General features: G+C 45.5%; 63 protein-coding genes and 1 pseudogene (1 of these 64 only partly in view). 3 read left to right on the top strand and 61 right to left on the bottom strand.

Annotation, left to right across the window (positions count from 1 at the left end; all coding sequences use genetic code 11):
• The 14 genes from xseA to spoIIIAA form a co-directional block, all read right to left on the bottom strand.
• Nucleotides 1-398 carry the 5' portion of an exodeoxyribonuclease VII large subunit gene (gene xseA / locus DWZ61_RS01070; RefSeq protein ID WP_347475399.1) on the bottom strand. Its footprint begins 826 nt before the window's first position, so the window shows 398 of its 1224 coding nt (coding positions 1-398); it begins with the start codon at nt 396-398; its stop codon lies beyond the left edge, outside the window.
• A complete protein-coding gene (nusB, locus tag DWZ61_RS01065; protein ID WP_022313652.1) occupies nt 391-801 on the bottom strand; it encodes a transcription antitermination factor NusB in 411 nt (136 codons plus the stop codon). The genes xseA and nusB overlap by 8 nt, the downstream gene beginning before the upstream one ends.
• Before the next feature lie 21 nt (nt 802-822).
• The gene (locus DWZ61_RS01060) at nt 823-1209 is read right to left on the bottom strand and encodes an Asp23/Gls24 family envelope stress response protein (protein WP_022313651.1); all 387 of its coding nucleotides are present in this window, start codon (nt 1207-1209) and stop codon (nt 823-825) included.
• A gap of 50 nt (nt 1210-1259) precedes the next feature.
• Nucleotides 1260-2486, bottom strand: coding sequence for a transglutaminase domain-containing protein (locus tag DWZ61_RS01055; RefSeq protein ID WP_118537162.1), 1227 nt, complete (start codon nt 2484-2486; stop codon nt 1260-1262).
• A gap of 37 nt (nt 2487-2523) precedes the next feature.
• Entirely contained in the window at nt 2524-4122 is a 1599-nt protein-coding gene (locus tag DWZ61_RS01050) for a peptide chain release factor 3 (RefSeq protein ID WP_022313649.1), read from the bottom strand.
• A 71-nt stretch (nt 4123-4193) separates the two neighbouring features.
• The gene (locus DWZ61_RS01045; RefSeq protein WP_118537161.1) at nt 4194-5360 is read right to left on the bottom strand and encodes a phosphopentomutase; all 1167 of its coding nucleotides are present in this window, start codon (nt 5358-5360) and stop codon (nt 4194-4196) included.
• Nucleotides 5361-5601: 241 nt separating this feature from the next.
• Complete coding sequence (locus DWZ61_RS01040; protein ID WP_117464988.1) at nt 5602-6249, bottom strand: SpoIIIAH-like family protein; 648 nt, start codon at nt 6247-6249, stop codon at nt 5602-5604.
• Between the two features lie 90 nt (nt 6250-6339).
• A complete protein-coding gene (locus tag DWZ61_RS01035) occupies nt 6340-7023 on the bottom strand; it encodes a stage III sporulation protein AG (RefSeq protein WP_117464852.1) in 684 nt (227 codons plus the stop codon).
• A gap of 77 nt (nt 7024-7100) precedes the next feature.
• Nucleotides 7101-7568, bottom strand: coding sequence for a stage III sporulation protein AF (locus DWZ61_RS01030; protein ID WP_022313644.1), 468 nt, complete (start codon nt 7566-7568; stop codon nt 7101-7103).
• Between the two features lie 4 nt (nt 7569-7572).
• Complete coding sequence (locus DWZ61_RS01025) at nt 7573-8622, bottom strand: stage III sporulation protein AE (protein ID WP_182426959.1); 1050 nt, start codon at nt 8620-8622, stop codon at nt 7573-7575.
• Between the two features lie 13 nt (nt 8623-8635).
• Complete coding sequence (locus DWZ61_RS01020) at nt 8636-9022, bottom strand: SpoIIIAC/SpoIIIAD family protein (protein WP_022313642.1); 387 nt, start codon at nt 9020-9022, stop codon at nt 8636-8638.
• Nucleotides 9023-9033: 11 nt separating this feature from the next.
• Nucleotides 9034-9228 carry a stage III sporulation protein AC gene (gene spoIIIAC / locus DWZ61_RS01015; protein ID WP_022313641.1) on the bottom strand — a complete coding sequence of 65 codons (195 nt, stop codon included), beginning with the start codon at nt 9226-9228 and terminating at the stop codon, nt 9034-9036.
• A gap of 46 nt (nt 9229-9274) precedes the next feature.
• Nucleotides 9275-9790, bottom strand: a complete 516-nt coding sequence (locus tag DWZ61_RS01010) for a stage III sporulation protein AB (RefSeq protein ID WP_022313640.1) — start codon at nt 9788-9790, stop codon at nt 9275-9277.
• Nucleotides 9766-10677 (bottom strand): stage III sporulation protein AA, encoded by a 912-nt coding sequence (spoIIIAA, locus tag DWZ61_RS01005; protein WP_242993324.1) that lies wholly within the window; start codon nt 10675-10677, stop codon nt 9766-9768. Before spoIIIAA ends, DWZ61_RS01010 begins: the two co-directional genes overlap by 25 nt.
• Before the next feature lie 226 nt (nt 10678-10903).
• Between spoIIIAA and trkA the strand changes: the two genes are divergently transcribed.
• On the top strand, nt 10904-12262 hold the full coding sequence (trkA, locus tag DWZ61_RS01000; RefSeq protein ID WP_117464847.1) for a Trk system potassium transporter TrkA: 1359 nt from the start codon (nt 10904-10906) through the stop codon (nt 12260-12262).
• Between the two features lie 20 nt (nt 12263-12282).
• Nucleotides 12283-13728 (top strand): TrkH family potassium uptake protein, encoded by a 1446-nt coding sequence (locus DWZ61_RS00995; protein ID WP_118537159.1) that lies wholly within the window; start codon nt 12283-12285, stop codon nt 13726-13728.
• A 122-nt stretch (nt 13729-13850) separates the two neighbouring features.
• On the opposite strand, the gene DWZ61_RS00990 is transcribed toward DWZ61_RS00995, so the two are convergent.
• The 41 genes and pseudogenes from DWZ61_RS00990 to DWZ61_RS00790 form a co-directional block, all read right to left on the bottom strand.
• Nucleotides 13851-15959: a glycoside hydrolase family 3 C-terminal domain-containing protein gene (locus tag DWZ61_RS00990; protein WP_118537158.1), complete on the bottom strand. Its 2109-nt coding sequence runs from the start codon at nt 15957-15959 to the stop codon at nt 13851-13853.
• A gap of 43 nt (nt 15960-16002) precedes the next feature.
• Entirely contained in the window at nt 16003-16920 is a 918-nt protein-coding gene (locus DWZ61_RS00985) for an AraC family transcriptional regulator (protein WP_243026326.1), read from the bottom strand.
• Nucleotides 16853-17332, bottom strand: coding sequence for a glycoside hydrolase family 3 C-terminal domain-containing protein (locus DWZ61_RS00980; RefSeq protein ID WP_022313634.1), 480 nt, complete (start codon nt 17330-17332; stop codon nt 16853-16855). The genes DWZ61_RS00985 and DWZ61_RS00980 overlap by 68 nt, the downstream gene beginning before the upstream one ends.
• A 44-nt stretch (nt 17333-17376) precedes the next feature.
• Entirely contained in the window at nt 17377-18522 is a 1146-nt protein-coding gene (locus DWZ61_RS00975; RefSeq protein WP_022313633.1) for a glycosyl hydrolase family 8, read from the bottom strand.
• Nucleotides 18523-18540: 18 nt separating this feature from the next.
• Nucleotides 18541-19437: a carbohydrate ABC transporter permease gene (locus DWZ61_RS00970; protein WP_022313632.1), complete on the bottom strand. Its 897-nt coding sequence runs from the start codon at nt 19435-19437 to the stop codon at nt 18541-18543.
• A gap of 23 nt (nt 19438-19460) precedes the next feature.
• A complete protein-coding gene (locus DWZ61_RS00965; RefSeq protein ID WP_330672087.1) occupies nt 19461-20309 on the bottom strand; it encodes an ABC transporter permease subunit in 849 nt (282 codons plus the stop codon).
• A gap of 183 nt (nt 20310-20492) precedes the next feature.
• Complete coding sequence (locus tag DWZ61_RS00960; RefSeq protein WP_022313630.1) at nt 20493-22199, bottom strand: hypothetical protein; 1707 nt, start codon at nt 22197-22199, stop codon at nt 20493-20495.
• A 127-nt stretch (nt 22200-22326) separates the two neighbouring features.
• A complete protein-coding gene (locus DWZ61_RS00955) occupies nt 22327-23922 on the bottom strand; it encodes a response regulator (RefSeq protein ID WP_117465085.1) in 1596 nt (531 codons plus the stop codon).
• Nucleotides 23897-25690: a sensor histidine kinase gene (locus DWZ61_RS00950; RefSeq protein WP_118537155.1), complete on the bottom strand. Its 1794-nt coding sequence runs from the start codon at nt 25688-25690 to the stop codon at nt 23897-23899. The genes DWZ61_RS00955 and DWZ61_RS00950 overlap by 26 nt, the downstream gene beginning before the upstream one ends.
• Before the next feature lie 95 nt (nt 25691-25785).
• Entirely contained in the window at nt 25786-27348 is a 1563-nt protein-coding gene (locus tag DWZ61_RS00945) for a glycoside hydrolase family 43 protein (protein WP_022313627.1), read from the bottom strand.
• A gap of 20 nt (nt 27349-27368) precedes the next feature.
• Entirely contained in the window at nt 27369-29105 is a 1737-nt protein-coding gene (locus DWZ61_RS00940; protein ID WP_022313626.1) for an SGNH/GDSL hydrolase family protein, read from the bottom strand.
• Nucleotides 29106-29197: 92 nt separating this feature from the next.
• A complete protein-coding gene (locus DWZ61_RS00935) occupies nt 29198-31117 on the bottom strand; it encodes an alpha/beta hydrolase-fold protein (protein ID WP_118537154.1) in 1920 nt (639 codons plus the stop codon).
• Nucleotides 31118-31203: 86 nt separating this feature from the next.
• Nucleotides 31204-32838, bottom strand: a complete 1635-nt coding sequence (locus DWZ61_RS00930) for a sugar ABC transporter substrate-binding protein (RefSeq protein ID WP_118537153.1) — start codon at nt 32836-32838, stop codon at nt 31204-31206.
• Nucleotides 32835-33731, bottom strand: coding sequence for a deoxyribonuclease IV (locus DWZ61_RS00925; protein WP_118537152.1), 897 nt, complete (start codon nt 33729-33731; stop codon nt 32835-32837). The genes DWZ61_RS00930 and DWZ61_RS00925 overlap by 4 nt, the downstream gene beginning before the upstream one ends.
• A 148-nt stretch (nt 33732-33879) precedes the next feature.
• Entirely contained in the window at nt 33880-34284 is a 405-nt protein-coding gene (locus DWZ61_RS00920; protein ID WP_022313622.1) for an HAD-IA family hydrolase, read from the bottom strand.
• Nucleotides 34265-34513 (bottom strand): hypothetical protein, encoded by a 249-nt coding sequence (locus DWZ61_RS00915; protein WP_022313621.1) that lies wholly within the window; start codon nt 34511-34513, stop codon nt 34265-34267. The genes DWZ61_RS00920 and DWZ61_RS00915 overlap by 20 nt, the downstream gene beginning before the upstream one ends.
• Nucleotides 34514-34590: 77 nt before the next feature.
• Nucleotides 34591-35223 carry a flavodoxin family protein gene (locus DWZ61_RS00910; protein ID WP_117465079.1) on the bottom strand — a complete coding sequence of 211 codons (633 nt, stop codon included), beginning with the start codon at nt 35221-35223 and terminating at the stop codon, nt 34591-34593.
• A 21-nt stretch (nt 35224-35244) separates the two neighbouring features.
• Nucleotides 35245-35487 (bottom strand): annotated as a pseudogene (locus DWZ61_RS00905) (flavodoxin); the annotation flags it as partial.
• A 177-nt stretch (nt 35488-35664) separates the two neighbouring features.
• Entirely contained in the window at nt 35665-36222 is a 558-nt protein-coding gene (locus DWZ61_RS00900; RefSeq protein WP_227733646.1) for a hypothetical protein, read from the bottom strand.
• Nucleotides 36223-36404: 182 nt separating this feature from the next.
• On the bottom strand, nt 36405-38015 hold the full coding sequence (locus DWZ61_RS00895; protein WP_117946828.1) for a recombinase family protein: 1611 nt from the start codon (nt 38013-38015) through the stop codon (nt 36405-36407).
• 111 nt (nt 38016-38126) lie between these two features.
• A complete protein-coding gene (locus DWZ61_RS00890) occupies nt 38127-38315 on the bottom strand; it encodes a transposon-encoded TnpW family protein (RefSeq protein WP_002569233.1) in 189 nt (62 codons plus the stop codon).
• Entirely contained in the window at nt 38312-39166 is an 855-nt protein-coding gene (locus DWZ61_RS00885; protein ID WP_117946829.1) for an ATP-binding protein, read from the bottom strand. The genes DWZ61_RS00890 and DWZ61_RS00885 overlap by 4 nt, the downstream gene beginning before the upstream one ends.
• Complete coding sequence (locus tag DWZ61_RS00880) at nt 39163-39912, bottom strand: phage replisome organizer N-terminal domain-containing protein (protein ID WP_117946830.1); 750 nt, start codon at nt 39910-39912, stop codon at nt 39163-39165. Before DWZ61_RS00880 ends, DWZ61_RS00885 begins: the two co-directional genes overlap by 4 nt.
• Nucleotides 39902-40114: a hypothetical protein gene (locus tag DWZ61_RS00875; RefSeq protein ID WP_005927784.1), complete on the bottom strand. Its 213-nt coding sequence runs from the start codon at nt 40112-40114 to the stop codon at nt 39902-39904. The genes DWZ61_RS00880 and DWZ61_RS00875 overlap by 11 nt, the downstream gene beginning before the upstream one ends.
• Before the next feature lie 184 nt (nt 40115-40298).
• A complete protein-coding gene (locus DWZ61_RS00865) occupies nt 40299-41921 on the bottom strand; it encodes a relaxase/mobilization nuclease domain-containing protein (RefSeq protein ID WP_117946831.1) in 1623 nt (540 codons plus the stop codon).
• Complete coding sequence (locus DWZ61_RS00860) at nt 41893-42291, bottom strand: plasmid mobilization relaxosome protein MobC (protein ID WP_025486349.1); 399 nt, start codon at nt 42289-42291, stop codon at nt 41893-41895. Before DWZ61_RS00860 ends, DWZ61_RS00865 begins: the two co-directional genes overlap by 29 nt.
• A gap of 502 nt (nt 42292-42793) precedes the next feature.
• Nucleotides 42794-43006: a helix-turn-helix domain-containing protein gene (locus tag DWZ61_RS00855; protein ID WP_117946832.1), complete on the bottom strand. Its 213-nt coding sequence runs from the start codon at nt 43004-43006 to the stop codon at nt 42794-42796.
• The gene (locus tag DWZ61_RS00850) at nt 42999-43421 is read right to left on the bottom strand and encodes a sigma-70 family RNA polymerase sigma factor (protein WP_117946833.1); all 423 of its coding nucleotides are present in this window, start codon (nt 43419-43421) and stop codon (nt 42999-43001) included. Before DWZ61_RS00850 ends, DWZ61_RS00855 begins: the two co-directional genes overlap by 8 nt.
• A 169-nt stretch (nt 43422-43590) precedes the next feature.
• Nucleotides 43591-44034 carry a DUF6591 domain-containing protein gene (locus DWZ61_RS00845; protein WP_117946834.1) on the bottom strand — a complete coding sequence of 148 codons (444 nt, stop codon included), beginning with the start codon at nt 44032-44034 and terminating at the stop codon, nt 43591-43593.
• A 3-nt stretch (nt 44035-44037) separates the two neighbouring features.
• Nucleotides 44038-44496 (bottom strand): DUF1700 domain-containing protein, encoded by a 459-nt coding sequence (locus DWZ61_RS00840; protein WP_117946835.1) that lies wholly within the window; start codon nt 44494-44496, stop codon nt 44038-44040.
• Complete coding sequence (locus DWZ61_RS00835; RefSeq protein WP_015534245.1) at nt 44493-44852, bottom strand: PadR family transcriptional regulator; 360 nt, start codon at nt 44850-44852, stop codon at nt 44493-44495. Before DWZ61_RS00835 ends, DWZ61_RS00840 begins: the two co-directional genes overlap by 4 nt.
• A gap of 162 nt (nt 44853-45014) precedes the next feature.
• Nucleotides 45015-45968, bottom strand: coding sequence for a recombinase family protein (locus tag DWZ61_RS00830; RefSeq protein WP_243026325.1), 954 nt, complete (start codon nt 45966-45968; stop codon nt 45015-45017).
• Entirely contained in the window at nt 45968-47611 is a 1644-nt protein-coding gene (locus DWZ61_RS00825; RefSeq protein WP_007889530.1) for a recombinase family protein, read from the bottom strand. The genes DWZ61_RS00830 and DWZ61_RS00825 overlap by 1 nt, the downstream gene beginning before the upstream one ends.
• Nucleotides 47612-49273: a recombinase family protein gene (locus DWZ61_RS00820; RefSeq protein WP_007889527.1), complete on the bottom strand. Its 1662-nt coding sequence runs from the start codon at nt 49271-49273 to the stop codon at nt 47612-47614.
• A 159-nt stretch (nt 49274-49432) separates the two neighbouring features.
• Complete coding sequence (locus DWZ61_RS00815) at nt 49433-49681, bottom strand: DUF6870 family protein (protein WP_005602804.1); 249 nt, start codon at nt 49679-49681, stop codon at nt 49433-49435.
• A 77-nt stretch (nt 49682-49758) separates the two neighbouring features.
• A complete protein-coding gene (locus DWZ61_RS00810; RefSeq protein ID WP_005602806.1) occupies nt 49759-50145 on the bottom strand; it encodes a type II toxin-antitoxin system PemK/MazF family toxin in 387 nt (128 codons plus the stop codon).
• Complete coding sequence (locus tag DWZ61_RS19550; protein ID WP_005602807.1) at nt 50138-50305, bottom strand: hypothetical protein; 168 nt, start codon at nt 50303-50305, stop codon at nt 50138-50140. Before DWZ61_RS19550 ends, DWZ61_RS00810 begins: the two co-directional genes overlap by 8 nt.
• Nucleotides 50295-50615 (bottom strand): hypothetical protein, encoded by a 321-nt coding sequence (locus DWZ61_RS00805; protein ID WP_007889524.1) that lies wholly within the window; start codon nt 50613-50615, stop codon nt 50295-50297. The genes DWZ61_RS19550 and DWZ61_RS00805 overlap by 11 nt, the downstream gene beginning before the upstream one ends.
• Before the next feature lie 8 nt (nt 50616-50623).
• A complete protein-coding gene (locus tag DWZ61_RS00800) occupies nt 50624-51046 on the bottom strand; it encodes a hypothetical protein (protein WP_015561015.1) in 423 nt (140 codons plus the stop codon).
• A gap of 652 nt (nt 51047-51698) precedes the next feature.
• The gene (locus DWZ61_RS00795; RefSeq protein ID WP_005602820.1) at nt 51699-52022 is read right to left on the bottom strand and encodes a helix-turn-helix transcriptional regulator; all 324 of its coding nucleotides are present in this window, start codon (nt 52020-52022) and stop codon (nt 51699-51701) included.
• Between the two features lie 192 nt (nt 52023-52214).
• A complete protein-coding gene (locus tag DWZ61_RS00790) occupies nt 52215-52427 on the bottom strand; it encodes a helix-turn-helix transcriptional regulator (protein WP_014081251.1) in 213 nt (70 codons plus the stop codon).
• Between the two features lie 248 nt (nt 52428-52675).
• Between DWZ61_RS00790 and DWZ61_RS00785 the strand changes: the two genes are divergently transcribed.
• The gene (locus DWZ61_RS00785; RefSeq protein WP_005602824.1) at nt 52676-52909 is read left to right on the top strand and encodes a hypothetical protein; all 234 of its coding nucleotides are present in this window, start codon (nt 52676-52678) and stop codon (nt 52907-52909) included.
• A 24-nt stretch (nt 52910-52933) separates the two neighbouring features.
• On the opposite strand, the gene DWZ61_RS00780 is transcribed toward DWZ61_RS00785, so the two are convergent.
• The 6 genes from DWZ61_RS00780 to DWZ61_RS00755 all read right to left on the bottom strand — a co-directional run bounded on the left by DWZ61_RS00780 (nt 52934) and on the right by DWZ61_RS00755 (nt 56862).
• A complete protein-coding gene (locus tag DWZ61_RS00780; protein WP_005602826.1) occupies nt 52934-53278 on the bottom strand; it encodes a helix-turn-helix transcriptional regulator in 345 nt (114 codons plus the stop codon).
• A 260-nt stretch (nt 53279-53538) separates the two neighbouring features.
• On the bottom strand, nt 53539-54153 hold the full coding sequence (locus tag DWZ61_RS00775; RefSeq protein WP_005602828.1) for a hypothetical protein: 615 nt from the start codon (nt 54151-54153) through the stop codon (nt 53539-53541).
• Nucleotides 54154-54159: 6 nt separating this feature from the next.
• Nucleotides 54160-54423 (bottom strand): hypothetical protein, encoded by a 264-nt coding sequence (locus tag DWZ61_RS00770; RefSeq protein WP_005602830.1) that lies wholly within the window; start codon nt 54421-54423, stop codon nt 54160-54162.
• Between the two features lie 488 nt (nt 54424-54911).
• The gene (locus tag DWZ61_RS00765) at nt 54912-55598 is read right to left on the bottom strand and encodes a hypothetical protein (protein WP_015561013.1); all 687 of its coding nucleotides are present in this window, start codon (nt 55596-55598) and stop codon (nt 54912-54914) included.
• A gap of 139 nt (nt 55599-55737) precedes the next feature.
• Nucleotides 55738-56277, bottom strand: a complete 540-nt coding sequence (locus DWZ61_RS00760; protein WP_015521442.1) for a hypothetical protein — start codon at nt 56275-56277, stop codon at nt 55738-55740.
• A gap of 57 nt (nt 56278-56334) precedes the next feature.
• Entirely contained in the window at nt 56335-56862 is a 528-nt protein-coding gene (locus tag DWZ61_RS00755) for a hypothetical protein (protein ID WP_005602838.1), read from the bottom strand.
• Nucleotides 56863-57095: the final 233 nt, after the last annotated feature.

Below are 57095 nucleotides of genomic sequence, written 5' to 3'. Positions count from 1 at the left end.
TGCTTGTACTCCGGAGCAAACATGCCCTCTTCCGCCAGTTCCCGTTTTAGCTGTTCGTATTTTTCATAGAGGGCTCCGGCGCCGTCCTGCGTCACTTCCTTCACATACAGCTGATATCTGCCGTCACGCTCAAATACACTCACACTGCCCTTCGCAATTACCTGCTGCCCTTCCGTCAGCCGGAATCCCAGACCTCTCCGGTCTCCGGCGAACATAATGCAGTTCAGGGCACTGGCAGAATCCTTTAACGTAAAATAAATATGTCCAGAGGGATGGTATTTACAGTTGCTTACCTCACCCTTTACAGATACCATCTGTAAAAAGTAATCCTGCGTGAACATATTTTTGATATAAGTATTCAGTTGTCGTACGCTGATTACGTTCTGTATCCTACTCACCGGATTTCATGATCTTGGCAAGGATCGCATTGACGAATCCGCCAGAGCTTTCCTGTCCGTACTTTTTGGCAATCTCGATTGCCTCGTTAATAGCAACGCCATTCGGGATATCGTCATCATAGCGCAGCTCATATGCACCAAGGCGCAGTACTGCAAGCTCCACCTTTCCCATACGGGTGGTATCCCAGCCTTCGGTATTCTCATTCAACAGCCTGTCAAGCTCGGGGATTTTCTCCCTGATCTTCTCAAAGCGGGCCGCAATGGCATCTGCATCCTGCCAGGAAGGAACTTCCTCATTATTCTCGCGGAACAATGCGATCTGTTCCGGCATATCCTCCGGTGCATGAAACTCCACGCGGTATAAAAGTTTGAAAACCTGTTCTCTCTGCTCGTGTCTTCCCATAATATCTTCCTGTAATTCCTCTTATTTATCCTTCTTCATGTTCACACCGGCAATACGGATGTTCACATCAGAGCAGGTCAGTCCTGTCATATTCTCAATGGCATTTTTCACCTTCTGCTGTACTGCCTGACAGGTAGCGGGAATATTGTAACCGTACTCCATGGTCACAGTCAGATCCACGGTCACATTCTTGTCCAGCACCTCTACTTTGACACCCTTGGTCAGGCTCTTAACGCCTACCTTGCTCATGAGTTCGTTGGTAACATTACCAGCCATGGCGCTGACACCGTCTACCTCGGTAGCCGCTAAAGATGCGATCATAGCCACTACATCATCGGCGATCTGTACGGTACCGATGCTCTCGTCTTCCCTTAATACCAGGTTCTTCTTATCTATTTCTTTTTCCATGATAGCTGATCCTCCTAATAATAACTAATTAGTTACAGTATACCAAATCCTTATTCATTTGTCACCCAAAAAGTCAAGGATAATTGTTTCCCGTTCTGGGCATAAGTGACGGTATTGCTGTTCCCCTGTATCTGCATATAGGGAAAAATCTCCTGCTCATCGATCAATGCATGACAGATTTCCTGATAACAGAGTTCATCTGCACATTTTATCGTCACTTCCGTTCTGCCGCCCTCTATGGCTCTGTCGAAGACCGCCTGCATCTGTTCATGGTCATAGGAAGTAAAGTAGGAACCTTCCCGCACATAATAATTTGCTTCCGTCGCCGTACATTCCGGCATAGGGATCACCGCTTCGATACGATGCGTCCGTAGCAGATCCTCTGTAGTCACGCACAGATAATCATAATTGATCTCCGGCAGGCTCCTCTGCTCGCTGCCATTCTCCATGCGGTAAGAGGCATCTCCCCAGGTGGTATCTACATAATAATAGTCCCCGTCCACCTGTACCAGATTCCAGGCATGAGCTTCTCCGGTATCCACCGTTCCCTGCACCAGGGTGCACATCACCCCCAGATGATTCAACAGATACTGGGTGGCTTTGGCATATCCCTGGCAGACAGAGGCTCCTCCTAAGAATACCGAGGCAATGTTCTGATTATCCGCCGCACTCAGATCATAATTTGTGGAAAAGATGACCGCCTCATACACCGCTTTTACCTTATCGTACTCAGAAGCCGCCTCTTCCATACCGGACAGCCATTCCGCCGTCACACTGCGAATGGCCTCCGCCCGCGCTACGGCCTCTTCCTTCGTCTGATCGTAAGTGCCTGCGAAGTCGATTCCTACGGTTTTCTCCCCTCTGGAATATTTGGTATAAGTATATCCTGTGGTGTAAAAAATCTCCGGATGATCTATCAGCACGCACTGAAATACTTTGTCAATGTCCTGTTCATCCATTCCCTGTTCCAACGGTTCCGTGGACAGTTTGATCGTGTCATCCATAGACCCAATCGCCTGCTCGATCTCCTGATACCAGATCTGTTCCTGCGCATCCAGACTCTCATATGCAAAACGAGAGCCTCCCTCCTCTAAAAGGGAAAAGCTCTCTGTATTGTCATTTTCCGCAGCCGCCGTCTCCTGCACAGGCATAGTATCTATCTGTGACTCGGGCAGCACGATGGTCTGGGGTACTTCCTGCAGAACCTCCTGTGAGGAGCATCCTGTCAAAAGCAGTAACATCAGAATTCCGGCACATAACTTTTTCTTATTCCGCATTCTATCCCCCTACACACTTTTTGTTTCCATATAATTACTAATTGCGTCCGAACTCCGTCAGCACCAGTCCCTTATTACGGTCCAGAGTCATGCCGATGCTCCAGGAATTCACAAACAGCAATAAAGGATTACCCTTCATGTCCTTGACCTTCTTCATATCGGAAGTACCGGACAGCTTGGCCAGGTCGATCTCATCCTTATTCTCGATCCAGCGGATATGCTCATAAGGCAGGTTCTCCAGACGGATCTCCACGTTATATTCGTTCTCCAGACGGTATTTCAGTACATCGAACTGCAGCACACCTACCACACCGACGATGATCTCTTCCAGACCGGTATTGAACTCCTGAAAGATCTGGATGGCACCTTCCTGAGCGATCTGCTCTACGCCCTTGACGAACTGTTTTCTCTTCATGGTATCCACCTGGCGCACTCTGGCAAAATGCTCCGGTGCGAAGGTCGGAATACCTTCATACTGGAACTTCTCCCTGGGCATGCACAGTGTATCTCCGATGGAGAAAATGCCGGGATCGAAGACACCGATAATATCACCCGCATAAGCCTCGTTTAAGATCTTACGTTCATCCGCCATGATCTGCTGGGGCTGGGATAATCTCATAACCTTATTGCCCTGCACATGACGCACTTCCATGTTGGCATCGAATTTACCGGAGCAGATACGCATGAATGCGATACGGTCTCTGTGAGCCTTGTTCATGTTAGCCTGGATTTTGAAAACAAAGGCACTGAACTCATGCTCCGTCGGGTTGATCATGCCGATGTCTGCTTTTCTTGGCAGCGGCGTGGTAGTCATATTCAGGAAATGCTTTAAGAAGATCTCCACACCGAAGTTGGTCAAAGCAGATCCGAAGCATACCGGGGTCAGGTTACCCTTCTGCACTTCCTCCAGATCAAACTCTGCGCTGGCACCGTCCAACAGTTCCACCTCGCCAAGCAGCTTGTCCGCTGCATCCTCTCCGATCAGTTCCTTCAGATGTTCTTCGTCCTGAATGGGGATCTCGGTGGAAGTTCCTTCCTTCGTTCCCTTCTCCGTATCGGAATATGCGATCACACACTTTTTCTCACGGTCGTAGACACCCTGGAATTCCTTACCGGAACCAATGGGCCAGTTAATGGGGCAGGTGGCAATGCCAAGCTCCTTCTCGATATCATCCAGCAATTCAAAGGTATCTCTTGCCTCACGGTCCATCTTGTTGATGAAGGTGAAAATAGGGATCTTGCGCATCACGCAGACCTTGAACAGCTTTCTCGTCTGGGCCTCGACACCCTTGGAAGCATCGATGACCATAACTGCGGAGTCCGCTGCCATCAGGGTACGGTAGGTATCCTCAGAGAAATCCTGATGTCCCGGGGTATCCAGAATATTGATGCAGTAACCGTCATATTCAAACTGCAATACGGAAGAGGTAACGGAAATACCTCTGTCTTTCTCAATCTGCATCCAGTCGGATACCGCATGTCTGGCCGTTGCCTTACCCTTTACGCTTCCTGCCAGGTTGATGGCTCCTCCGTAGAGCAGGAACTTCTCGGTCAGGGTCGTCTTGCCGGCATCCGGGTGGGAAATAATGGCAAACGTCCGGCGGCGGTTGATCTCTTCTGTATAATTATTACTCACTACTATAGTCCTCCAAATATATCTCTTATATCTCTAAAAATCTATTTTCACAGTTCTTCGGGATCTGCTATCTATGATGGATCTGCCTTTAAAACAGAGCTTCCTTCAAACTCCGGTTGGATTCCGAAATAATCCAATACCGTAGCTCCGATATCGGAAAAAGTCGGTCTGGTTCCGCGATTTCCCGGCGTCACAGGCGCACCGTACATAAGAAACGGAGTATATTCTCTGGTGTGATCCGTGGTAGCCGTATATGCGGGATCACAGCCATGATCTGCCGTGATCATCAGAATATCTTCCGGCTTCATGTGTGCCTGGATTTCCGGCAGCTTTTCATCAAAATAAGCCAGTGCCTTCGCATAGCCGTCCACATCTCTTCTATGGCCGTAGAGCATGTCATAATCCACCAGATTGATAAAGCAGAGTCCTTCGAAATCCTTGTCCAGATATTCCAGTGTCCGCTCAATGCCTTCCGCATTGCCGGAAGTGTATACATGCTCGGTAATGCCCCTGCCTACGAAAATATCCTGGATCTTACCCACAGCAATGACATCCTTACCGGCGGCCTTCAGCTGATCCAGCATTGTCACTGCGGGAGGCAGCAGGGAAAAATCGTGTCTTCTGGGAGTACGGGTATAATGTCCGCTCTCACCGATAAAAGGTCTGGCAATGACACGGCCCACGCCGTGCTCTCCCTGTAAGATCTGTCTGGCGATACGGCAATAATCATATAACTGCTCCACAGGAACCACATCCTCATGGGCAGCGATCTGAAACACACTATCTGCGGAAGTATATACGATCAGTTTGCCGGTGCGCACATGCTCGTCCCCGTAATCCGCAATGACCTGTGTGCCGGAGTACGGCTTATTGCACAGCACATCTCTGCCGGTGCGGATCCGGAACTCTTCCAGCACATCCTCGGGGAAGCCGTCCGGATAGGTAGGCAGCGGCTTGGGAGAATAGATACCTGCGATCTCCCAGTGTCCGATGGTCGTGTCCTTTCCACGGGAACGCTCCGTCATGCGGGTATAAGCTGCCGTGGGATGGTCTGTTTTCTCTCCCACTTCCACGCCGTCAATATTAAACAAACCCATGTTTTTCATATTTTCCATATGAAAATAAGGGCTCTTTGACACGCTCCCCAGTGTATTTACATTGATGTCACCGTAAGCTGCGGCATCCGGCATCTGTCCGATACCGAAGCTGTCCAATACAATTAAAAAGACTCTCTTCATTGTTTCTTCCTTTTGTCAAGTTTTCCAGGTTAAGTTATGATACCATCCAGATTGTTCCGTGCTTCGCACTCTCACAATCTGGACCGCATTCGTAATCCGCTCATTTTCTTCGAAAATGGCTGCTTGCTCATGTGGTACGGGTTACGAATTCAAAAAGCCTCCTGCAAGCAAGCTTGCGTAGGCTTTTTAATTGTAACCCTTGGTATCATAACATAATTTTTCCCCTATGTACACAAAAATATCACTGTGCAATGGTGCTGATGACGATATTTTCCGCCGCAATATCCGTCTTTCTTTTTACGATATCTTCGATCTGTGCCCGCTGCACATCCGTCAGTTCTGCGGCATTGACCACCACATCCACGGCATCCCCGTTGATGCTGACCACAGCTTCACTGAAACCTTTCGCCTGCAAAAGCACCTCGGCCGCCGCTTCCTTTTCCGCGATATCAGTCATGCGCACCATGCTGTCCACCGCTTCCTGTTTCTGGGCATCGCTGAGCTCAGTACTGTTGATAATCTCCAATAAGGTCTCTTTATTCCGGGCTCTGGTCTGCTCCTTGGAAAGTCTTGCAGCAGACAGTACCTCCACACCGTTCGTTCCGGTCAACACTGCTTCCCCGGGAATCTCCCCTTCGTCCGGCGTAGCCTCTGCCACCTGCATATCTTCATCCAGATAATCTTCCATGACGATCTCCACATCCGAATCCAGGCTTTCCATATCTGTGACAATGTCTGTGGAATCCACTGCACTGAGATCTTCTGTATTATCCGACGCCAGATACTCCTTTTCCAGGTTGGTCCCCGCAAACTGCAGATAACCTGCAATGGCTATCATGATGGCAAGTGCGGTAATCATAAGCTGATTCTTCTTAATTAAGTTTTTCACTGCGTTCCCCTTTTCCAAAGGCCTGTATCTGCCTTCTTGATTTTATACTCTATTGTATGTACCCGTCTGTGCGGATATGTTTCCTGTGACTCATTTTTCCAACACCTTGACTTTGTGGGCTTCCACACCGAAAAGTGCCTGTGCGATCTGCGTGATTTCACTGGTCATATTGCCTTTTCCGGCTCCTTCCGCCACCACCAGCACCCCCTCCACTTTGGGTGTGATCGTCTTCGCTACAAACGGTGTGCCCTGACTGCCGTCCTGATAGACGGTCTGGTATCCGGTATTGGAAGAACTCACGGTGCGGGTTCCTCCGGCGGAGTCCTGTTCTTCTGTCTGGGAACGATCCGCGGTCATGTCTTTTTCCACAATTCTTTCCTCCGAGGATTCCAATGTGATCATGACTTCCACCTCTCCCAGTCCCCGGACGGATTCCAGCATTTTCTTCAGTTTTCCCTCCAGATAGGCGGTATATTCCTCCGCGCTTCCCGCTGCCACCGCCCGGGTTTCGGTATCTACCGCCGTCTCCTGTTCCCCGGTTGTCTGCGAAGGAGAAGTGAAAATTCCGGCATTGTACTGTTCTGCAGTCTCTGTGCCGACGGAAGCTGCCTGTGGCTCCTCCTTTTTCACCGGCAGGGCGATGATAAACAATAGGACACCCAACAATACCAGAATCAACAGGTTGTCCCGACGGAACCATTTCGGAGGGCCGGAACCGCCTGCACCGTTACCTGTACCAATGCTGCCTGTGATCTTTTCCCAGAATTCACCCATTGCTTCTCACCTCTTTTTCTTCCCTGGCTCCGGTTTTTCTACCGTCATTTTCCTTAACTCTCCGGCAGACTTCTCCATCATTCCAGCCGGATTGGTGCAATGTCCACATGGATCCCCTCCGTTTCTGCATTTTCCCTATCTGTTTCCTTCTGATCCGATACTTCCCCACTGTTTTCTCCTGTAACAGCTCCCTGTGCAGAATCTTGCTCCCACACATTTGCCGGGTCATATCCTTCCCCGGCTTCCTGCGCCACAGCAGCTGCCGTATTCCCGATCTCTTCCTGCGACTGTTCTGCCTGTTCGGAGGCCCGGGTCAGCACGGTCTGCAATTCTTGCATAAATCCTGTCACCTGTTCTTCTGCATTCCAGCCGTCTCCGCCGCCGAACATGGTCAGAACAGGCTGTAACAACTGCAGCAACAGCATAACGGATAATAACAGTTTCAAATATTTATCGTAGGACTCCTTCGGTCTGAAATGCACTACGGTCTGTGCACAGATCAGGAAGATCCCGGCCTGTCCGATCACCCGGTATAACCATTGCATCCTCTTACCTCCCCCTGCTTCCGATAGCTAATAGTGCCAATGTGATCAGAAACAACAGCATGGCTGTGCCCGCAGTACGAAACAGAAGCATCCCTGCATTTCCCATATGATCCGTACAGTTGGTCACTCTTTTATCGCTGACGATCCCCATAAAAGCTGCCGCACACTTGATCAAAAACGCAGTAAACAAAATCTCCAGAAGCGGAGCCGCACACGCCGCCAGAAGCAGTAACAGCAAAAGTACGCCGATGCTGTTGCGGATGACAACGGCTGAACCCACCGCCAGCTCCAGAAGCCCGTCTGCCGCATTTCCGATCCCCGGCAGTGCCGAAAGTGCCTTTTCCACGGCGGAGGTCCTCACGGAATCCAATACCGGTGTGATCAATGACTGGAACACGCTGATCCCCGTGACCACTCCCAGAGAAGCCTTGAGAATCCAGCCCACCGCCTTTTCCAGAAGTTCCGTCAAAAGTGTCAGCTTTTCCTCCACCCAGATCCCGTTGATCATGGTCAACAGGCCATAGCAGTAAATCAGTGGTAGTACCACACCCAACAGTATTTTTTCCGTACCATAGATCAGAAGCAGCATCAGCTGATACCCGGCTCCCACTGTAGCCGGCCCCGAGGCCACTCCCACCGCAAGAAGATACGTAGGTACCATCAGCCTTACAAACAACACGATATTTTCCACCGTCTCTCTTGCGGTTCCCAGAATCCCGGAAAAACATTGCAGCAGGATCACTCCCATGAGCAGATAGATAAAGTAAAAGCTTAAATCCGCAATCTGATGTTTGTCGAAAACCTCCACGAAATGAATCAGCAGTGCAGAAAGGATCCCCAGTACGATCAGCCAGATCAGAATATTTTTCCTGCCCGCAGCAGATGCTCCCATTCCCTGTATCACTTCCTGCAACAGGGTTCCCGCTGCCCCCAGCACATCTCCCTGCAGCAGCTGTCCCATCAATTCCGCCACGGAGATCCGGGAGGCCGGAAACAGCTTCTGCATCCCTTTTTCCAGTTCTTCCATGCCATATTCCTGCCACATTGCATCCATTGCTCCCTCACTCTTATAAAATACCATAGATCTGTCGGATCACCGTAAGCAGAATCGGCAGTCCCGCAAACAGTACCGAAAGTTTTCCCAGAATCTCGATCTGATCCGATACCGCTGCGAATCCGGCATCCTTGCAGATTCCGGCGCTGAATTCACACAGGTAGGTGATCCCCACCACTTTCATCAAAATACCGAGATACCCTTTTGCATCCCCGAGGTACTGCTGTAATCCCGCAAACTCCTCCAGCAGCTGTCCCGTCAGCCCCAGCACATAGGAAAATACCAGCACACTCAGGGCAAATCCGATCAGCAGCGTATATTCCGGCCGCTGTTGCCTAAATTGTATGGCAAAAAGAACTCCGGCGATTCCAAGCAATGCAATCTTAATGATCTCGGACATATTTCCTCCTATTAAAACGAAAACAGAGTCTGTACGGTATCAAACAGATCATAGATATACGGAACGATCCAGCTAAGAACCAGGATCAGTCCCGCAAGGCTGACGAGAAAAGCATGTTCCTCCCTGCCGCTGTGTTTTAAGACCTGGCTGAGTATCGTTACAAGGATTCCTACCGCAGCTATTTTAAAGATCAGTCCTATTCCCATCTTTCCCCGTCCTTTTCTCTTCTCTCTGTGGTCTCCGGAACCGGCATCAGACTAACAATAACAGTATCAGCAGACCGCTCATGGCTCCCAGTCCTACGGAGAGCCTGCATTTCTGTGTAATTTCCCGCTGCTGCATATCCGCCGTATGTTCCAGTCCCTGTCTGGACAATTCGATACTTTTTATCTGCATCGTTTCATCCGCATAGCCCTCTTTTTCCGCAAAACGCAAAAACTCTTCAATGTCTTCTTTTTTCAGAGGAAGCATCCGCAGCTGTCTGCGAAAGCTTTTCTCCGCCAGTTCCAGAAAACCAGCATCCTCCGTCTCCGCATATTCACGGTATACTTCGGTGCAGATCTCTCCCAGCCTGTCTTTCCGTTGTCTGCCGGTCTGTCGGCAGCATTCCGGAAGTGTTGACCCGTTGTACCGGATCTCACTGATCCACTGTTCCAGAATGCGGATGAGTTCCCGGATCGTATATAATCTTCCTAAGAATTGCTGCCGATACCACAGTCCCATTCCAAAGCATCCCAACAGAATCAGAAATCCTCCGAGCATCTGCATTCCATCCGTCCCCTTCCTTTTAAGATCACTATGCGGTCAAATATCTGTCGCAGGCAGGATTCACCCAGGCGCTTTGCTGCGTCCGTCTCATCCGTTCCATGCAGAGTGGCCAGCAGACCGCAGCCGCAGGCCGCTGCTTTTTGTAAGGCCAGCCTGTCCGTTTCCTCCCCCAGTTCATCCACTGCAATGACTTGAGGTGACATGGAACGCAAAAGTAATAACATCCCCTGAGCCTTGGGACAGCCATCAAGCACATCCGTCCGCATCCCCAGATCATTCTGAGGTCTTCCCAGATAGCTTCCCGCCAGCTCCGAGCGCTCGTCCACCACTCCCACCCGAAGTCCCGCACCATACGTATTACCATCGGAAATCTGACGGATCAGATCCCTGAGCAGAGTGGTTTTGCCGAATCCCGGAGGCGATACAATCAGGGTATTCTGAAATTTTCCTTTCTTATATAATTTTGGCAGGATACCGTCAGCTGCTCCCCGGATCTCATGGGCGACCCGGATATTGATAAACGCAATATTTTTCAGAGTGCGGATCACTGTTTCATTTTCCAACACAGCCTGTCCGCACAATCCGATCCGGTGTCCGCCTTCCACAGTCAAAAAGCCCTGTCTGATCTCATCGGCATAAGCATACACCGAATCCTGACACAGCCAGGCGATCAACTCCCGTATCTCCGCTTCCGTCACCAGATGCGCTCCGTAAGGATGCTCCTGCCATTCCCCGCCGTTATTTAAGAAATAATCTCCTCTCGATGTTTCCACGATCACCGGCCTGTCCACACGTAGACGGATCTCGCAGATTTTTTCCCCATTATCCGCTGTCTTCTGCCAGAATGCTCTTCTCTTTTGCGGAAAAATACGAAGCAGGCTGTCCATGTTTCTCCTCCCGTAACTATTCAGAACCTCATGCGCAAAATCGTTCCTTCGGAACTTCTCCTTTGCGAATGCAGGCATTCATCAAGACTTAGCTGATATTTAATGCTCTGAATAGTTACAATATATGTCTCCGTGGACAGGATATTCCTTCCAATCTTCTCTTTTTTTCTATAGTGTGGTATAATAAGCGATAACTGTTTTTATGACTTTTGTTTTGGAGGTTTTTATGAACATAATCATTGTGGGCTGCGGCAAGGTTGGCTACACCCTGGTAGAGCAATTAGGCGGTGAGAATCACAATATCACCGTGATCGATACCAATGAGGAAAAGGTGAATTCCATCACGGATGATCTGGATGCCATGGGCATCGTGGGCAATGGTGTCAGCTTCCAGACACTGTCTGAGGCCGGCATTGACCATGCGGATCTGCTGATCGCCGTGACCGGATCCGATGAGCAGAATCTTCTGTGCTGTGTCATTGCGAAAAAGGCGGGACATTGTAAGACCATCGCCCGTGTCCGCAACCCTATCTACAATAATGAGATTGCTTTTCTGCGGGAAGAGCTGGGGCTTGCCATGATCATCAACCCGGAGCTGTCCAGTGCCGCCGAGATTGCCCGGATCTTCCAGTTTCCTTCTGCAGTTAAGATCGATACTTTTTCCAAGGGAAGGATCGAGCTTCTGCATTTCCGCGTGACCCATGACTGTCTCTTAAATAATTATGAACTGATCCACATCCGTACCACCTTAAAATGCGATGTACTGGTATGTATGGTCACCAGAGATAATCAGGTGCTGATTCCCCGGGGTGATTTTGTCTTCCGGGAAGGCGATGTGGTAGCTATTGTGTCCACTCCTCCCAAGGCTAATGATTTCTTCAAAAAGATCGGTATCGGCGCCGGCAGGGCACGTACTGCCATGATCGTCGGTGGCGGAACCATTGCTTATTATCTGGCAAGAAGACTTTTAGAAGTCGGCATCCATACCAAGATCATCGATCAGGATCCCGCTCGCTGCGAGCATTTGAGTGAACTGCTGCCCAAGGCTTCCATTATCTGCGGTGACGGTACGGATGAACGTCTTCTGATACAGGAGGGGCTGGAGAACGTGGATGCTTTTGCTGCACTGACCGGACTGGATGAGGAAAATATCCTCCTGTCACTGTATGCGAAACGGACTTCCCGCGCAAAGGTAGTCACCAAGATCAACCGTATCAACTTCAGTGGTGTCTTAAGTGATATCAAGCTGGATACGATCTCCTATCCGCGTCTGGTAACTGCAGATATGATCATTAAATATGCACGATCCATGAATGAATCTCTCAACAGTAATGTGGAGAATCTGTATAAGCTGGAAGACGGTCATGCAGAGGCACTGGAATTCTACATCAAAGAGGATTCTGCCGTTACCAATATACCTCTGAACCGTCTGCACATCCGGAAAAATATCCTGGTCTGTTCCATCGTCCGCGGAGGACAGGCTATTATTCCCAGTGGTCAGGACGAGCTTCATGTAGGCGATTATGTGGTCGTAGTACTGACACATGCACGGCTGAATGATATTAAAGATATTATTGAAGGGTAATTTTATAGAAGGACATTATCATGAATTTTGCGATATTGAGTTTTATTATCGGATTTATTTTACAATTTGAAGCTTTATTCTTACTGCTTCCCTGGATCGTGGGTATGATCTACGGAGAATATCATGTGGCACTGATCTATCTGGTGACCGCAGCTGTTTGTTTCATTTTAGGAAAATTGTTAAGTTTCAGGCACACAGGACGTTTTAAGGAATTGTACGTCAGGGAAGGCTTCACTGCCGTTGCCCTTGGATGGTTTGTCATGTCTGTTTTCGGTGCTATTCCCTTCGTTCTCACCGGAGAGATTCCTTTTTATATTGATGCTCTCTTCGAGACGATCTCCGGCTTTACGACCACAGGTTCCAGTATCCTGTCCGATGTGGAAGCACTCAGCTATGCCAGCCTGTTCTGGCGCAGCTTCACTCACTGGATCGGCGGTATGGGCGTATTTGTATTTATTATGGCGATCCTGCCGATGATGGGTGGCTCCACCATGAACCTGATGCGTGCGGAGAGCCCCGGTCCTTCCGTCAGCAAGCTGGTACCGAGAGTACGGGATACTGCGAAAATCCTCTATGGACTTTATATGGCGATCACTGTTCTGGGCGTGATCATGCTATGCCTGTGCGGTATGCCGTTGTTTGATTCCCTGTGTACGACCTTCGGCAGTGTCGGCACCGGTGGTTTCGGTGTCAAGAACAGCAGTATCGGCGGTTACTCTCCACTGATACAGAATGCAGTAACGATACTTATGATCTTAAGCGGTGTCAATTATACGGTATATTTCTGTCTGTTAAGCAGGCAGTTTAAGGAAGCTTTTTCCATCGAAGAAGTTCGTTGGTATTTTTTGATCATTTTCGCCAGTGCTCTGACGATCGCCTGGAATATCCGCCCGCTCTATGCAACTTTGGGAGAGACACTGCGGCACTCCTTTTTCCAGGTAGGAACGATCATCACCACCACCGGATTTGCCACCACGGATTTCAATATGTGGCCGCAATTGTCGAAGACGATCCTTCTGCTTCTGATGATGATCGGAGCCTGTGCTGGCAGTACCGGTGGCGGTATAAAGGTATCCCGTGTGCTGATCCTCTTCAAGGCGATCCGCAAGGAGCTGTCCATGATGATCCATCCCCGGATGGTGAAAAAGATCAAGATGGACGGACACAATCTGTCCCACGAGACGCTTCGTTCCACCAATGTCTATATGACGGCTTATTTTATCGTACTCTTCGTTTCCCTGCTGATCGTCTGTCTGGACGAATATGACCTGAGCACAAACTTTACCGCAGTACTGGCCACCCTGAACAATATCGGTCCCGGCCTGGAGTTAGTCGGTCCCACCCAGAACTTCGCATTGTTCAGTCCTCTGTCCAAATGCGTGCTGATGTTCGATATGCTGGCCGGACGACTGGAACTCTTCCCCATGCTCGTGATCCTGCTGCCGTCCTGTTGGAAGAAATATTAAATTCCTTAATCGCAAAAATGAGTCTGTGATGACATTTTTAATCGTCACACAGACTCATTTTTTCATACATACCTCTAATCAAATGTTGACCGAAATGAGAACGCTACATATCATTACAATCATTATATATGAATCTTCAGACACTTCTTGCCGGTCAGTTCCTTCGTCCGTTCATCCGGCTGTCCAAAGCCAACATAAATATCTGCTCCCCTACCGGTATGTACAAATTTACCTTCTTCATCTACAACGGTAAATGCCCTCATCGGAATTTCCAGTGTCACCATCTTTTCTTCTCCCGGTGCAAGCTGTACGCGCTTAAACACGACAAGTTTAGGATTGGGCACTTCGTTGATATCCTCAACCTGTACATAGACCTGCAATACATCCTCTGTAAAAACATCTCCGTGATTTGCAACGGTTACTTCAACACCTACACTCTGTTCTTCCGTTTGTGCATATACCACATCTTCCGTCAATTCCGCCCTCATAACTAGTGTATCAGCATAATTCAGCCCATAACCGAATGGATAAAGCGGAGCTTTTTCCACAAAGCGATATGTCCTGTTCTTCATGGAATAGTCATCAAAATCCGGCATCCCCTGTAAATTGCGGTAAATGGTAACCGGCAATTTACCCGAAGGTGATATTTCTCCAAAGAGTATATCTGCAACTGCCTTTCCACCTCTTGCTCCCGGATACCATGTCTGAAGAACTGCATTCGCCCTGTCATCTGCCAGGTTCAAATCCATAGCACTTCCAGCCATCATACATACAATAAACGGAACTCCCATTTCTGCCACGGTTTCCAAAAGCCTCTGCTGTGAAGGTGGAAGCATCAGCCCCTGCTTGTCTCCGGATGCATATGCATTTCCTGTATCGCCCTCTTCTCCTTCAAGACTTTCGTCCAGTCCCAGACACAGAATAACAAGATCCGAATGTTCTGCAACTGTCATTGCCTCAGAGATACGGTCATCCTCTCTTGCCAGTTTTTCTACCTGATCTAAAAACAAATGGCAGCCTTCTGAATAAAGTACCCTGACATCATCGCCTACATAGTCCTGAATACCTTCCAGTACAGTAACATACCTTGAAGCCGTCCCATGATAATTGCCGATCAGGGCTTCTCTGGAATTGGCATTGGGACCAATGACTCCAATTGTTTTAAGTTTCTTTTTATTTAAGGGTAAAATACCATCATTTTTTAACAATACGACGCTCTTGCATGCTGCCTCTATGGAAAGCTCAATATGTTCCCTACATTCAACAACTTCATACGGAATATGATCATATTCTGTCTCATCAAACATTCCCAGCAAGAATCTGGTCGTAAATAAACGAATGGCTGATTTCTGCAGTAGTTCTTTGGAAATAAGCCCCTCTTCATAGGCATTCAGGATTTTCTGATAAGTACATCCGCAATTAACATCGCAGCCCATCTCCAGAGCCAGTCTGACGCTTTCCTCCGGTCTGTCTGTCACCTTATGGTGTTCATGAAAATCACGGATAGCCCAGCAGTCTGAAACATAATGTCCCTGAAATCCCCACTGTTTTCTCAAAACCTCCACCATCAGATAACTATGAGCACAGCATGGTTCACCATTGGTTCTGTTGTATGCGCCCATAACCGCTTCGACTTTTCCTTCCCTGACACAGGCCTCAAACTGCGGAAGATACGTTTCCCAAAGTTCTTTCATGCTAACCTTTGCATCAAAATAGTGTCGTTTTTCCTCCGGGCCGGAATGTACTGCAAAATGCTTGGCACACGCTGCCGTGCGCAGGTATTCTCCCTCTCCCTGCAGACCTTTGATAAATGCAACACCCAGTATTGCAATCAGTGTCGGGTCTTCTCCATAAGTCTCATGTCCACGCCCCCAGCGGGGATCCCGGAAGAGATTGACATTGGGCGACCAAAGTGTAATTCCTTTATAAATATCACGGTCTTCATGTTTTTCATTTTCATTATATTTGGCTCTCGCCTCCGTAGAAACGGCAACTCCTACCCGCTCCAGCAGTTCTTCATCAAAAGTTGCTCCAAGCCCGATTGCCTGTGGAAAAACAGTTGCTGTACCCGCTCTTGCAACACCATGCAGGCCCTCATTCCACCAGTTATACTCCGGAATATCCAGATGTGGAATTTCATCTGCGTCAAAGCGCAGCTGTGAAGCCAGTTCCTCTACGCTCATCTGCTCCACCAATTCAGTAGCTCGTCTGACTGCCTCTTGTCTGTTCATAAATTCCTCCATAAATTTTTTTCTGATTATTAGCTATATAGGCTTAATAATCTTCTTTTTGTTTCAGAGTCTGATGTTCTGAACATCTGCCGAGTAAGGAACTTTCTGCTTGGATCTGAATCATTAGAAAAGCTGCGCTGTCATTTTCTTTTTGTCTTCTCTGATACTCTGTTGGCAGAATACCGTATTTCTCCCGGAACAGTCTGGAAAAAGCCTGACTGTTGGGGAAACCGTTCTTTAATGCAATTTCGCCTATGGTCAGATCCGTTTCCTCCAGTTCCCGCAATGCATGTTCAAACCGGATGCTCCGCAGATAATCTTTATAGTTGATTCTGCCATACTGACGGAACATTTTCGACAAGTAAGTAGGGCAATATCCAAATGTTGCTGCCAGGGTTTCCAGTGAAATTTCTTCTGCATAATGTTCCCGAAGGTATCCAGTAATTCTTTCAAGATGTCCTGAATGAGTATTCCCCGGATAATAATCCTTCTTTTCCTCAGGTATCCGATAAGCGGTTACCAGAAGATATTTCAGCTGATAAAAGATACTCTGCATCAACAGTTCATAGCCGTACTCTTTTCTGATCTGCTGTCTGTACATTTTCTCAAGTAATGCAAAAAGTTTTCCATCCTCTTCCTTTTTTTCACCGGAAAACCGCATTATCTGTTTTTCCATTGGGATCTGTAAAACAATTGCCTCATTTCGTCCCGATGTATGAATGGAATGCACTTCATTGCTGTTCACAATTATAAACTTTCCTGCCGGAAGGACATATTTTTTATCGCCGAGATAAAAATCTACCTTTCCCTCCCGCAAGGCAAATATTTCAACACTGCTATGTTGATGCGCCTCACATATATATTTTCCGTCTGCACCTTCGAAACGGAATAGCTTAAAGGGCAGTCCCCGATCCGGCACCACTGCTTCCTGCCGGTATATCTTCTCTTCTTTCATAGTCATCCCTAATATTCCACACCGGAAGATTTTCTGTTCCATGATAAAATCTCACCGGCAGTTTCCCGGAGGGGGAAAATTCTCCAAACAGCATTTCGGCAATTACCTTACCACCTCTGGCTCCCGGATACCAACAATCCACGATGGCTTTCACATTCGGGTTGTGTTCCGCCCATGGCAGATCTATGGCGCTTCCTGCCATTAACAGAACCACCACCGGTTTTCCCATCGCTGCAACAGTTTCCAGAAGTTCTTCCTGAAGTCCCGGCAGATTTAATCCCAGTTTGTCTCCGCTGGCATATTCATTCCTGGCATCGCCCTGTTCTCCCTCTATGGTTGCATCCAGTCCAAGGCACATTACTGCCACATCGGCATGTTCCACGGACAGCTTTACTTGCTCCGTGGTACGCACTCCCACTTCTCAGCTCCGCTGCGGTCCGTGCTAATCATGTGTCACTCTCTTTATTTGTAAATTCTGTAATTTCCCGAAAGTGCCAGCATGGCAAACAGGTACAGGAAATTATCATAATATCGTCTGTCCCCGGTGCGGAGCGGAGTATTCCAGAAGCGGTCTACGCATTCCTTTATATGAGGACCGTCTGCTGCCAGTGATGCCTGTGCATTGACTGCTACAATGGCAACCGGATGCAGTGCCTTCTCTTCCAGTCTTGTTCCATCAATCAGGAACACACCGTCCCAGTGTTCTCTCTGCTCTTCACAGTAAAATCTCTGCAGCCGGTTTGCGATCTCCGTCTGCCACGGATCTTTGTCATACCAGAGATGATCCATAGCAATGTTGGCTATGGTGCGGTATGCATCACTGTAGTACCAGTCATGCTTTCCGAAGATCTCCTGATGCCCAGCATGGGGTGTCCCGTCATAGTCTGCGTATTCTGCGCTGAGACCGGTTTGTGGATGACATGCCTTATGCAGATATTCTCTGCTGGCTGCCGCAGCCTGTCTCCAGAATTCCCGGTCTTCTTCCTCCACCTTCTCCGCAAACAACTCATAAAAATGAGGCAGATGATATGAGGGGTCAGAAAAATCCATGTTTGTGACAAATTTGATCAGATGATTGGAAGGCTCCCACATAGGTTCTCCCGGATGTCCAGGCTCCCCTTTGTGGATACATTCCCGCAGGATTGCTTTTGCCTCTTTGCTGTAAGCAAAAATACCTTCTCCGTCCCCCCAGCGGGCAGATGCAAAAAACAATGCCATGGCAAAATACTCTTCTCCGTCCGGTGCCGGTCCCTCTGCATTGTGCGTTCCATCCGTGCTGCAGGACCAGGCAAAATAGTTGCGGCAGGGTCCTGCCGGAATATACATATAAGTCCGCACCCACTTCCAAAGGCGGTCGAATTCTGCCTTCTTATCCATCTGGACACAGACCATCATGCCGTAGGACATTCCCTCTGTGCGTACATCATGATTGCCGGTATCCTCCAGATACGCCATATCACCGCCTGCCTCATGATAAAAACGTTGTGCCTCCGTTCCGTAAAATATGGTTTCAAAGGTCTGTTCCAGTCTTTCCCCGATTGCGGTCTCATCATAACCGCACTCTTTCAATACATTTCGATAAATTCCAGTCTGATATGCTCCTGCCATTTGCTCGTTCTCCGATTTTTATTCTTTGACGCCACCCAAAGTAAGTCCGGCTACAAAGTACTTCTGTAAGAAAGGATAAATACAGATAATGGGCAGCATGGTAATGATCGTTGCCGCTGCACGCACGGAAGTCGGTGTTACGGTTCCTGCGGCATTCTTCATTGCCTCCGCTGAAGTTCCCTGATTGGTTACGGAGGATAACAGCTTCATCAATTCATACTGCAATGTGGTCAGATTACTGCTCATGCGATTGTAAAGCATGGCATCAAACCAGGAGTTCCACTGTCCTACCGCCACAAACAGGGCTACTGTGGCATAAACCGGCTTACACAGCGGAGAATAGATCTTAAGAAAAATAGTGCTGTAACCGGCACCGTCCAGCTGTGCAGATTCTTCCAGGCTGTCAGGGATTCCGTTCATATAAGTACGGATTACCAGCATGTTAAATGCGCTTACCATTCCAGGGATCACATATACCCAGAAGTTGTTGGTAAGCCCCAGCCCCTTATATAAAAGGAATGTCGGGATCATTCCACCGTTTACATACATGGTGATGACCCAGAACAGGGAAACCTCTCTCTGGAACAGGAATCTTTTGCGGCTGACAATAAAAGCAAGGATCGCATTGGCTGCCAGAGACAACAGGGTTCCGATCAGTGTTCTGGCAACTGTGATATAAGCGCCTGTGATCAGATTATCTTTATGTAAAACCGTCGTATAGTTTTTCCAGGTGAATTTTCTCGGCCACAGGTAGATTCCTCCCCGCAGGGCATCCGTACCATCATTCAAAGAGATTGCCAGAGTATTCAGCACCGGATATAACGTTACGATCACAAACAGGACCATGATGATGCCGTTTATGAACGGAAAAATGTCATTTTTTTTGGATTTGATCTTATACTTTGTATCTATCATTGTAATTACCATCTCTTTCTGTTTTAGAATAACTGCTCTTCGCCGTTATGTTTTGCAAACTGATTGGCCAGAACGATCAGGATGATACTTACCAGGCTCTTGAAAATACCTGCGGCTGTACCTATTGCATAATCTCCCTGGCTGATGCCCCATTTCAATACATAAATATCAATCGTCTGGGAGAACTTCTGTATCAATCCGTTTCCTAACAGATACTGAATTTCAAATCCTGCATTTAATACATTACCCACATTCATCAGCAATAAAATTACGATGGTCGGTTTGATTCCCGGAAGAGTAACATATTTAATTTTATTCCATCTTCCTGCGCCATCAATGGCAGCAGCTTCATACAGGGAAGGGTCAATGGATGTGATGGCCGCCAGATAAATAATGGCATTCCATCCTGTCTCCTTCCAGACATTTGCAAATGCTACAATCGGCCAGAAGTACCCAGGATGGGCAAAGAAATTGATCGGCTGGCTGAGCACATGCAGATTTACCAATACTTCATTTACAATTCCGGTACCAGACAACATATCATGCAGGATACCGGTTACGATGATCCAGGAAAGAAAATGTGGCAGATAAGAGATCGTCTGTACTGTCTTTTTCCCACCATTACTCTTGATTTCATTCAATAGAATTGCAAATACAATTGCGGTAACGAAAGTTGCCACAAGGTTGATCACGCCCATGGCCAGTGTGTTCCTGATGACCCGCAGGAATGTCACATCCGAGAATAACATCTGAAACTTCTGAAGTCCCACGAATTCGGAGTGCAGGATTCCCAACTGCGGCTTATAATTCTGGAATGCCATCGTCCATCCGGCTAAGGGAAGATAGTAAAAAATCACTCCATAGATCATCATTACTCCTGCCCAGAAAAGCAGAACTTTTTGCCTTTTGATTTCTTTCCATGTGATAGGTGTTCTGGTTTGTTTTACTTTTTGTTTCGATTTTGTTCTCGTTAACGACATATCCTCGCTCCTTAAAAAACGGGCAGATGAAATTTTACCTGCATCTGCCCATTCTCAAATTTCATTTATATGTTTTTATTTGAACTTTGCTGCCAGTTCCATTCTGCTGTCCAGTTCTGCCTGTAATTCACTGATAAAATCTTCCGGCTTGCAGGCATTATATGCATCCATATAATCCGCCCATGCTTTGTCGAAATCAGCTGCCATAACTACCTGAGGAAGATACTCATGCTTTACTTCACCGATCTTGGTCCATGCCATACCACCGGGTGTGCTGGTATTGAAGTTATTGGAGAAGGACCACATAGGATACCATTCACCGGGTGCTTCGTTGGTGCCCAGCATTTCCACGTAAGTCTCCGCACCGTATGCCTGGAATGCTTCCTTCACATCATCGTTTAATCCATCGAAGAATTCCCTCGCCTGGCCATCTGGCTTGTTTGCATTGATACCATCATCACTGGTTCCGTTGTACTGAGGGAAATAAGAATAAGAGCACATATGGGATGCCTTATACTCTGTATCGGAAGCCTGCGTTCTCTGCTCCGGTGTTCTGTAGAATTCACCGTTCTCATCTACTTCATAGTCAACACCTTCCACACCCCAGAAACGAAGGTTATGGATATCCTGATCCAGCAGATCATTGATCAGCTTCAGTGCGCCGGGAACATCCTTACAGCTTACAGTAATTGCAAGTCCGCTTCCTGAGTTGAATGCGCCACCGGCATTATGCCACTGGTTCTTTACGCTTTCATCAATTGTAATCGGCAGAGGAATGTAATCGCATCCCTGTGCATCCAGTCCTGCCTGCTTGATGGCATCGCCTGCTGTGTAAGCGAAATCCCACCATTGATCGATCATACCCAGGACACGTCCTGTAGAAAGTTTGGAAATATACTCATCATAAGACTGGGTAAAGGACTCGGGGTCTACAATGCCTTTCTGGTATTCTTCATTTAATTTTTTGAAATACTTTACTGCGGTATCGGAAGTGTTGTAATCCAGTACCGTCAGCGTCTCAGGATCTACCATACAGCTTCCGTCATTAGGATAACCATCCAGGAACTGAGGTGCATTCTCCAGACAGAAGTATCTCCAGTCATCACAGAGAATGGTATAAGGAATATTGGCTGTTCCGTCTTCCATAGTAGGATTTGCTGCATTATACTTTTCGATCAGATCAAAATACTGATCCATGGTCCGGATCTCGGGATAGTCTGCCCATTTCAGAACTCTTGCCTGAATCCAGAATGCTTCATCATTATGTGTACATACCTTCTCTTCGTTCTTGATGCAGCTGAACTGAGGGATCCAGTAAATGTGGCCGTCTTCCTGACGAAGCTTCTCCCACTCCAGATCAGTAAACAGATTCTTGATATTAGGATAATCATCCAGATAATCATCCAGTGCTACCAATGCTCCTGCCTCATACAGTTGTTTGGTTCCAGTCTGTCCCTCAATGAAGTCCGGATACTCGCCACCGGCGATCATGGTACCCACAGCTTCATCTGCGGTCTGTCCGGTCAGCCAGGTCTCTTTTACTTTGGCGCCTACCTTCTCTGCGATCAGCTGCTGCACTTCATTGTCGTCATTGATCTCAGATCCCGCTACCGCAAAAAATGCGGTGAATTCTTTGATGCCTGCTTCTTCTGTGGTACTGTTGGTTCCTGCGCTCGTTGTACTGTCTCCGGATGTCTGGTTTCCGTCACTGCCACATCCGGTGAACAGTGCCGCTGTCATTGCTGACACAAGTAACATGCTTACAAGTCTCTTTTTGTTCATGTTGTAACTACCTCCCTTTCGATAAATCTATTTTACCTTTTTGAGAGGAACTAACAATCAGAGGAACTATAGCAAAAGACAGGGGAAATTATAGGTAGTCCTGTAATTTCCCCTGTCTTTTATTCTCTTACTCTCCCTGTTGCATCTTTTTACGGAATCTTGCGGGAGTGCAGCCCTTGATCTGAATAAAACGGTTCGTAAAATAATCCAGATCATGGTAGCCCACATCTTCTGCGATCTGAACGATCTTTTTATCGGTACGCAACAAGGCATCCGCAGCCTGCTCCATCCGGTAATTGTTCAGGTAGTCTTTAAAGGATTGTCCGTACTTTTTCCGGAAAAGCTGACCCAGATAAGCACTGTTGACATAATATTTCTCACTCAGGCTTTTCAGTGTAATATTTGAAGCGTAATTTTCCCGGATCTCTTTTTCCACCATACCCAGAATTCCTCTGGATACATTCTTCCGCAGCTGTGACAGATAATCCGCATATTCGCAGGCAAATCTGGTCAGATGTGCCTTACTTCCGCGCTTTACCCCGGTCTCAAAGCTGCTCTCACTGATGACCCTTAAGATTTCCTCCTGGTTCACGTCATCATCCTGTTCACAGGCTAAGTGGATCAGCTGAAACAACAGATAATTAATATTCAGGGTCATCGTCTCCCCGCAAATACCGCGTTTACACATTTCTTCATAAAAGAAAGCCACCGCCTCCCGGATTTCCAGATGATTGTTCTGTTCGATTGCCTTCAGCAGGCCATCCAGGCTCTGCTTACACAGGATCAGTCCTTCCGGAGATACCTGGACCTCCTCCTCATAGAAATAGATATCCTTCTTTGTCCGAAACCCCTGAAAAGAACGAAGCATACAGGTATTGCCGTAAGACTTTGCTATGCTGCTGATATCCTGCACTTTTTTTCCTGCCAGCATCACCACATTTGTCTGTAAATTTGATGCAAGATATTCCCGGAATCGTTCCAGATACCGTTTTACATCCATCCCACTTTTTTCCGGAACATAATCAAACAAAATCAGTCCGATATCGTAGATTTTTTCATTGACAGAAACATCAAACACACTCAGATCTGCATCTTCTTTCAGATATTCCCTGCTGTATTCATACAGCCGCCTCTGTAATGTCCGCATTTCTCGATCTGTCGTTCCCTCATCATCATAGGATCCTTCCGTCTGGATCTCCACATAACGCACACCGGTTCCACATCGCATGTGTTCATGTATATATCTGACATTCAGGTCATCAAACTTCCCTTGGATCAATGCAATCATATGTCTTGCCAGATAAGCCTGCTCCAGCTTCCGGTTCTTTTCATGATCCAGCTCCTCTCTGTTGCGCAGAGCAAGTACCTTATTCAGTACTTTGCACAGAATCTCGCTGTCTACCGGCTTTAGCAGATAATCCGTGCAGTCATTCTGCATTGCCTGTTGTGCAAAACTAAATTCCGCATATCCGCTCAGTATAACAAAATATGCATCTGAAATTTTCTCTTTACGGATGTGTTCCAGCAGTTCCAGTCCTGTCATCTGAGGCATTTTAATATCGGCAATAACCAGATCTACCTTTTCCTTCTTCAAAAAAGCCAGTGCTTCCATCCCATTTGCTGCTGTTCCCGCAATCCGAAAGCCTTCCTTCTCCCAATCTACTAAAAGTTTCAATCCCTGTAAAATAAACGGCTCGTCATCTACCAGCAATACTTTCAGCATCTGTTTTACCCTCCTGCAAACAGGGAATCCGTATCGTAACCGTGGTTCCCACTCCTTCTTCTCCTTCTACACAGAATTCCACTCTGTTTTCCGTTACCATTTTCAATCTGACACAGGCGTTAATAATCCCTACTCTTCCGCCGCCCTTGAGCATCTCAATGTCGGCATTGCACATGTTGTTCTGTAGCTCTGTAAGTTTGGCCTCCGCCATACCGCTTCCGGTATCTTCAATTTCTATCTCCAGCCGTTCTCCCTGACGGCCTATCCTTACAAATATCCATCCCGGACTGGATTTGCTTTCGATTCCATGCACACAGGCATTTTCCACAAAGGTTACAATCGTAAGCTTGGGTATCTTGAAGTTTTCACATTCTCTGTCTACTTCAATGTCATAATTCAGCCGTTCTCCAAAACGATACTTCTGAAGCGCCAGATAAGCTTTCACAAATTCAATCTCCTGGAAGATACTCACGGAATCATTGCCCCATTCCACATACTGTCTCTGCATCACCGCCAGTTTGGCCACCATGTCGGCTGTCTCGTTTTCTTTTTTCAAAATGCTGTGCATCCGGATGCTTTCCAGTACATTAAATAAAAAGTGGGGATTGATCTGGCTGTGTAATGCGAGAAGCTCCGCATTTTTTCTTCCCACCAGCATCTCCTGCTCATGGATTTTATTCTTATATACAGTCTCGATCAGTCCATTGGTACGTTCCACCATGCGATTATAATTGCGTATCATACTGCTGATCTCATCTTTACCTTCTTCACAGGGCATTGGAATAAGATGATCACTGTCCACTGATTTAAATACCTTGCTCAGTTCTGTAATCCTTTTTGTAAAGGAACGGTTGAATATCTGAACGAACCAGAAGGGAAAAATAACATTCACCGCAAGGAGCAGCAATATGATGGGAAGTTCGTTCCGGATGCTTGTAAGAAAACTGTTCTCTACCGGCTTTACATAAATCGTAAGTTCCGTACCATACAGACTGATGGTATGTTCATAGGCTTCTCTCATTGTTGCGTTATCCAGCCGCTGAAACTCACTGCCGTAGCTGCCGTATTGTCCATTGGAAAGAAGGATCCGATCTCCTTCACAGATCAGAACCTCATTATCATAGTTCATGTTTTTAATGGTGCGCACCATACTGCCATAATCAAACTCGATTTTTAAATACTTTTCTGTCTCTGCATCATAGAAATCCAGCCGCTGTAGATAAATGATGCGCCGTTCCCTTGTGATTTTGGAACTGCTGTCATCATAGACAAAAAAGAGCCCTTTGCTTTTCGCTTCTTCATTCAGCCGCAGATAACTCTCTGTATTCCTAAGCTTATCCAGAGTATTGACCCTTCCTCCGTTTACAATGGTATCGTTATCCGTATACAGGGTAAATATCATACTGTTCATTCCCAGTGCATTTTCCAATAACGTCCCGCTCAGGAAATTCTGATATGCCGCCACATATTCTGCAGAATTAGTGTATCTTTTGGATAAGAACTCTTCAAAATCGCGATTGGTATAAATACTGTTGCCTATCTCCCCGGCATTTCCGATCATACTGCTCAGACTGTATTCCACCGCACTGGCAATATTAGACATCTCATGCTCCCTGCGCTCTCTGTCAAATTTTGCAGTCGTCAGGAACACAACACTGTCTGTTACAATCAGGGGAATCAACACACAGACAACATAGAAAATATAAAACTTTTTTTTGATGGTGAAATCATCCATCCAAAGACCCAGCTTATGTAATGCCTTCCCCATAAGATCCTCTCCTCATTTATGTGAAAAAGAGCAGACGTTTCTGTAGCCTGCTCTTCTTTATTATAGGACATCTACGATCTGCCCGCAATACATTTTTATACGGCATTCTGCACAAACCAGGCAAAATCAGCATAGTTACTGCTGTCCTGTCCATTGGCAGATGCGTACATTCCTATCGTACATCCCACAAATCCCCCTGCTTCCTCCGTGGTATAAGGAAGCAGACTGATATCCTCAGCAATCAGCATCTCCCTGCCATCCCGAAAAAGCCATATCCGTGCCTTCTGCCTGTCGCAATGCATTCGTATTTTAAAGAATTGTCTACCTTCTCCTACCGGCTTTTCGGTAAGGATTCTCTCTTCCCCATGGATACAGGCTGTCACAACAAAATAATTCTCGTCAGCCCTTTTCCGGATCTCCATGCGCAGATGATTTTCATGATTCTGGTACAACACCATTCCCGCTGTCTCACATTCCTGCTTCGGTTCAAATTCCATCCCAGTCTCTGCATAGAATGCATAATTTTTCTGACGGATTCCGAAATAGGAACAATGATTGCAGTCAGATATTTTTTCCTTTTTTGTATAGAGCCGCAGCATCCCCGGACGGTGACTCAGCGAATAGTTTTCTTCACAGATTTCTTCTACACTTACCAGCCGTTTGTCCGGTTTTTTCTCCCAGAAACTGATATGATCGGAAGTACTGCTTACTTCCTCTGGAAAACGGTATTCCTTTGTGGGCAGTTCCAATGTATCTTCCAGATGCCCGACGCCTTCTGCAATCACCGGCCATCCATTTTCCCATGTGACTTTCGCCAGAAAAGTCTCTCTTCCCATGCTGCTGTGTCCTTCACAAGGTCTGGATGCCAGCATTACCACGTACCAGTTCCCCTTACCATCCTCCACCAGATCTCCGTGTCCTGCGTAGATCACAGGATAGTTTTTCCCCAGATTCCTGTGGGTGAAGATCGGGTTTCTGGGGCAGCCCTCGAACCACTGGAACAGCTTTTTACTTCTTGCAATGCTGATGCTGTGCTCCGGTCCGGTTCCTCCTTCTGCATGCATCAGATAATAGTAACCGTCGATCTTATAAAGGTGCGGTCCCTCCGGCCAGATAACTCCTTTTACAGCCCCTTTCCAGATTGCCATGCTTTCTCCCACAAGCTTCATCTGCCGAAGATCCAGTTCCTGCACCCAGATTTCCCAGTCTCCGTTATAGCGGACTCCTTCCGGATTCGGTCGTGTACCACAGTAATAGCATTTCCCGTCATCATCGAAGAAAAGACTGGGATCGATCCCCGGAGCATCTTCGCCGAGATAATAAGGATCCGACCACGGTCCTGCTGGATCTTTTGCCGTTACAATGAAATTGCCTCCGTAGCTTACATTGGTAGTGATCATGTAAAACAATCCATCATGGAAGCGGATCGTTGGTGCATAAATCCCCTGTGATATTTCACTTCCCTTCACCGGAAGTTGTTCCGGTCTGTCAAGAATATTCCCGATCTGCTCCCAGTGCGCCAGATCTCTGCTGTGGAAAATTGGAACTCCCGGTGCATACACAAAACTGGAATTCACAATGTAATAGTCCTCTCCTGCCCTGCATATGGATGGATCCGGATAGAAACCGGATAAAATTGGATTCTTTGCTGTAACCATTTTGTTTTCCTCACTCTGTTCTATATTGTGTATCCAAATCCTAAGATTGTAAATTTTTTATTCTGGTCTTCCTCTGTCACTGTAATCCGTACTTTATGGGATCTGCTTTCTGTCTCCCAAAACAGTAATACAGCATTACAATGCAGCCAATTGTTCTTATGGGGATCCGCCGTCATACAATATACATCATTTACAAATACATCGGCCTTCCCCACATCCATTTCTCCGGAATCCTTAAATATAAGAAACAGTGACTTGCAGGTAATCTCCATTTCAAATCCCGGCATCTGCGGTCTGCTTCCATCATACATCCAGTTATACGGAAATTCCGGTGTCTGTGTAAGGCTTCCGTCCATTTCCACACTCTGCAATTCTATATCTGTGGAAGTAAAACTACCCGTCCGGATTTTGGCACCTACATAACGGTTCTTCTTATCAAGCAAAAAAATTCTTTCAAAATCAGCACCGATCACTGCCGGTCCGAAAAGCTTTTCCGACAGGATCTGTTCCTCCGTCATTCCTTCCACAAAAGTCCCAACTCTTGCAGGTTCTGCTGCATCACAACGCTCAAACAGATATTGCAGGCAGTCCGCCATAATGGTATGTCCGGTATTATTGGGATGAAACATATCATAAAAAAACTGATTTTTAGATAAAATTCTTCCCTCGCCGCACTTTAATGAAAACTGTGGAGTGACCGCATTGAGGATGCTCACCATGGGAAGATCATAAAGATCCCCCACCGGCCTTAACCGCTCCTGTAAATTCCAATCATTTGCAAATACCGAAAACAGGAGAACCACTGCCGGCTTCCATGGCAGTTTCAACACTTTCCGCACCAGGCTTTCATAACAGACACCCTTTGTCTCATCTCCCTCATCGTTTACTGCAAATTCAATAACCACAATATCCGGTCGTTCCCCTTCCCTGAGCACATCCCGGTCAAACCGGATCATTCCCAGTTCTGAAGGTGTTCCGCCGACTCCGGCTTTGATAAACCTGACATTGTTCTGTGTCGAAAAACGATTCTGAAACAGTTGAAAGGACTTATATGCATAGCATTCCGTATGGATTGGTATAGCTCCGGCTCCCTGCGTGATAGATCCACCGATATAGGCAAGCGTTACCTCTTTTCCTGCCTTAGATTTTTCAATAGCCTTACGGATACGATAAGGATTCCCCAGCTGCAACAGAGAGCGGCTGATCATGCCGCAGTATTCTTCCGAATGCATATCTATAAACAGATCCTCTTCCTCCGGAGGTGCTTCGTATCCGTCATTTAGGAAGAGTCTTACACTGACTTTTCCCATCCGCTCCGGCGCTGCAAACAGAATTTTAATCTGTCCCGGCACATGATCATCCTCTGTCCACCTGTAATCCGACAGATAGATTCTATGTTCCATGCCGTCACACTTAAGAGAAGTCGTAAGATTCGTTCCACCTCCGTACAGGTCCTTTTTCCCATACATCTGAAATACAAATTCTGCGGTTTCTTCCGGCCGGTCCGTCTCCACGCTTACGCCGATACTATGTACCAGTCTGCCAAATCCCTCTACTGTCTCCAGAAGTGTCAGTTCTTCCTTATCCGTAACATTTCCCGTGATCTGTGCACTGTTGATCAGCCGTCCGTCGCTTTCATAGATAAACTGGATTCCGGTTCCGTCCTTTTGCCGTTCTCCAAAAATATCTTTGTCTTTTAATATATAGAAAAAAGGTCTTGCCTTTTCCGGATCCTTCGGTGCTGCCGATCCTGTCATTTCTATCCCTCCCGAACTTTTATCAGTTCTATTATAGTCCGGCTCTCCTTGCACAAACACCCGGGAAAATATAGGAAATGCAGGTAATAATTTTATATCCGGCAGGCTGCAAATCGTCTCCGGAAGGAATTCCAATCTTCTCCGTCGCTTCGTTCCATGACAATTGCTTTTGCTTTTTGTCCATCCGGAATATATTTCTTTATAATGTTTTGCATCCGTTCCGGTGTCTCTTCGGCATCGGTCATCACCAATATAGTCTCTACGGCTTTTCCTGCTGCCAGAAAATACTCCATAATGTTCGGTATTTTCCCCTGGTGCAGGAAACAGGACGCAGTTTCTGTGGAAAGTGCTTTTAAGATCATTACGCTCTGCTCTTTTTCCGCTCTTTCAAAATATGCCGGTGTATATACATAGATCGTACTTACTTTCTCTTCCTCCGCAAGATAATCATAATGTATATGCACCTGACCGTGCACTGTATCCGCCAGTTCTGTCAGCGGGAACTCCGGATCCGGCATTTCCAGATAGTTCACAGCCCTGTCTCCCGAGTATCCCACCGGAGCATCCGGGTTGATTACATCCGTACCATTCGCCCTGAAATACACATTATGGTATCCCGGCGTGATGTTGTGGATTTCCCCTGTCCAATATCCTTGTCTTTCCTGATCTTTCCTGAGTTTTAGGAATTCTTTTCCGTCCAGGGTGGCTTCTACCGAGACTGCCTCCGGTGCCTCGAAGCATACGACTGCCCTTCCCTGTTCCGTAATGCAGATTCCGTGAGGGATGTCCGGGTATTTTCCTGCAGGCCTCCCTGCTTCATCAGTCTCAAAGCGGATTTGGCGGTATACCGGATCAAACATCAGTATCTGTTCTTCCATGGTCTGTCGCTGTAGTCTCTGTCTTGTGATTCTGGCTGTTCTTTCCCCCGGAATGTCATCCGTTTCTGCCCCCGCTTTCCGGAACAATAACGGTACAAAATCATACAGACTTTTCCTCCAGACATGCCATTCGTGATATCCCTCATATACTTTGGAAATGCAATACTTTCCTGCATTTTCAAACTTTTGTTCTATCTGCTTCATTCCCGTTCTGATCTGATCCTCATAGCATCCACAGGACATAAATACGACATCCAATGTTTCCTTGCTGTCGCAGATCCGTTCCATCTCATGAATAGCAACTCCGGAAAATACACCGGCAGCAGAAAATAACTTCATATTTTTTGCCACAATATCCGTAGTCTGCGCCGATCCCAGGGAAAGTCCCGCCATCGCCCGGTAATCTCTTCCCTTTCTCACCCGGAAATTATTTTCAATATAAGGAATAATGTTGTGAATCAGTTCACTCTCAAAATTTCCAGGGTAAAATACAGGTTTTTCTCCATCTTTGAAGGCATAGCCACTGCTCATGACCACGATCATTTTCTCGCACTTTCCCTCTGCGATCAGATAGTCCATGATAAAGTTCGTCTTCCCCTGCCAGATCCATCCGGTCTCGTTCTCTCCTACGCCATGCTGCAGGTACAATACCGGATATCTTTCATCTCCTTCTTCATATCCATAAGGTGTATAGACATAACATTCCTTCAGGTGGCTGCTCACCTTCGAAGCGTATTTACAGATGCTGACCGTACCATGAGGAATATCCTTTGCAAAATAGAAATCCACATTCTTCTCCTGCACCTCAAAAGTATTGATCGCAGCAAAACACCCATAAGAAATTCCGGCGTACGGATTGCAGATCCGGACACCGTCCACATACCAGAAATAATAATGCATCCCCCAGTGAAAATCTTGAACTTCCGCAAAAAATCCGCCCTGCCCATCGGGCATCAGATTTATTTTCTTATTTGTAAAATATCCCCCAAGTCCGGCAACCTGTACTATTTTTGCTGCCGGTGCATACAGATAAAAAATGACTGCGCCGTCTTCTTTCACTGTAACAGATGGTCTTCCTGCTCTCTTTTTTTCTATTGGATATCTGTCCAAAGCTCCGTTTCTCTTCTCGTTCATAAAAAAATACCCCCAATCCTTTTCTTTAGTTTAAAGGAATTGGGAAGTATTTTTCTATTTGTTTTTTATACTTTTTTGTGAAAAACTTATCCTTTTACTCTTTTTTCCACCTCAAGCTGCAACATCTGATAATAAATCTCAGGATTACAGGAATCATATGCTTCCATATATTGCTCCCACGCAGTCTCAAAATCTTCTGCCATGATCACCTGGGGAAGCCATTTGTGTTTCACCGCTTCCATCTGATCTCGGATCTGTCCCGCAGGAGAATTAGACGACAGGGATGTGGTATAACTGTACATGGGATACCATGCCCCGGGAGCCTCATTGTTGCCGATCATATCCACATAATTTGTCACTCCGTAAGCAGAAAAACATTCCTGAATATCCTCCGGTTGATTTTTATAAAATTCCGTTGTCTGATATTCCAGTGAAAACGCATTGATTCCATCGGAAAGCCTTCCTTCTACTCGTGGAAAATAAGAATAAAAACAAAAGTGTTTTCTCTTTTCTTCCGAAGTCATCCAACGCTTCTCCTGCTCCTCTGTCAGATAAAACAATCCGTTTTCATCCACGCAGTAATCATCTCCCTCTTTTCCCCAGAAACGCAGTTTAATAATCTCCGGCTCTAACAGGTCACTGACAAACTGCAAAGCTCCGTCAATGTCATTGCAGGATACCGTAATGGATAAGCCTGTAGAGCTATCCATCTCTGCGGAGCGTGTTACATGCCATTGGTTGGCGATTCCTTCCTCTCTGGTAATCGGAAGTGGAACATAATCGCAGCCCTGTTCTCTAAGGCCCTGTTCATCATAGGCATTCTGAATCGAATAGTAGAACTGCCACCACTGATCCGGCATACCGCAGACCGCACCCGTGGATAATTTTGCCAGATAATCCTCATAGGTCTCTGTAAATACTTCTGCACCGAGAATATCTTTGTGATATTCCTCATTCAGCTTTTTAAAGTACCATTTGGCAGTATCTGTGGTGTTATAATCGTAAACCTGTAATGTATCCGGATCCACAATACAGCTTCCGTCATTTGGATAACCATCCAGAAACTGCGGAATATTTTCCAGACAAAAATACCGCCAGTCATCACACAAAATCGTAAACGGAATGTTCGGTGTTCCATCCTCCATTACCGGGTTCGCTGCCACATAGCGCTCGATGAGATCAAAATATTCATCCACAGTATGAATCTCCGGATACCCCGCCCATTTCAGCACTCTGGTCTGGATCCAGAAGGCTTCACCTGAGTGGGTCACCTCCACATCTTCGCCATGGGTCACACCAAACTGTGGGATCCAATAGATATGACCGTCCGGTCTGCGGAATCTCTCCCACTGTTCTTCCGTCAGATAATTTTTGATATTGGGATAATTCTCCCAGTATTCATCTAAAGGAAGTAATGCCCCTGCCTCATAAAGACTGGTATCTCCGGAAATAAAATCCGGATATTCCCCACTCACAATATAACTGTTCAAGGCACTTTCCTTGGACTGTCCCACCAGCCATAGTTCTTCACAATCCGCACCTGTCAGGCGTGCGATTTCTTTTTTTATATCATTATTCTGGTCAATAGATTCTCCCTCCACAGCAAAAAAAGCTGTGAAATGCTTCACATTGTTCTGCGCCGCTGTCTGTGCATATGCAAAATATAATATTCCGCCCAAAAGTCCAAATACTGCTACTGCTGCAATGATTCTTTTTTTCAATCGTCTGTCCTCTTATCCATCTGTTTTGAGGCTTTCAGCCATGCAATCTCCTGCTTGTAAGGTGGAATGGTCTTCTTGTCTTCGCCCTCCGCACACAGCCATGGTGTCTCCAAGATTTTGGGCACGGCGGCAAACCGCTCGTCATGGACGATGCGGTGCAGGGTCTCATAACCGATGGTACCCTGTCCGATATTGGCATGACGGTCCTTGTGGGCTCCTAAGGGATTCAGGCTGTCGTTCACATGGATCACTGCGATCTGGTCCAATCCCAGAATCTTGTCAAACTGCGCAAGCACACCTTCGTAATCATTCACCAGATCATATCCGGCATCGTTCACATGGCAGGTATCGAAACATACCCGCAGTCTGTCTTTTCGATCCACTTTATCATAAATCATCCGCAATTCTTCAAAAGTTCTGCCAACCTCACTGCCCTTGCCCGCCATGGTCTCCAGAGCAATATTGACCTTGCTGTCATCTGCGTCAAGCACCAGATTTAACCCCTTTGCGATCTGCTCCACAGAAGCTTCCACACCAGCACTTAAGGAAGAACCCGGATGCAGTACCAGTACCTTACTGTGAAAGGCTGCGGCACGCTTTACTTCTTTTGCCAGAAATTCCACGCCGAAATCAAACATTTCCGGCTTCTCCATGTTGCCTAAATTAATAATATAGGGAGCATGAATGACGATTTCCCGGATACCTGCTTTTTCGGCATAGGAAATCCCCTCATCAATTCTCAGCTCTCCGATTTCCTTGCGTCTAGTGTTCTGGGGTGCCCCGGTGTAGACCATCAGCCCGTTGGCACCGTAGCTTTCCGCCTCCTTCACAGAGCCTAAAAACATTTCTTTTCCCGACATTCCCACATGGGAACCCAATAATATCTCAGCCATGATCTCTCCTTATCCGGAAATTCTTTTTTCAAAATTTATCATCTCACAGCTATCAGTTTGGCACAATCGGGAAGGTTTTACAAGAGTTTTTATTATACCGCTCTATCTCCCATATTTCTTTCAATAATAGAATATCTTTTAAAACATTTTACGGTAAAATTGTTAGCAACTCTTCAATTTTTTTAATGTGGTAATCTGCTTTGGCGTACGAATATGCTTCACCAGTTCCTACCGCCTGCATATTTCCAGCCTTTGCTGCATCAATACCCGCATAGGCATCTTCTACAACAATACATTCCTCCGGTTGCAAATCAAGGTACTCTGCCGCCTTTAAAAACACTTCGGGATCCGGCTTTGATTTTGAGATATTGGTACCATCTGATATTGCATCAAATGCCTCTTCAAGTGCCACTTTTTTCAAAATAATCTTAGCTTTTCTACTGGATGAGCCCAGTGCTATTTTGTACCCTCTTTCATGTAAATCTGCCAACGTTTTTCGCACTGCATTGCTCACATCCGAAGGTACCATATTTTCAAGATAAATCCGTACCATACGATATTCCCAGCTGCTGAAAATACTCCTTAACTGCCATTATAGACCGGTTATATGTATAGATATCACTGTCAGAATCCACCCGTGCAAACGTTTCACTATCATAAACTGCCTGTTGCATTTCCTGATATAAATGAGAATACGATACCTCAATATTTTGCAGATATGCGGTTACGATATTGCTTTCCGCCCTTCTGTTCTTCCCCCGTACCCATTTCCGTCGATTCATCTTCTCATCCTTCTCTTTTCACTGACCAGAAAGGGGAACCTTTCCGCCTTTCGGTTTCAAAGTTCCCCTATTCAGGATTATCTTATAAAATTCGTTCGTATACGGCTCTCTTCTTCCGGCAGTTTCAATCCCATTTTCAGTCCCAGGTTCTTGCAGTTAATGAAAAATGCCATATTGTTCCCAAGGGTTCGCATGGTCTGCAATCCCTCCAGATCCTGCCGCACGTCTTCCGGGCAGGCCCCGTGTGCCATGTTCCAATACTGTGAAGTGACAATGGGCATCTGCATGAGACCGAAATACTTATTCATCTGGTCCCAGGTTGCTGTGGTTCCAGCTCTTCTGGCCGAGATCACGGCCGCTGCCGGTTTCAGCCGGAAGTGGCTGCTGCCGCCATTCAGATCCGCATAAAAGACTCTGTCCATAAAAGAAGTCATGGCTCCTGTGGCACCCGCCCAGTGAACGGGAGTTCCGAATACGAATCCGTCATAATCTCCGGCAATCTCCAGAAATTCATTAACCGAATCCTGGAACACACATTTCCCTGTGCCCTGACATTTTTTACAGGCAATACAGCCACTCAATGCTTTATTACCAATCCAGAAAATGTCCGTATCCACTCCGTTATCATTTAATGCTCTGGACACCTCACACAATGCGGTGTAGGTGCATCCCTCTCTGTGGGGGCTGCCATTGATCAACAATACTTTCATTGTTGCGCTTTCCTCATTTCCTTATTCATTCAGATTCAGAGAAGCCACCCAGTCTGCCGCATCTGCATCGGATGCACCGGAGCTAAATCTGTGACCTTCCTGCCAGTCACCGGTCCCTGCCATCTCTTCCAGAAGATTGCCGCTGTCACCCAGTCCGGAAGATGAAGAGGTGCAGAACGGAATCACGGTCTTACCCGTAAAGTCATTGCCTTTGACAAAATTGTCTACCGGCCATGCTGCGATTCCCCACCAGATCGGATAGCCTGCATCTGTCAAGACTGGGACAAAAAAAATTTTATTTTTTTCTGTACATATTCTATCAAACCCTTACTGATTTTTAAAGTACAGAATAGTTTATTACTCTTAACCTTTTCGTTACTACCCATAGAAGAAGCCAGCAGCTTTTTCACTACTGGCTTTCTATATTACTCATTTTGTTTACTACACTGCATTTCGGATAAAGTTCTCACCCTTAAACACAACCTCTATGTCTTTGTCGTTGTAAATGAGCACCTTATCAATTATGTTAGAAAGTACATCTCCGTCATACTGCTCCAGCATACTATACTGGGTTAGCTGTTCTATCTTCTCCTCTGCGTCAGGCTCCTGATTTGCAACTTTCTCCTGCAAATCTGATATCTGATTCTCCAGATCAGCTAACAGCTCTTGGTTTGTTTTTCTTAGCTGCACATATTCTTCTTTTGTGTACTTTCCCTCTCTGTATGACTGATAACAAGAAACTGTGCTGTTTGATATTCTGTCATACTCCGCTTTAAGCTCACTAATCAAATACTCATCGCTTGTCACCTTCCTTTTATCCTTTGATGCCTTTTTAAGTTCTTCTTCCTGTATAAGTGTTCTACAGATTTCCTTTGTGATTTCCAGCACCTTGTCCTGTGCTTCTGACTTCAGCATAAAAATCTGCTGACATTCGCCAGTCCTTACCATCCTGCGTTTTGGACAGAGGAGCTTCGGTGTACATACTGCACTGGAATTCATCAGCTTTCTTCCACAATAGGGACAGATAAAAAGATTTTTCTTACGTTTCTTTGTACTCTTTTCAATCCCTCTGGCTTCAACCCGTAGCATTTTGCTGATGTGTGATAAAGAAGTAATAGAAGTGTAAAAAATTTTGCCGTTCCTATCCGGCACTTGCGCATTGTGTCGGATAGGTCGGGCGGTTATTCGGGCAAGTCCACCTTGCCAACAAAAGAATAATAAATCTCAATGTCCTGTCTGCGGGTCTTGTTCTCGTCATAGCTGCACTCATGCACAACGATTTTCTCTACAAACTCCCGCAGCAGAGTAGGGGTAAGTTCTTCAAAGCTGGTATGCCGCCGGACAACATTCATAAACTTTTCTGCGTTCACGGTGGCTTCCTGTGCTTTGGAAAGCTCCGCTTGGATAGCGGCGGCTCTTTCTTTCAGCTCCCGTTGTTCTGCTTCATAGTCTGCCGACAGTTCTGTGAAACGCTCGTCTGATATGCGCCCGGTCACGCTGTCCTCATACAGCCGCTTGAAGATAGCGGATAACTCGGCTATGCGTTTCTCGGCGGCTTCCAGTTCCTTTTTCTTGGCGGCGTTCCTGCGCTTGCCCCCGTCCTCGTTCTGCTCAATCAAGAGCTTCATAAACCGGGCTTCATGCTTTGCCGCATAGCTTGTCACTTTCCGCAGATTGGAGAGTACACCAGCGGTCAAGAGGTCGGTGCGGATAAAGTGCGCCGTACAGTCATGGGTGCGCTTCTTGTAGTTGCCGCAGATATAACAGTCCTGCTTGCGCTTGTCCGTCTGGTATCGCTGCTGATACATGACACTGCCGCAGTCCGCACAGAACAGTATGCCGGAGAACAAGCCCACTTCATCATAGCGGTTGGGGCGTTTACGCTGCTTGCGAAGCTCCTGCACCCGTTCCCATGTCTGGGTGTCTATGATAGGTTCGTGGTGGTTCTCAAAGATTGCCTGCTTATCCTCGTCATTGTAAATGATTTTACTGCACTTATAGGATTGCGTGGTAGTCTTGAAGTTTACCAAACAGCCCGTGTATTCCCGGTTTTCAAGGATATGCACAACGGTATTGGTCGCCCACTTGCACTCATAGCCGGGGTGGTAACGGTGGGTGTGTCCCGTCCTGCGGTATTCCAGCGTCCCCGGCGTGGGGATTTGCTGCTCTGTGAGCATACGGGCTATCTTGGTCGGACCGTTTCCGGCAAGGCAGAGGTTGTATATCTGCTTGACTACGGGTGCAGCTTCCTCGTCAATAATAAAATTTTCGTCCTCGTCCATGAGGTAGCCATACACAGGCTTGCTTGTGATGGGCTTGCCACTCATGCCTTTTGAGCGTTTTACCGCCCGTATTTTCTTGCTCGTATCTCTCACCAGCCATTCGTTAAAGATATTCCGCAGCGGGGCAAAGTCATTGTCGCCCTGTGCGCTGTCCACTCCGTCATTGATAGCGATGAAGCGGACACCTTTCTGTGGGAAAATCATTTCCGTGTACATTCCCACTTGCAGGTAGTTTCGCCCTAACCTCGACATATCCTTTACAATAACTGTCCCGACTTTTCCGGCTTCAATGTCCGCAAGCATGGCTTGAAAACCGGGTCTTTGAAAGTTCGCACCAGAATAACCGTCGTCCGTGTACCAGCGCAGATTGGAAAAGCCGTTCTGCTTTGCATAGGTTTCAAGGATACGCTTCTGGTTGGAAATGGAATTGCTCTCGCCTTGCAGCTCGTCCTCATGGGAAAGTCTTGGGTAAAGGGCGGTAATTGGTTGTTGGTTGGTCTGTCTTAACATAAAATCCTCCGTTTCCGACAGCCAGCCCCACTATTCCGTACCTTGATTGTACCACATGGGGCGGCTGTCTGTATAGCGGCAAAAGCGTCAAATCTGCTTCTTTATGGTCGGTCAAATCGCCGTTTTTTGTGTAGCAGCTTCCGCTTCCAGCACTTTCATCATCTTGTCGGCTGCGGTGTCGGTTGCGCCCTGCTTGAAGAAGCCGGAAACGGTAAGGACGGAGTTGCCCATGCGGATTTCCGTTACACAGTCCGGGCGGCGGTCTGTTTTGGTGGTGCTTGTCTGTTTGGTTTCTGTCATAGGCTCTCCTTTCGCTGCTTCATCAGTTGCTTTAAGCGTTCCAGCTTTTCCTGTGCGGTTTCCTTTCGGAAGTTGCTGCCCGTGAAGCGGACGGGGGCGCACATGGAAGTCAGCCTGTCATAGATACGGGCGTGGGGCGTGTCCTGCGGGTGCTGCAATTCCTCCAGCGTGAGGTTGGTCGTGGCGATCAGCGGCTTGCCGCTTCGGTAACGGCTGTCAATCACGCTGTAAACCTGTTCCAGCCCGTATTCTGTCCCTCGCTCCATACCGAAATCATCAAGTATCAGCAGAGGGTAGCTGCAAAGGCGGGAAATATATTCGTTCCTGCCCTCAAAGCTGGCGGAAAGGTCATTGAGTATCGTTGCAAAGTTTGTCATGCGAACGGCAACCTCTTTTTCCATAAGGGCGTTGGCGATACAGGCGGCAAGGTAGCTTTTTCCTGTCCCCACACCGCCCCAAAACAGGTAGCCGATATTTTCAGCCTGCATGGTTTCCCAGCTCTCCACATAAAAGCGGGCGGTTTCGGTCTGTGGGTTTCTGCCATTGTCATGCTCAAATGTCCAGTTCCGCATAGCGGGGTCGGTAAAGCCCCGGCGTTTCAAGTCCTCCACTTCTTCAAGGTGCTTCTGTCGGCTTTCAGCGGCTTGCTGCTTTTCACGGGCTGCCCGCTGGCAGTCGCAGTCTGTTGGGTGGCGGTCACGCCCGAAACAAGTCTTTCCCTCTGCAAAGTAGGCTTCTTTGGGCGTATGGCACTTTCCGCAGTATAAAAGCCCGTCCTCGCCTGTGTAGTCCTCCGCTTCGGCGGTAGTGGTTGTAATATCCATAATCATAGCTTCAATCTCGTTTTTCATAAGCTCTCGCCCTCCTTGCATGAATAATCGGGTATGCCCTGTTTCGGGGCAGCCTTGCCTTTGGCAGCGTCCTCCTGCGCCCACTTGTAAATGGTGGCTGCATGGCTATGGTACTGCTTCCCGGTGGAAGCGATATGGCAGGAAAGCCGGTCAATATAATACTCCCACTTGTCGGGCAGCTCTGTTTTCAGCCCAGAAAGCTCTGTATCGGTCAGTATCACATTGTTGTATCTGCCATAAGCGGCGGGGGCGGGGTGTCCCGTTTCTCCCTCTCTCTCTTTTTCTAACTCTATCTCTTTCTCTAACTCTATCTCTATCTCTGGTGGACGAATGTCGGACAAATGTCCGCCTTTTGTCCGGGACGGTAAAAGTGCCTTGTTTTCCAGCCTTGCAGCCCGTTTTCTCTCGGCTTCGGTAGAGGACTGTCCTATCATCAGCTCAATGTCGGTCATATAGAAAGCCCCGCTGTCAAGCTGCTCCACAAGCCCCAACTGCCGGAAAATCTCTAAAGCCCTTTCAACCGTCCCTATCTGGTGGCGGGTCAGTGTCGCTATCATCTGCGCTGTGTAGGGGATATGCTCGTCAAGCTGCAATTTCCCGCCGTTTTTCAGCGATTTTAAGTACAGCTTCAAGAGGATATTGGAGTATAAAATCCCGTCTTTCATATCTTCCAGCAGCACAATGGAGTCGCTGTCAAAAAAGTTCTCTTTCAGCTTGAGGTAGTAATATTTGCGGTTATCTGCCATTGTCCCTGTCCTCCTTTTTCCGGCGTTTGGAGTAGTAGCGGGGGCAGAGTATGATAACCGCCCGGAAGCTCTGCTTGCAGCTATGGGTACAGCCCCGGCAGAGGTCGTTGTATGTGATACGGTCGCAGGTGGTATTCCCGACTTTTACTTGCCGCAGGAAAAAAGACCATTCCAGCCGCCGTTTCTTGCTCATTCTTGGCATGGGTGCGCTCCTTTCTGCCGTTTCCGCTGGTGTGGCGGTATCGGCGGTAATTCTGTATCATCTCGGTATCATTTTCGGGGTTTTTCTGCCCTGTAAGCCCGTTAAAAAATCCTTTGGTATTGCGGGTAGGGTACGGGGCAGCCTCCTTGTTCTGTATGGGTTCGGGTACATTTTGGGGTGGTTTTTATCGTTCCTGTTCCTGCCTTTTCACAGGCTTGCGTTCCCGGCGTAAAATCTGGTCGATATTGCCCTTGACAGTCTGTAAGCGGCGGTATTCCTCCCGTTTTGCCCGGTAATCGTTGTAGCCGCTGTTTTTCTCTTTGATAAGGCTTTCAATCTCTGCTTGCAGGGCTTTATAGCTCGGCAGCTTGGAAATGCCGTTCTCCCTGAAATAACGGACGGCTGCGTCTGCTATGATAAAGTCGCTTTCGTGCTTCTGACGGTAGGCTGCTTTTGCTTTGGCGTTTTTCTGCTGTTTCAGCCCGTCCCGGACAGGGCGGGTCTTGGAATAGGCAAGCACCTGCCGTTGCAGCTCCTTTTTCCCGTTCAGCGTCTTTTCCACCTGCTTCAACTCTGTAAGGCTTTCCTGCATGGCGGCATAAGCGGCAGAACAGGCTTCGTCCAGTTCCTCCGGGGAAGAAAAGCCATACTGCTGATAGGCGGTAACGGTAGCCGCCATCTGCTTTAGGTTGTGCTTTGCCGCCCAGCGGTCATAGCCCACGCCCTTGCCCTCGGCTCGCTTGGCTTCCCGGTCAACCATGCGCTGCAAGGTGTTGTCTGCCGGGGTGGTTTTTGCGGCTTTTTCCTCCCGCAAGCGTTCCTTTTGGGTGTAGGGGTATTCGGGTATGGCTGTGGTCTGTTCGGCGGCTCTGCGGGCGTTCTGCGTGAGCAGGGTAAGGACAGCAGCCTTGTCAAAATCGTCCCCCAGCTTCCGGGCTGTGATAGGCTTCGTCCTGTCCGGCGTGAGGTAGGAAAGTCGCCCCCGGCTCTCCTTGACGGTCACGCCCTCCCGCAGCAAAAGGGAAGAAAACTCGTCAAAGCTGCCAGCTTGGGAAAGTGCCTGCCGTATCGTCCGGCGCAGCTTCGCCTTGTCCGTTTCAAACTTGGTGGGCTTGGTCGGCTGTCCTGCGGCTTCTCTGACAGCGTTCTCTTTATCAAGGGCAAGCTGCCCTTTCTTTGCCGCCCAGTATTCCCGTTCCGTTATCCGTTCCTTGCTGCCGTTCAAGAGGTCGATTTGGTAAAGCCCCTCCCGGTGGCACATTTCCATGACTTCACTCTTGAAATATTCCATAGCGGCGTTGGTGCAGCGGTGCTTGCAGCCCTCCCTTGTGTCGGCTGGTCTGTCCATGTAGGGCAGAAGCGGGACTTCGTAAATCCGCAGGGAGTTGATGACGATATGCACATGGATATTGCCGCTGTGGTTATGCCCGTCCGGGTGGGTGCATACAAGGGCTTGGTGTCCGGGGAAATGCTCTTTACAGAACTGCTCGCCCAGCTCCTGCGCCCGGTCTACGGTCAAACCGTTGTCTGTCTCGTCCCGTGGGTCAAAGCTGATGATATAATGGTGGCTTTTCACATCTTCCCGTTTTTGGTTTTTCTCATAGCGGAGATTGGCTCGCATACAGGCAACGGCGAAATCCTCGCCCCCGCAGTTGAGGGAAGAAATGCGGTAATCCTCCCTCGGTATCAGCCGCCCGTTTTCATCAAGGGTGGGCTTCATGGTAAACTCGTCATGCTCAAATGTGAGGTAGGCTTCCGCTGCGCCATAGTCCGCATTTTTAGAGCTGATATGTTTGAATGTTGCCAACAGCGTCACCCACTTTCTGCAAGACTTCAAACTTTAGGGCAGCAAGGTCGGAAACCGCCGCCCGTACCTCCCCGGCAAGTTGCGGGTAGGGGCTGTGCCACTCGTTCAGTGTCCGGGCTATCTGGTTTAAGTTGCCGCCGATCCTGCCGTATTCGGCGGTCAGCTTCCCGACAGCGGCAAGCAGCTCGTCGTTGACGGGGGAAACGGTTATGATGGGGCGTATGGCTGCCCCGGTTATGGCTTGCCGGATAAACTCGGCTTGGCTCATGTTGTAAGCAGAAAGCCGCTGGGCAAACTCGGCGTATTCTTCCTCGGTCATGCGTGTCTTGACTACCCGGCTGCGGTGCGGTGTGTTGTATCGTTTTCGCATGGTAAAAACCTCCTTTCGGCTGCCGCATGGCTGCGGCGGGATAAGCGGCGTAAGCCGCATAAGCAGGGTTTGGGGAAGGCACTCCCCAACAAGATTCCCGCAGGGGCAAAATGAGCGAAAAGCGAATTTTGGTACTGCGGTAGAATCTTGCTCTCCGTAACTGCAAACCCCGGCGCATATGGGGGCTTCTCATTTTCCGCTAATATAACGCTCGAAAAGGGCTTTGCTGCCCGCTGTAGGCGGTCTTTTTTCCTTTCCGCTAAAGATACATTTCAAAGACCGTCATCTACCCGCTGGACGGGGATTTTCTCAAATTTCCTTTTGCTCCTGTAATCCGGGCAACAGCTTTTTGGCAACTGGCGGGGTAGAGAATTTTTCTTTTCACTCACTACTGCAACCGGCAAGGGGCAAAATGGCCGGAAATAGAATAGAAAAAAGCAGTAAATCTTTTTCAAGACTTACTGCTTTCGATGGCCGCCGGTGGGCGGCAAGTATTCAGTTTTTATGGCTCGTCCGGCGGGTAGTCAAATTGGAATTTGAGCAGACAGGCAATCAACCGTTCTTTCACATAGTCCTCAACTTCGGCATTGACTTGCCCGTTCATTTTGGAAAAGTATCGGATATATCCGGCATAGTGGGAAAGAACTGCGTCCACGGCTTCCGGGTCGCCTTCATGGGCTTTGACAATGGTTTCATAGGGAAGTAGCCTACTCATGGCGGCTCACCTCCATTTCCTCCCGTAACCGCTGCAAGGCAAGTTGGATATGCCGCCCCGCTGTGCTGCGTGTTTGACCAAAGTACGCACCGATCACGCGCTGCGGCTGGTGCAGGAAATAGTAGCGGAAGATTTCTTCCTGCGCTTGTTCCGGCAAAGTCGAGAGTGCAGCGGCAAGGGTGACGTTGCAGAGCAGGACGGTCTGGCCGCAGACGATAAAGGGGTGTTCTTCGTCCGGCTCCGGCTCGGCAAACTGGACAAACTTCTCATTTGTCAGATAGTCAAGGGAAATTTCCCGTTCCCATTTCTGCCGCAGCCGTATGATTTTCCCGATGGCGGCATACCGAATAACGGCTTTACAAAAGGCGTTGTGCTTGCACCGGATATACTCTTGATAGGCTTCAATCTCGGTCATGGAAATTCCCCCTCTCTGAATAATAGTACGGGGCGGGCAGCACTCCTTGCTGTCCACCCCTTGATTGCCTGCCAGCAAAGGCGGGCGGGGCTGTCAACGGCGGCGCGTATGCGCCGTTCATCTTAACCGTTGACTGGCTCGACTGGCTTTGCTATTTCGTTATGTTCATTCAGTTGTTGACAAAAGAAATGTAGATACCGAAACTGTCTGGAACATAGCTGATGCTTATCCACTTTTCTTCATTTGACAAAAGTGTTCCGATAGAAACATAGTTTTCTCCCTCGATTTCCTCTGACACATTTTCAATTACGGAAAAGCCTTCTTGGTTCAAAATCTCCATGTACTCGTTATAGTCGTTTTCGCTAACGCCGGTAAGGTTGATACTGCAATTCCCATGTTCTGTATCAAGTGTAGCCCATGCAACCGTACCAGGCGGAACAGGAAGCCCCTCCGTGTACTCATTCGCAGGCCAAACGCCCTCTTCCAATTTTGTAACACTGTTAGATTGTGTATTGCTCTCATTGCTGGTTGGTGCAGATGAGATATTTTGATTAGAACACGCAGCCAAAAAAATCATAAGCATGATTGCGAATACAGAAATATACTTCTTCATTGGTTACCTCCTGTTTTTGTGTATGGTTCTAATAATTAACAAAACAGCAATAGCCGTTGCTACAAACCCAATAGTCAAAAGGATTTGTGAAACATCAAAGGCAAATGCGCCCTCAATCTGTATATTTGTTGTCGCGTCTGCCTGTCCGATTGCTCCTTCTGGTACTTTTCCTGATTGTGCAACAGCATATACCGAAAAGGCAGCAACCGCGATAACAAGCGCAACAAGAGTAGAAATGATACCGTTCCTTTTTTTCAATGTGGTGTTATCAATGCCAAACTGTTCTGCGGTGCTGTCTGCAAATTCTTTTGGTGTGCCCAAACGTTGGATAACCTGTTGCTCTGTTTCTCCATGCTCCATAGCAGACGCAAAAACTTCATTCAAGTCACGCACAACCTCTTTTTTCATTTTGCGTGGTAAAGATAGTTCCTTTTCAACCTGTTTGATATATTGTTCTTTCATTTGGACACCCTCGCTTGTTGATAACTTTCTATAAAGCCGTTTACGCAGTTTTCATAGCTTGACCAAAATAAGATTAGTTCATCAAGTACATTCCTGCCTTTATCAGTTAAAGAATAATACTTTTTTGAGCCGCCATTTGCCGCAGCCGGAGCCAATCGGCATTTGATTAGTTCTGCTTCCTGTAAACGATACAGAATAGGGTAAATGGTTCCCTCTTTCGCATATCCCAAAACAGACGCACTATTGTTCAATTCGGTTATAATTTCATATCCATAAGTTTCCTTGCGTCCGATTAGGCATAAGAGTATCATTTCCAGAGAGCCTTTTTTGAATTGCTGGACATATTTGTTATTCATATCGTCGCCTCTCTTTAGTTTCGCTACTTAGGCTTGCTAAGTAGCAACTATATTATATCTCTTTCGAGGTATCAGAGTCAATAGTCTTAACGAAAAAGTTACAAGATGCGTGCGTAAGGCAATATCGGAATAATGGGCTGCTGTCTATCAAATTCTTGTGTGTTACTTTATGGCACATGAGCATTTATTGACTTCATCAAACATTTCATCGCTTACTATTCTTGGTATTGCACCTTCTACAACAGACCAGTCCTCTTTATTTCGTTTGCGAACCTTCTTATTATCTCCAAAACCAACAGTTTCACATTTATTCTGGATCATTATTCCTTTGTACTGCTCATTCTGGACAATCGCTATAACTTCTGAATTATCCCACATATAATCCCCTTTATTATGAACCGGAACATAATTGATTCCATTCTTCCACTGGTTTTGAACTCTTGTCGGGATTTTTCTCTCATTTAATATGCGGGCAACCTCACTTGCATTATATCCTGCAATGATCAGTGAAAATATCTCCACAACAACCTTTGCAGCTTCTTCATCTATTATCAGCTTATGCTTATCGTCTGGATCTTTCTTGTATCCATAGCAGACAAATGATGCCGTGTATTCGCCGCTCAGATTTCTTGTCCTTCTGGCACTCTTTACCTTTCTTGATAAATCCATACTGTAAAGCTGGTAAATCAGATTCTTATAAGCTACATCCATTCCTCCGGTAACACCAAAGATTCTGTCACTGTCATAATTATCGTTGACAGAAATAAACCTCATTCCCATTGCAGGGAATACAAACTCCAGATAGTTGCCTACTTCAAGGTAATCCCTTCCAAATCGTGAAAAGTCTTTTACTATGATACATTCAAATCTTCCAAGCTCTGCGTCCTGTATGAGCCTTTGGAATTCTGCCCTGTTATTGAACATTGTTCCCGAATATCCGTCATCAAAGTATTCCAGTACCTCAAAACCTGCAAATTCCTCTGTTTTCTTGATATACGCATACAAGAGTTTTCTCTGTCCTGTAATACTGTTACTTTCGTCTTTTGTTCCTTCTTTTACCTCCTCATCCGCATCCGAGAGACGGATATAAAAGGCTAATTTTCTTTTCTCAGCCATTATCCTGCCTCTCTTTCCATATTCAGTTCTGCGAATTTTTTCAGTTCATCTTCATAGTTCAAAACGATCTCAAGATTCTTGTTTTCGTATATGCGTACCTGTGCAACAAACAAATCGACCATTTCCTGCGTCAACTTGCGTTTTCCTTTAAAACGGAGCATTTCAGCTTTTAACTGGGCAACGGTCTTTTCAGCACTTTCATACTGACTTGCCGCCTGCCTGTATTCATCAGCCTGTATCTTCAATTTCTCAATACGCTGTGAATACTCCCTGTTCAGTTGCAGATATTCCTTTTCATCAAGCAAATCTTCCGTGTAATCAGCATACAGACCGCTCTTTAATTCCATAAGTCTGTCCATTTCCTTGACACACTTATTCACAGCTTCCGTATATACCTGTTCCTGTCTGATTACACTGCTGTCATTGTGATGTTCCTTTAATATTTTTTCCCTGTCAATAAAGACCTGTATCTGCTCCTTTATAACAGCAAGCACCGCTGCATATATATCGTCTACCTTTACAGGCAGGCAGTTGCAACTGTCCTTTCCATATCTTTTTCTATGCGTACACATATAAACCTTTCCATATTTCTCAGGGTGGATATGGATACTGCTTCCACAACAGCCGCAGGTGATTTTGCCTTTCAGCATATTCACGGTCTGCTTTTTTGCTGGCTTTATTACCTTTCTTTTGTTCTTCTGCACCGCATAGAACTGTTCCTTTGTGATAAGTGCAATATGATGATTTTCAAAAACATACCACTCATCTTTATTGGTAGTATGCCTCTTTTCGTGTCTGTACAAGCATACCCTGTCTTTACCTGTCACATATCTTCCAATATAGACTTCATTCTTTAAAATCTGTGACAATGTATCAACAGTCCACTTAACTCCACGCAGCTTTTCAAGTTTCTCTATATTATGCCTTACTTTGTACTGGGCAGGTGTAAGGATATGCTTCGCATTCAGTTCTGCCGCTATCACAGAATGCAGTGTACCTTTTTCTGCCTCATTAAAAATCCACCTTACAACATCTGCGGCTTCCTTATCCTCAACCATTACCCTGACTTTGTTTTCATCAAGAACCACCTTATACCCATAAGTCACTCTGCCAACTGGAATACCTTTTTCCATCGCTTCCTGCTTACTGGAAGATATTTTCTTTGAAATATCCTTAGCATACAGATCATTGGCTATATTCGTGACCGCAACCATAAGGTCTGCGTCTTTCTTTGAGGAATCATAATTATCCGTAATCGCTACAAAGCGGATATTCATCATCGGGAATACACGCTCTACCAGATTGCCCGTTTCAATGTAATCTCTACCCAAGCGGGACAAATCCTTTACGACAATGCAGTTGATCCTTCCTGCCCTCATATCTGACATCATACGCTCAAATTCCGGTCTGTCGAATGTTGTACCGGAAATTTCATCATCCATATAGATGTCATGGATTTCCATATCCATCTGCTGATCCACAAAGTTCTTAATGAGATTTCTCTGATTGATCAGGGTTTTTCTGTCTCTCGTTTCATCTTTTTCCGCAGACAATCTCACATATATGGCAGTTTTATACACTTTGGATAATACATTCAGTGTATCCGGTGATTGTTTCGGCTGTGTTCTTGACTTCCTTGCCATTTAGACCACCAGCCTTTCCGTATCCTGCTGTTTTTCCAGCTCCCCGGCTCTTGCAACGATTTTCCTGTATTCATCGTCACAATCCAGTACGATTTCTATATCACCGCCCTCATATACCTTTACGGACTGTATAAGGCTCACTACCACATTACGGGTAAGAGAAGGCATTGTTTTCCATTTCCTGTGTTCTTCCAGCCACTCGGTATCTCTTTCAATTCCGGCAGCAATGTTTTCTGCTTCTTTCTGTAACCTGTCGATTGCCTTTTCCGCTTCAGACCTTTTTACTTCAAAGCTCTCCTTGATAATCGCAAAGTCTGATTTATCAACGATTCCATCTTTGTAGTCCTCATAAAGTGAAACAAGCATCTGATTATATTTGGTTATCTCTTTCTCTTTTGCACTGATCCTCTCTTTTGTCTTTTTCTGGTCTATTCTGAAATTGGCATTGTTGCCAGCTTCCTTTATCACTTCATCAGCGTCCAGAAGTGTTGCTGTCATTTCCCTCAAGGTATCAAATACACGGCTTTCCAAGTCTGCCTCTTTTATCCTGTGGGAGCTGCACTTCTTATTCTTCTTGTTATTGGAACACATATAGTAAACATACTTTTTCCCATTTACCGTAGACACCTTTCGTGTCATAAGTGCTCCACAATCGGCACATACTGCTATTCCGGATAAAAGATAGATAGAGTCTTTCCCCGGTGCCATTCTCATATCCACTGACAACAGACGCTGTACAATCTGGAATGTTCTTAAAGATACCAGTGCCTCGTGATTGTTGTGGCATACTGCCCATTTCTCCTGTGGCTTTAATATCCTTGTTTTAACCTTATGGTTAGGTGTTGTGATTTTGCCCTGTACAAGCGTTCCTGTATAAATAATATTCGTTGCAATACGCCTTACAGCAACAGGAGTCCACAACAGCTCGTCTTTCTTCTGAAATGCTGTCTTATAATTCTCTCCCTTGCTGAGCTTATATGCCATAGGTGAGAGAATACCAAGAGCATTCAGCTTGTCACTTATGGCATCAAGGCTCATTCCGTTCTTTATCCAGTGGAAAATATCCTGAACCACCGGACCAGCATATTCGTCAGGAACAATCACATTATGGTCAATCTCAGATTTCTTGTAGCCATAGACACAGTAATTTCCTACAAATTCTCCGTTCTGTCTCTTTGTTTCAAGGTGGCTTCGGATTTTTATGGAAATATCCCTGCAATAAGCGTCATTGATAAGATTCTTAAACGGAATGATTATCTCGTTTCCCTGTGCCTGTGTATCTGCACTGTCATAGGCATCATTGATCGCTATAAATCGTATCCCCATTGCAGGAAACATCCGCTCAATGTATCTCCCTGCGTCGATATACTCTCTTGCAAACCTCGAAAGATCTTTTACAACGATACAGTCTATAATACCGTCTTTCACATCCTGCATCATAAGTTTAAATGCCGGACGGTCAAAAGTTGCCCCTGAATAGCCGTCATCCTCACGGATTGATACTATTTCAATATCTTCTTTGTCTTTTAAATAATTAAGTATCAGGGATTTCTGATTTGAGATACTGTTACTTTCAGCTTTTCTCACATCATCAAGATCGCCATCTTCCTTAGATAATCTAACATAGATGGCTGCTCTGTAAATTCTTTTAGAATTGTTCATGTCCACCACTCCTTCGATTTTCTAAGTTAGAAGTCCCAAATCAAGAGGAATGGAAACATAAATATGAAATTGATACCCTTTCGGGTTAGATGTCCTTATTTGTCTGTAATGATATCACAAATCCATCTGAATTTCCACCCCTAATTTTGGCTGACTGCTCTATACATTGGCAAGCATAGCAATATAATTGTCTTTCAGGCTTTCCCCGTTATCAGAAAATGAAATCTTAATTTTGCTCTTTCCTGATCTGCGGAAATACGGATTACCTGTCTTTGCAATCATTCCCGCAACCTTCTTTTCCACAGGCATTCCGTCAGCGTACTTTATGCTGTTTACTTCCACCAATGTATCAATATCCACATCTTCTAATCTCTGTGCCGATATTTTGTCCAACTGTTCAACTGTCATCCTATCCCTCCAATCAAATTAAGCCACCAGATATGCTGACGGCTATGTAACACCGGAGCTTTCGCCCCGGCTGGAATTTATGCGATTGGATTATTATGTTTTGTACTCATACCCAACTGGATCTGCATACCTTTTGTTATCTGTCTTAACTGGTTTTTGCTTACTTTCCCGATTTTTTCTATCAGGTCCGTATCTTTCACATCACATAACTGCTCACACTGAGCGATACTGTTCGTTCTTAATCCAACAGCCTTAAACGAACTGATAAAAATATGTGTTGGCAGATATGTCTTTTTATGAATCTTACTTGTAAGCGGTACTGCATGGAATACCGTGCTATGTCTGTTTGCACTGTCATTGCTCACAATCACTACTGGTCTGATACCGTGCAGCTTGTGGTCATTCTCATCTTCCGGTACTCCAAAATCAACCATCCAGATATCGCCCCGTCTTATTTCACTCATAATATTCACTTCCTTGTCTGTCAACTGGTATTTCCTGCCCACGGATATATTCGACAGCTTCCTGTTCCGTAGGGCAGGCAACAACTCTGTCTCCTTTCCCATCAAACACCACGGTTTCTGATGAAAATGTCACTATGCTTAATTCCTTTTTATCCGGCATTATCCTCCTCAAACGAGATGAGAGCAGGTTCATAGCCCCTGCTCTCGTCATTAATACTGATACCGTGCTCCGCTGCAAGCTCCATAATACCCTTTACCACATCTTTGTCCGATGAAATATCATAGATACTGCTTACCAGAATACTGATAATGGAATCTCTTTCGATATAAAATTTAAGTCTTTCCACAGACTTCGTATCTTTAAAGATTGTTTCTACAATCTCAAAATCCGCTTTCTTCGCATATGCTTCTATCCTGTCTGCGGCTCTGTCGGCATTCCTGCCTACACAGATAACACAACACTTACTCATAAAACCTCCTATCTGTCGGCTCTGAGACGTCTGAAAAATACTGCCATAAAATCAGCAAGTGAAACAATACCGTTATCTTCCTTTTTCCCTGCCTGCTCCATCTTCTGATAATATCCAGCCATATCATCGTTTGCTGTCTCAACCGTAATGCCGTGCTCTCCGAGCATAATGATGTTATCCATAATTGTTTCTTCACAATCACCGACCATATCACTCATAAGAGTAACAACCACATCAACATCTTCCACCTCTGCCATACCGACAAAGGCAAACTTCATAGGAAATGTCATTCCCTCCGGTCTTGCGTTCTCTGAAATGACTGCAACCACCTCATATCCATTCACAGTGCAATACTCCTCAAGAACCTGCATTACCATCTGATCCGCTGCCTCATTTCCTGTTGCTCCAAAATATATAACTGCTTTATTCATTTTAAAATCTCCATTCCTGTTTTTATTTTGATTTGATATCCTGTGCACACTTTATCTCCTCACATAAACTGACCTGCCAATGCTCTCTGCACTTATAAGCCCCGTTGTTGTCTGCTGGTTACTGCAAATCAGTTTGTGTGGGAAGATAAAATACTATCTTCCCGGTTTCTTAACCATCCCCGTATCGGGTAACATATCCTTTGCCAGCCACAAACACTTCGTAGTTTCCTGCCCATCTGGACTTACGAAAGTAGCCACTCTCTGAAAATGCGTTTTGCTGAAATTCAGGTGCACTTATTATCTCATTACCTCCGGCTGCTAACCCGGTAGGCACAACCCTCTGCTCTTATCCTTAAAGGCTCCTGCTGTTACGTTTCTCATAATCGGCTACAGCTCTGAGGATAGTCATCGCACGAAATGGGATTCTGCCACCCTGTCATAGACAAGGCGATATAAGCTCGTGGGATATGCGTGTCCTATTCTGTTTTCAATATTCAACGGTTCTTTTCTCAGAACCTGAACAAAGTATAACTGACACCACGCATCTTCTACAGTAACCGACACTCTTTTGAACTAAGAGTAACACTCCCACCTGTTCCAAATCCTTATAAAAAAAGCCGGACTGCATTATCAAAAATGCAATCCGACTTTTTTATTCTGTCAGAAGTTTCATATTGTCAACGGCATTTAATACCATATTCCGGATAAACTGTACTTCCTTCTCCTTCAGACCAACCAGCAGATCATCGACTTCTGCCTTTCTTTCACACCCACACACAAGATAATCCAACGTTATATGAAACAATTCAGCAATACTAATCAGCGTATCTATTTTTGCTCCATTTACACCAGCTTCAATTTTCCGCAGAGCATCCACTGACAATCCAATCTGCTCGGCAAGCTGCTGTCTTGTCATTCTTCTTGCCGCACGCAACTCTTTTATTCTTTCTCCACTATTAACAATATCGTAGTACACCTTCCACTCTTTTCCGGCACCTTATATATTTGCTTAAGCTGTATTCATTGTACCGTAAGCGAATCTTTTGTAAGAGTGACTAAACCAGCTATTTCAGGTGGAATATTGTACACCTTAATACCAAGAATATAAATATTTGCGGATTAAAAAAGAGATATTTCCAAACTCTCATTACATTTTGGAAATATCTCTTTACTTAATATCCTCATCCGGCACAAACTCCATGATGTCCTCTATCTTACAATCAAGTATGGAACATAATCTGTTAAGGATTACCGTTTTTACGACCATATTCTTTCGCAATCGCTGTAACTGTGCTTTATCTATTCCATAATCTTTAATTAGTGCATACTGGCTAATATTTTTCTTCTTGAGTGTGATCCATAACCTGTCATATACTATCATTACAAAGACCTCCTCCTTGTATTCTACGCAAGAGTGTCCTATAATGATATGGTGCGTGTATGCACCATACTGTATGTATATGATAGAATAGAAAATAGCCATAATCTGCATAGAAAACAGCTCTCAAGGTTATTATGTAATATAGAACGGATTATCTGTTTTACTTTTATGGTATTCAACCGGGACAATTCAAGCACCTGACAATTTGACCGCAAATACCCTTCTCAGAAAGGATTCACAACAACACTATGAATGATAAAAACACATACTCTGTTGATAAATATTTGGAAATCATTGCCGAAAAAGAAGGAATCACAAAAGAAGAAGTCCAACAGGAAATTGGGCGGGCAGTTTCCATTGCTTTAAAAAGCCCTGATCCAAAAATGCAACGCTTCTGGACAGACTTTCCATGTGAAAATGATACTCCCACCATTGAAGAAATCATATACCATCTCGCTGAAAAATTTGCAAAAGAGTCATAGACAAAGGACAGGATAACTACCCGTCTATTCACTCAGATAATCTTCCTGTCCTCTTAATATTTGTTCAATCATATGTAATGCAAATTCTATTTCTCTTTCGTCACATCGATTCATCATAAATGCAAAACGCTCAATGTGTTTTTCTGGGTGCTGCTGGCTCATCAAAACCATAGGCGATGACTCCAATGCATGAACAATATTCAAATATGTATCAAGACTCATTGCCCTTCTGCCATTTTCAACACTTTTGATAGTATCCAATGATACATCTGCCCGTTCTGCAAGCTCTGCCTGTGTAATTCCAAGCCTTCTGCGTTCTTTTCTGATATTCTCTGCAATAATTTCGTATATGTGCTCTCTTTTCCCCATAGCCCCATCATCCTTTCTGACTTATCGCATTATATCAGAAATTATTATGGGTTTTAGGAAACTGTAATCCTTTGACATTTTCGTGTAATACTTTGCATATTCCTTCTAAACACCAATCTACTTTTACACTGAAATTTAAAATTTCAGCAAAATGTATATAACAACATGAGAAAAGCCCGTGGCAGATCCACGAGCTTTATCTCCAGTTTGAAGCATGGATATAGATAGTTCCCTGCTTTTATTTAGTGTAACATACACCTTTACTTAGCTACATGTGTAAAATCCCAGTGCGAAAATACGTCTACATAGCAGGTTTTTGTTTCAACCACATATCTCTCCATGCCGCCTAATGCTTCATTATATCTTTCTTTATATTTTGTCTCAACGACCTTATATGTATAATACATAGGACGATATTTGATTAAATAATGAGATCCTTTTGGAACAGTTACGGAGTATCCGCTACCTAAAGAATATGATTTTGATGCACCTAGTGTAACACCCAACTCACTTCCTATAGTTCCACCATTTGTATATCCACCGGAAACTGAAGCTTTAAAGGAAATATTATAAGAAGTATCTTGAGTGTAATTCAATGATAATTTTGCGCTAGATGTAGAACTACCACCACTCGTGCCATTTCTCCATGCACCACTTTTTAAACTACCTTTGGTATATTGATAACCATATACGGTAACAAAATCAGAAATGCGTTCTTCATTTTCCTCATCAGCTTTAATTTCCGTTTCAAAATAATCAGCTCCATCATGAGGCAAATTTTCAGTGTCATAGTTATGAGTCTCCGCAGCAAACGCTGTTGTCGAGCACCCCAAAATCAATATAAAACTTAAAACCATACTAATTATTTTTTTCATTAGAAGTCACCCCCGCTTTGCTTTAAAAAAACTATAAACCAGATAAATAATTGCCAAAATGATACTAAAAACAAAAAAGCCACCAATATAAATAAGAGGACTTTTAAAAAGATAATCCATGTTATTGGTAAGATATCCATTTCCTGAACTAAATCCAGTTATTGAGTCAATATATTGGACAATAATGGAAAGAAACGGAAGCGTACTTAAACCAAATATGCCAAAAATTATCATTATTATAGCTAAAATCTTCAAATGAAAATCTTTCATCAAAATCACCCCCTATTTTAATATCATTTTGTCGTTATATGCAGATCATTCTATAAGCATATTCATAATTATATTTACTTCTCCTTTCCTCAGTATTCAATGTGCCATATAGAGCAATCTGTTGTATATTCTAAGAATAGCAGGAATCAAAGCAAAAGAAAATATCCTATGCAGAAAGTGACCTGTTTTTGCAGAAAATGACCAACAGAACAAAAATTACTCAGAAATCAAGTAAAAAACACAGCATTGATACTATTTCAAAGCTACAGTTCTGCTCTAAAGAATATATTGAGAGTACGCTTTCAACAATATTTCCTAGTCTAAAAACGGTATTAGAAGAATTTTGGTAAAAATTTAGCAGGCAATAATTTGAATATTATTGCCTGCCAAATTAATGATGAAATCATATGATTCTTCTGTCAATCAGAACCAATCTGCTTTCTCCTATCGGAGTCCAAGCATACACACTCTTGCAATATAACGTATCATCAGCTCCGAGCCTGTGCTTTCTGTATATTGTCTGACCAATACTTATTGCTGAAAAAATTCCCATTTCTAGGCAAATTTCTGAACATATCCATAACAATATCATATGATAAGCCTGATGTGTCCACAAACATCTCTTTCCCATCTTTAGATTTAACTGCAATTCCGTTATCACCCACATACGCTACTGTATTGTCATCTAATTTCTGTATTAATCCCGTCATTTCCGCAAATTTCTTTAGCGCAAACTCCCCGGATTCTTCACAAAGTTTTCGGAACTTTTCTGCATCCTCACCTACCATATACGGATATTTTCCATCTCTAATATACCATGAAATTCCCGTTTCTGAATCCGTGTATTTAGGATCAGTTAATGCCCACTCTTCCAAAGGAACACCCTGATACCATACTGTCATTTTTTCACTGGAATCATTGCTTATTTCTGGTTCATCATTTTGAATTTCTTTCTCAGCAATTTCATCCTGCCCCTGTTCATATCCTCTACATGACACGTTACACTTTAGTGCCTCATAAATTTCTTGAACATTTGCATATTTGTTAACTGCTGCAACATCCGGTGTCTCTAACACTTCCTTTTGTTGAAAAGCCTTTGATTGGTTATATTTTGAACCTGATTTTCTTCCTGCGTAAATATTGTTATTTACAGCGGTATTTACCATATTTACCATATTTATAATCCCTCCAGCAGCAATATAATCTAATTTTCTTATTATAGTATGTTGCACTTTATGCCAGATTGCTATAAAATGCAACATACAATGAAAATATTCTGTTGCGCTTGCTTAATATCCCATATTCAAGCAGCTATTATTGTGCATAAGCAGCAGAAGCAATATAGCCTACCTGCGAAGACCCAACAGAATACAACTCATAATGGAAATGGTATCTAACGCCTACCTTAACACCTGTAAATGTCAGTGTCCATGAATCTCCTGAATAGTTAGCAATTTGTACCGGTGCACTTGTTCCGTCATTTCCTACAAGAGTAATTGTTCCCTGAAGATAATCTGTTCCACTTTCATTAGGCATATAAACATTTAAGCACAACTTTGTAACGCTTGAGTTATTAATGGTGTAATAATAATTTCCGTTGAATACACCGCTTCTGGAATTGCTTCTTGTAATGGTTCTATTTGCATCATACTGAATCGTATCTGCAAGAGCAACGGCGTCATCATAAGCAGGTACTACGTCCAAATCGCCACAATCGCTTACTTCTACTGCCTTATTTGCATTAGGGGCAGCCTGTCCCTGAGTGGATACTTCACTTGCAAACGCAGTTGTTCCCATTGCCAAACATAACATCAAACTCAACACCAACGCCTTTAAACTTTTTACTTTCTTCATCTCCTTTCAAATTAACATCGTATAAATTTTCATTCCAACAGGAATCTATAAACAACTTTATGCTTTTTTCTGTCTTTCCAGATTTAGATAAGTATTCATATTTCGCATATAAAACATCTGCAAATCATACTTTCCTAATTTGTTCATATCCTGAATAACCTTTTCAAAGCTGGATATAAGGTCACATCTTTCATTTAATCCCATGTGACCAGTTTCTTGTGGAAAAGAGCTGAGACTATTACCCCTATCAACATCATAATATGCCTCCAAAGCACTCATTTCGACATAAGAAGCATTTCTCAAATCAATATCGTTAATATTAATCTTTTCTTCAAATTCTTTTCCATTTTCATCAATCCCTTTGGCTATCACTACAGGATTATCATCTGTTGACTCTTCTGCATACTTAATATAAAACGAAAGACCGGTTCCATTTCCGCCTGAAAACAACATATCATCCGTCTTTAAATACACTTTCATTGATGTCTGAGGAAATGCCTCATTTCCGTTAACAGATGTTTTGCTATTGTTTTGTCGCTTTCCAAATAATTCAGATACACTCTGCACTCCCGAACCAATACGCATTTAACCACCTCCATTCGCATTATAATATGTTATTTTGATATTGTCAATATTGGTTGACACATTTATCTCAAAGATATCATTTCCTATGCAGCCAGGCCCAGAGATTGGTAGTATCTCTGACGCTTAATCATAGGAGGAAGCCCACCGTTGGCAGAGCAGATCCTCCTGTTGTTCCAGTAACTGATGAAATATCTCCAAATAAGAACTCTCAGCTCATCCGTGGTCAGGCTTTC

It is taken from the genome of Clostridium sp. AF34-10BH, from assembly GCF_003478095.1.
GTDB lineage: Bacteria > Bacillota > Clostridia > Lachnospirales > Lachnospiraceae > Acetatifactor > Acetatifactor acetigignens.
The sequence above is the reverse complement of the archived record's forward strand: the minus strand, read 5'-3'. Positions and strand labels throughout refer to the sequence as shown.

What these genes read in the sequence shown, in the direction of transcription:
- DWZ61_RS00895 (WP_117946828.1), bottom strand. Translation starts at nt 38,015, where the DNA reads ATGTTAAGACAGACCAACCAACAACCAATTACCGCCCTTTACCCAAGA.
- DWZ61_RS00945 (WP_022313627.1), bottom strand. Translation starts at nt 27,348, where the DNA reads ATGGTTACAGCAAAGAATCCAATTTTATCCGGTTTCTATCCGGATCCA.
- DWZ61_RS01045 (WP_118537161.1), bottom strand. Translation starts at nt 5,360, where the DNA reads ATGAAGAGAGTCTTTTTAATTGTATTGGACAGCTTCGGTATCGGACAG.
- DWZ61_RS00935 (WP_118537154.1), bottom strand. Translation starts at nt 31,117, where the DNA reads ATGAACGAGAAGAGAAACGGAGCTTTGGACAGATATCCAATAGAAAAA.
- DWZ61_RS00985 (WP_243026326.1), bottom strand. Translation starts at nt 16,920, where the DNA reads ATGACTATGAAAGAAGAGAAGATATACCGGCAGGAAGCAGTGGTGCCG.
- DWZ61_RS01010 (WP_022313640.1), bottom strand. Translation starts at nt 9,790, where the DNA reads ATGCAGATGCTCGGAGGATTTCTGATTCTGTTGGGATGCTTTGGAATG.
- spoIIIAA (WP_242993324.1), bottom strand. Translation starts at nt 10,677, where the DNA reads ATGGACAGCCTGCTTCGTATTTTTCCGCAAAAGAGAAGAGCATTCTGG.
- DWZ61_RS00850 (WP_117946833.1), bottom strand. Translation starts at nt 43,421, where the DNA reads ATGACCGAGATTGAAGCCTATCAAGAGTATATCCGGTGCAAGCACAAC.
- DWZ61_RS00855 (WP_117946832.1), bottom strand. Translation starts at nt 43,006, where the DNA reads ATGAGTAGGCTACTTCCCTATGAAACCATTGTCAAAGCCCATGAAGGC.
- DWZ61_RS00770 (WP_005602830.1), bottom strand. Translation starts at nt 54,423, where the DNA reads ATGAAAGATTTTCATTTGAAGATTTTAGCTATAATAATGATAATTTTT.
- DWZ61_RS00765 (WP_015561013.1), bottom strand. Translation starts at nt 55,598, where the DNA reads ATGGTAAATATGGTAAATACCGCTGTAAATAACAATATTTACGCAGGA.
- DWZ61_RS00775 (WP_005602828.1), bottom strand. Translation starts at nt 54,153, where the DNA reads ATGAAAAAAATAATTAGTATGGTTTTAAGTTTTATATTGATTTTGGGG.
- DWZ61_RS00955 (WP_117465085.1), bottom strand. Translation starts at nt 23,922, where the DNA reads ATGCTGAAAGTATTGCTGGTAGATGACGAGCCGTTTATTTTACAGGGA.
- DWZ61_RS00925 (WP_118537152.1), bottom strand. Translation starts at nt 33,731, where the DNA reads ATGGCTGAGATATTATTGGGTTCCCATGTGGGAATGTCGGGAAAAGAA.
- DWZ61_RS01060 (WP_022313651.1), bottom strand. Translation starts at nt 1,209, where the DNA reads ATGGAAAAAGAAATAGATAAGAAGAACCTGGTATTAAGGGAAGACGAG.
- DWZ61_RS00785 (WP_005602824.1), top strand. Translation starts at nt 52,676, where the DNA reads ATGAATGATAAAAACACATACTCTGTTGATAAATATTTGGAAATCATT.
- DWZ61_RS00780 (WP_005602826.1), bottom strand. Translation starts at nt 53,278, where the DNA reads ATGGGGAAAAGAGAGCACATATACGAAATTATTGCAGAGAATATCAGA.
- DWZ61_RS01020 (WP_022313642.1), bottom strand. Translation starts at nt 9,022, where the DNA reads ATGTCCGAGATCATTAAGATTGCATTGCTTGGAATCGCCGGAGTTCTT.
- DWZ61_RS00810 (WP_005602806.1), bottom strand. Translation starts at nt 50,145, where the DNA reads ATGAGTGAAATAAGACGGGGCGATATCTGGATGGTTGATTTTGGAGTA.
- trkA (WP_117464847.1), top strand. Translation starts at nt 10,904, where the DNA reads ATGAACATAATCATTGTGGGCTGCGGCAAGGTTGGCTACACCCTGGTA.
- DWZ61_RS00875 (WP_005927784.1), bottom strand. Translation starts at nt 40,114, where the DNA reads ATGCCAAGAATGAGCAAGAAACGGCGGCTGGAATGGTCTTTTTTCCTG.
- DWZ61_RS00915 (WP_022313621.1), bottom strand. Translation starts at nt 34,513, where the DNA reads ATGAATCGACGGAAATGGGTACGGGGGAAGAACAGAAGGGCGGAAAGC.
- DWZ61_RS00800 (WP_015561015.1), bottom strand. Translation starts at nt 51,046, where the DNA reads ATGAATAAAGCAGTTATATATTTTGGAGCAACAGGAAATGAGGCAGCG.
- DWZ61_RS00815 (WP_005602804.1), bottom strand. Translation starts at nt 49,681, where the DNA reads ATGACAGTTGAACAGTTGGACAAAATATCGGCACAGAGATTAGAAGAT.
- DWZ61_RS00940 (WP_022313626.1), bottom strand. Translation starts at nt 29,105, where the DNA reads ATGACAGGATCGGCAGCACCGAAGGATCCGGAAAAGGCAAGACCTTTT.
- DWZ61_RS00840 (WP_117946835.1), bottom strand. Translation starts at nt 44,496, where the DNA reads ATGAAAGAACAATATATCAAACAGGTTGAAAAGGAACTATCTTTACCA.
- DWZ61_RS00805 (WP_007889524.1), bottom strand. Translation starts at nt 50,615, where the DNA reads ATGAGTAAGTGTTGTGTTATCTGTGTAGGCAGGAATGCCGACAGAGCC.
- DWZ61_RS00965 (WP_330672087.1), bottom strand. Translation starts at nt 20,309, where the DNA reads ATGATGATCTATGGAGTGATTTTTTACTATCTTCCCTTAGCCGGATGG.
- DWZ61_RS00950 (WP_118537155.1), bottom strand. Translation starts at nt 25,690, where the DNA reads ATGGGGAAGGCATTACATAAGCTGGGTCTTTGGATGGATGATTTCACC.
- DWZ61_RS00755 (WP_005602838.1), bottom strand. Translation starts at nt 56,862, where the DNA reads ATGCGTATTGGTTCGGGAGTGCAGAGTGTATCTGAATTATTTGGAAAG.
- DWZ61_RS01055 (WP_118537162.1), bottom strand. Translation starts at nt 2,486, where the DNA reads ATGCGGAATAAGAAAAAGTTATGTGCCGGAATTCTGATGTTACTGCTT.
- DWZ61_RS00920 (WP_022313622.1), bottom strand. Translation starts at nt 34,284, where the DNA reads ATGGTACGGATTTATCTTGAAAATATGGTACCTTCGGATGTGAGCAAT.
- DWZ61_RS00970 (WP_022313632.1), bottom strand. Translation starts at nt 19,437, where the DNA reads ATGATAGATACAAAGTATAAGATCAAATCCAAAAAAAATGACATTTTT.
- DWZ61_RS00900 (WP_227733646.1), bottom strand. Translation starts at nt 36,222, where the DNA reads ATGAATTCCAGTGCAGTATGTACACCGAAGCTCCTCTGTCCAAAACGC.
- DWZ61_RS00885 (WP_117946829.1), bottom strand. Translation starts at nt 39,166, where the DNA reads ATGAAAAACGAGATTGAAGCTATGATTATGGATATTACAACCACTACC.
- DWZ61_RS00975 (WP_022313633.1), bottom strand. Translation starts at nt 18,522, where the DNA reads ATGGCAGGAGCATATCAGACTGGAATTTATCGAAATGTATTGAAAGAG.
- spoIIIAC (WP_022313641.1), bottom strand. Translation starts at nt 9,228, where the DNA reads ATGGGAATAGGACTGATCTTTAAAATAGCTGCGGTAGGAATCCTTGTA.
- DWZ61_RS00960 (WP_022313630.1), bottom strand. Translation starts at nt 22,199, where the DNA reads ATGAACAAAAAGAGACTTGTAAGCATGTTACTTGTGTCAGCAATGACA.
- DWZ61_RS00910 (WP_117465079.1), bottom strand. Translation starts at nt 35,223, where the DNA reads ATGAAAGTATTGTTGATCAATGGCAGCCCCCACAGAGAGGGATGCACC.
- nusB (WP_022313652.1), bottom strand. Translation starts at nt 801, where the DNA reads ATGGGAAGACACGAGCAGAGAGAACAGGTTTTCAAACTTTTATACCGC.
- DWZ61_RS00990 (WP_118537158.1), bottom strand. Translation starts at nt 15,959, where the DNA reads ATGAACAGACAAGAGGCAGTCAGACGAGCTACTGAATTGGTGGAGCAG.
- DWZ61_RS00830 (WP_243026325.1), bottom strand. Translation starts at nt 45,968, where the DNA reads ATGGCTGAGAAAAGAAAATTAGCCTTTTATATCCGTCTCTCGGATGCG.
- DWZ61_RS00845 (WP_117946834.1), bottom strand. Translation starts at nt 44,034, where the DNA reads ATGAAGAAGTATATTTCTGTATTCGCAATCATGCTTATGATTTTTTTG.
- DWZ61_RS19550 (WP_005602807.1), bottom strand. Translation starts at nt 50,305, where the DNA reads ATGCCGGATAAAAAGGAATTAAGCATAGTGACATTTTCATCAGAAACC.
- DWZ61_RS00760 (WP_015521442.1), bottom strand. Translation starts at nt 56,277, where the DNA reads ATGAAGAAAGTAAAAAGTTTAAAGGCGTTGGTGTTGAGTTTGATGTTA.
- DWZ61_RS00890 (WP_002569233.1), bottom strand. Translation starts at nt 38,315, where the DNA reads ATGACAGAAACCAAACAGACAAGCACCACCAAAACAGACCGCCGCCCG.
- DWZ61_RS01025 (WP_182426959.1), bottom strand. Translation starts at nt 8,622, where the DNA reads ATGGATGCAATGTGGCAGGAATATGGCATGGAAGAACTGGAAAAAGGG.
- DWZ61_RS00860 (WP_025486349.1), bottom strand. Translation starts at nt 42,291, where the DNA reads ATGCGAAAACGATACAACACACCGCACCGCAGCCGGGTAGTCAAGACA.
- DWZ61_RS00790 (WP_014081251.1), bottom strand. Translation starts at nt 52,427, where the DNA reads ATGATAGTATATGACAGGTTATGGATCACACTCAAGAAGAAAAATATT.
- DWZ61_RS00880 (WP_117946830.1), bottom strand. Translation starts at nt 39,912, where the DNA reads ATGGCAGATAACCGCAAATATTACTACCTCAAGCTGAAAGAGAACTTT.
- DWZ61_RS00835 (WP_015534245.1), bottom strand. Translation starts at nt 44,852, where the DNA reads ATGAATAACAAATATGTCCAGCAATTCAAAAAAGGCTCTCTGGAAATG.
- DWZ61_RS01030 (WP_022313644.1), bottom strand. Translation starts at nt 7,568, where the DNA reads ATGCAATGGTTATACCGGGTGATCGGACAGGCCGGGATCTTCCTGATC.
- DWZ61_RS01035 (WP_117464852.1), bottom strand. Translation starts at nt 7,023, where the DNA reads ATGGGTGAATTCTGGGAAAAGATCACAGGCAGCATTGGTACAGGTAAC.
- DWZ61_RS00825 (WP_007889530.1), bottom strand. Translation starts at nt 47,611, where the DNA reads ATGGCAAGGAAGTCAAGAACACAGCCGAAACAATCACCGGATACACTG.
- DWZ61_RS00820 (WP_007889527.1), bottom strand. Translation starts at nt 49,273, where the DNA reads ATGAACAATTCTAAAAGAATTTACAGAGCAGCCATCTATGTTAGATTA.
- DWZ61_RS00995 (WP_118537159.1), top strand. Translation starts at nt 12,283, where the DNA reads ATGAATTTTGCGATATTGAGTTTTATTATCGGATTTATTTTACAATTT.